The organism is Bacillus sp. PK6-16, from assembly GCF_056530295.1.
On record NZ_CP096511.1, the window covers coordinates 4,787,501 to 4,845,171 of the forward strand.

The following is a 57,671-nucleotide window of genomic DNA, read 5'->3' on the forward strand; positions in this document are numbered from 1 at the left end:
GGTATGTTATCTACTAAGACTATCCAAATTATTTGCCCAAGCTGTGATAAGCCAACCAAAATGCTCGGCCGTGTCGATGCATGTATGCACTGCAATCAACCTTTAACACTAGATCGAGATCTAGAAGGAAAAGAATTTGATGAAAAGTATAATAAGAAGAGTTATAAATCATAAGTATCAAGGGAAATATGAATTTGCAACACTACAAACGTTTCAACTCATTAAAAAGTTGATTTCTTAAAAAATCAACTTTTTAATTGTTTTATTAAATTTATTACACCTGTTTTTTCGAAATAACAGTAAACATCCCTGTCATATTAGGCGAATAATCTTTAAAATCATATTTTTCGTAGAATGATGTTTTACCTTGCGACGCAAACAAACCAATGAATGCTTTATCTGGAGCATTCCCATTTAAGTATTCTACTAAAGTATTCATTATTTTCTTTCCAATACCATTCTTTTGATACTCTGGATGAACCACTATATCTTGAATATAGAAATAGATAGCCCCATCACCAACAATTCTCCCCATGCCGATGATTTGATTATTATCCTTGACTGTTATACAGTAAATCGAATTTTGAAGTGATATTTCCGCCACCTCAAAGTTCATATAGTTAGTCCATCCCACAGAATCACATAAATATTTATATTCTTCCAATGTTGGAATGTTATTTTTAATCTCATATTTCTTCAAAATGTCCCCTCCAAGAATTCATTTCCACCAATACAAAGTAAATTCGACAAACTTTTATCTAACCCTTCTTACTAACTTAGCACTGTAAATCCCGATTAACCTCACGCTAATCCTTATATAATAAAGAAAGAGGCTGACGTATAGCCGTCAGCCTCTTTCTTTATTATATATTACGCCTTATGACACTCTGGACAAACGCCATAAATTTCTAAGCGATGACTATTGATAACGAAGCCTGTCGTTTTCGCAGCTTCCTCTTCCAGCTTTTCCAAGCCTCCATAAGGAAAATCAACAATCTTACCACATTTTTCGCAAATCACATGATAATGTTGACTTGTAACATAATCAAATCTACTTGAAGCGTCTCCATAAGTTAATTCCTTTACAAGTCCAACCTCTTTAAACACACGTAAGTTATTATAGACAGTTGCAACACTCATATTTGGAAACTTACCTTCTAATGCTTTATAAATATCATCCGCTGTTGGGTGCGTCATTGATTCCACAAGGTACTCTAAAATAGCATGACGCTGTGGAGTAATGCGTACACCCGTATTTTTCAGCATTTCTAGCGCTTCTTTTAATTCTTCTTTGACCACCGTCATGCACCCCGATTCTATACGGATTATTATTTTATAATTCTTATAAAGAGTGTACTCCTTTTCTTATAAATCGTCAATATTTCTACTATAAGTATGTAGTTTATTTTTATATTCAGGACTTGTTTTTATGTATCTTTCCCTTTTTTCTTCATATATTCCATAGAAAAAAGTGCGACATAATCGCACTTGGAATACTATCATCTGAGGAGGTATGCCCTACACTTCCACTTTATGTAAGGCAGTAAAATATGTATAGACACTTGCCTTGTTTCTGCATATTTTATCTCCAATGTAGATTTATTTTATATAAGAAAGAACATCCTCAATATGTCCTTTCACTTTCACTTTACGCCACTCTTTTACAAGTTCACCGTCTTTATTAATAAGGAATGTAGAACGCTCGATTCCCATATACTCTTTCCCAAAGTTCTTTTTTAACTTCCAAACATCGTATAACTCTGCTACTTTATGATCTTCATCTACTAAAAGTGTAAATGGCAATTCATGTTTCTCAATGAATTTCAAATGTCTATTCGCTGAATCAGGACTTACTCCAAGAATAACCGTATCCTTCTCTTGAAATACTCCATACGCATCACGAAAATCACATGCTTCAGTTGTACATCCTGGCGTCATATCTTTCGGATAAAAATAGAGAACTACATTTTTACCGCGGAAATCAGCTAGGCGAACTTCTTCTCCATTACTTCCCTCTAATGTGAATTCTGGTGCCATTTCTCCTACTGTAATCATAGTTATCACTCCTACTCTTTTCCTTTACTATAACAAATGCTTCCTTATTTTTCATTGTCTATTACAGACCTCATCACAAAAGCAAAAGGGAGTGTATATCCAATTAGCGCTTCTGCGATTGCAATCCATCGCCCAATTCCAATCGGAGATATGTCACCATATCCAACAGACAATAAAGTAACTGCGCTAAAATATAAACAAACTTCGACGAGTTGAAAAGAATGAGCGTTCAAACTTTCTCCGTCCTCTTTCAAAACTGCGAAACCCATTTCCTCTAATACAACGTAACTTAATCCAAATGCGATTAGTACTGTTGTATAGATTAAAAATAATGTGGCCAAATTATAGAGCGAAAAAAAACGCGTTGAATCCGAATAGGAACTCCATAATAATTGGACACTTTTCAAAATAGCGATTGCTGCAATTAATAGAATAAATCCCCATAACATGTCCTCCACCTCATTTTATATGTATGAGGTGGAGAACTGATTTATCCCTTAGAAACGAACAAGCTTCTATAATTAATTACCCGCGCCACGATACCTTTTTACCCCTTGGTTCCAGAGGGTGATTGCAATCGTAAAACAGATAACACCAACAATTGGCGTCGCAAATGCATAACTATTCCATTCTGTTTTTCTTAAAAAGTATGCCGCTGGATATACTCCAACAAACGCAAACGGTAAAACAAACGTTAAAATGAAACGAATTACACGATTATAAATATTAACAGGATAGCGCCCGTAATTACCTATGTTATACATAAGAGGCATAATTGAACTTTTCGCATCCGACCAAAAACCAAGGCTCGCCAGCGTAACAAATATACCTCCATATACAAGTGCTCCTCCTCCTACCATCAATATAAATAAGAAGAAATCATACCAGTAAAAAGATAATTGTAACTCCACAGCTGCATATCCCATTACAACAATCCCTGTAATAGCTCCAATTAAAGATTCAAGTTCCATTCTTTCTAATATAATTTGAAATAGGCTATGGATCGGCCGCGTTAATACACGATCCATCTCCCCTTTAATAATGTATCGATCATTAAAATCCCATATATTAAAGAAAGCTGAAAAGATGGCAAATGGTACTAAAAAGAAACCATAAATAAAGATTACTTCTTCTCGACTCCATCCCTTCAATGCTTGTGTATGCCCAAATACAACGAGAATAAATATTAAATTAACTGCTTGAAGCGATAAATCAGAAAGTAAACCAACGATAAAATCGCCTCGATACTCCAATTTTGTTTTTATATATTGACTTGCATATTGTAAAAATAAGTTTATATATAGCATCTCATCATCCCCCTTGTACAATTAGACGTTTTCTCGCCGTTCTCCACATGAGTACAATTGGAATAATAAGTACAATCGCCCAAATCACTTGAAATACTAAAGCCTCATACAACTTACTCCCCTGTATACCTTCAGAAAAAATCATACTTGGAATATAACTAATAGCCTGAAACGGTAAAAACATCATTGCTTTTTGGGCCCATAGCGGATAAAAACTAATTGGTAATAATAGACCTGAAAATAAATCAATAACAACGCGTTTTGCATACATAATCCCACTATTATTAAATAGGAAAAACGTAAGCATTCCCGTCATTAAATTAATTTGTGTATTAATAATAAAACTAAATATTAAAGATAAGAAGAAATATAACCAAGTTTGAAAATTTGTTGTAATTTGCAACGAAAATAATAACGTAACGATAACCATGCCTGGAATGGAAAAGAAGGCAAAACGGAATATTCCCTCGCCAAGACCTTGCATAACTTTCATTCCCAAATAGTTATACGGACGAATTAATTCTACAGCCACACGTCCTTCTTGAATCTCCATCGCAATTTCCCTATCTATATTATTAAAATAGAAGGCACGTGCCATCCACGCGATTGCGATATACGTGGTCATTTGCGAAATAGATAAACTTTCAATATTCTCTTTTCCGCTATAAATTGCTTGCCATAAAAAATAGTAAGCACCGATATTAATCGTATAAATTAAAATCCCGCTATAGTAATTTGTACGATACGCAAGCATCATTAAAAAGCGAATTCGAATCATTTCAATATACTTACCCATGCGTAATACCTTCTTCATAAATGTTACGAATAATTTCCTCTGTAGACACTTCGTTAATTTTTAAATCTTTAATTTGAAAGGCTTGTACTACTTTAGAAATAAGCATTGAAATAATAACTTCTTCATTCGGAATTTTTGCAACCCATGCATTTTCCTCTTTTGCTTTCGACCAAACGACATGATTATCTGGCATAACCATTGATAAAGCCTGATAGGAAACTGGTGCAACAAACTGAAAGTGAATTTCCTTCTCCGCTCCCCACTGCGTACGAAGATTATTTAAAGAACCGTCATACATAATATTTCCTTCATCCAGCATGATAACGCGCTCACATAAAGCTTCAATATCAGTAATATCGTGTGTTGTTAATAAAATTGTTGTTTTATAACGTTCATTCATTTCTTTTAAAAATTCACGTATTTTCAATTTCACAAGTACATCTAACCCAATTGTTGGCTCATCTAAAAATAATAACGGTGGATTATGAATTAAGGCTGCCGCTAATTCACAACGCATCCTTTGACCAAGAGATAATTTTCGAACTGGTTTATCTAATAAGGGCCCTATATCTAACGTTTCAATTACGTGCTCCATATGCTCCTTATACTGAGCGTCTGATACACCATACACTTTCTTTAATAAACGAAACGATTCTTGTACTGCAATATCCCACCAAAGTTGCGAACGCTGTCCAAAAACAACACCAATTGTTCTTACAAATTCTTCTCTTTGTTTATGTGGGTTCATTCCATTTACTGTGATTTGCCCTGATGTCGGAGTTAAAATCCCCGTAAGCATTTTAATTGTTGTTGATTTACCAGCACCGTTCTCACCGATATAACCAACCATTTCACCTTGCTTTACAGTAAAAGATACATCATTTACTGCTGGTACTATTTTATAATTACGATTTAATAAATCGCGAAATGCACCCTTTAAGCCCGGACGACTCGAATAGGCTGTAAACTCTTTACGTAACCCTTGTACCTCAATTACCGATTTCATAATCGGCCCCCCCTCCTAAATGTCACAACGAATAGTTTACCCAACTGCCTTCGCTATCACAAACAATACGTCTTTTCGAAAAACATGTTAGAATAATACATAGATTTTTGTAAGGAGATGAATTGTAGTGAATTTCACAAAGTCAGAAGCATTACATAAAGAAGCTTTAGAGCATATCGTTGGCGGTGTTAACAGTCCTTCTCGTTCTTTTAAAGCAGTTGGCGGCGGCGCTCCTGTTGCTATGGAACGTGGGAAAGGCGCTTATTTCTGGGATGTAGACGGAAATAAATATATCGATTATTTAGCAGCATACGGTCCTATTATTACTGGACATGCTCATCCGCATATAACAAAAGCAATTACAACAGCTGCTGAAAATGGGGTACTTTATGGAACACCAACAGCGCTAGAGGTAAAATTCGCAAAAATGTTAAAAGAAGCAATGCCTGCATTAGATAAAGTCCGTTTCGTAAACTCTGGTACAGAAGCAGTGATGACAACGATTCGTGTTGCTCGTGCTTATACAGGTCGCACAAAAATCATGAAATTTGCTGGTTGTTACCACGGTCATTCTGATTTAGTACTTGTGGCAGCTGGATCTGGCCCTTCTACTTTAGGAACTCCTGATTCAGCTGGCGTACCACAAAGTATCGCACAAGAAGTTATTACCGTTCCATTTAACAATGTAGAAACTTTAAAAGAAGCTTTAGATAAATGGGGTCATGAAGTAGCAGCTATCCTTGTAGAACCGATCGTTGGAAACTTCGGTATTGTAGAGCCTAAACCTGGATTCCTTGAAAAAGTGAATGAACTTGTTCACGAAGCTGGCGCACTAGTAATTTATGATGAAGTTATTACTGCTTTCCGCTTTATGTACGGCGGTGCTCAAGACTTACTTGGTGTTACACCTGACTTAACAGCGCTTGGTAAAGTTATTGGCGGTGGCTTACCAATCGGTGCTTACGGTGGTAAGAAAGAAATTATGGAACAAGTTGCTCCGCTTGGACCTGCATACCAAGCTGGTACAATGGCAGGAAACCCTGCTTCTATGGCATCAGGTATCGCTTGTCTAGAAGTACTTCAACAAGAAGGGCTTTATGAGAAATTAGATGAACTTGGTGCAATGCTTGAAAAAGGAATTTTAGAGCAAGCAGCGAAACATAATATCGACATTACATTAAATCGTCTAAAAGGGGCTTTAACTGTATACTTCACAACTAATACAATTGAAGATTACGATGCCGCACAAGATACAGACGGTGAAATGTTCGGTAAATTCTTCAAGCTTATGCTTCAAGAAGGAGTTAACTTAGCACCTTCTAAATACGAGGCATGGTTCTTAACTACAGAACATACAAAAGAAGATATTGAATATACAATTGAAGCTGTCGGCAGAGCATTTGCTGCCCTAGCAGACAATAAATAATCCCTTCATTCAAAAGGAAAAAAGAAAGCTCACCTTTCTTTTTTCCTTTTTTCTATTTCATAAATCACGTATTAATAGTATAATTATTCATAATTATCTGTTTTATATTCTTTTACAGCATTACTATCTCTGTGTACAAGGTGATTTGCACCTTAAATAGTAAGATTATTCTAACTTTTACAAGAGGGGGGATTGACGGATGCTCAATAAAAAAAATACATGGACACCGTCTTTATTTCGAGATTATAGAAATGCAGAACATGATGCGTGTGGAATCGTTTCCGTTATGGAGAAACGAAAAATTGCTACAAAAGAAAACATTGACCTTTGCATACAATCACTCGTCAAAATGAATCATAGAGCTGGTTTCATTAATGGCGAAGGCGATGGCATCGGCATTCACATTGATATACCAAAAACGCTTTGGAATGAAAAACTAAAAAGTAGCGGATATAATCCAACGATTGTGGATCATCCCCACTTTATCGTTGGACATTTTTTTCTAAATAAAAAAGAAAACATTACTGCCTTAAAAGATTATATTCGTACGCAATTAAACAACAAAAACTTTGCAATCATTTTCGAAAGTGATGATGTAACAAACTCAGATGCGCTCGGTCCACTTGGTAAACAAGAAGAACCTTTATTTTGGCAAGTTGCCCTCATCGCAGAAAACGAAATTACAAATATTGAGCAAACATTATTTTCTGTCACAATAAAAATAGAGGAAAACGAAGCAATTCATGTTGCTTCATTAAGTCATGATCATGTTGTATATAAAGTTCTAGGTGCTGGTGATACGCTTGTTGCCTACTATAATGATTTACAACATCCGCTTATCGCTTCAACTATGACATTAGGACATAACCGCTACTCTACTAATACATTATCTAATTTTTTTCGTGTACAACCATTTAGCATTCTCGGACATAATGGTGAAATTAACACAATTGCAAAATTACGCGATCAAGCTGAAATGATTGATGTACCACTTACTGCAGGAGGCAGTGACTCTCAAGATTTAAACCGCATCTTAGAAACCCTACTTGTTCAATACGGCTACAGCTTATTTGAAGCAATGGAAATTCTATTCCCACCAATTATTAATGAAATTAAACTTTATGAAACACCTTTACAAGATTTATATACGTATATACGTGAAGCATGGGGACATTTTGCACAAGGACCAGCTGGCATCATTTCCCGTTTTAAAGATGAAGCTGTTTTCAGCGTTGATTCCCTTGGATTACGCCCAGTATGGAAAGTAGAGACAGAGAGCTCTTATATTTTCTCTTCTGAACCTGGAGTTGTATCACCAACTAAATATGTAGCAGAACCAAAACCACTCGCTCCTGGAGAAAAAGTCGGATTAAAATGGAATGAACAAGATGAACTTGTTCTTTATGAATATGACAAATATCAAATCCAAGTATATAACCGTTTTAAAAAGCGAATTGATACTACCAATTACCATTTAAATTTATCTATCCCTGAAACGAAAAAAATCCAAGGGCTATGTGATTCTGTTCAAGTTGAAACGAAACAATACGTCGCTTTCGGATGGGACCGAGAACATATTCAACTTCTTGAACAGATGGCAACAAAAGGCGTTGAGCCAATACGCTCACTTGGGCATGACTCACCACTTGCCGCACTCGATACTGATAGACGAAATATCGCTGACTTTATTAAAGAAAGTGTAGCTGTTGTTACAAACCCTGCAATTGACCGTGACCGTGAAATTGAACACTTCTCTACACGTACTGTACTTGGAGAGCGTCCAAGTTTATTAAGCGGCGCAAAACGGCCATTTGTAGTTGAAATGCTTTCACCAATTATTTTAGAAGGCAGCGTGGCACAACCTATTGCAGAGGAATTACACACAATTACGTACGAACAACTCATAGAGCTATTTAAGACTCATAACTCTATCGCCACAATCTCTGCTACATTCAGCTCGTCAGAAACTCTGCAATGCGCATTAAGCCGCATTAGTTCTGAAGCGATAGCTGCTGTTAACAATGGTGCTTCCCTACTAGTATTAGATGACGCAAACGCCCATCTAAATGAACGATTGTGGATTGATCCACATTTAGTTACTGCTAAAGTACATCAAGCATTAAGTGAAAATAAATTACGCCGCAATTGTTCTCTCGTTATACGTTCTGGTGCTCTTCGCTCCTTACATGACATTGTCACGCTATATGGATTAGGAGCAGATGGTATTAATCCATATTTATTATTCGCGACTGTAAATGATGGAACAAAAACACCAATTACGAATCTATATAATGCACTTAATAAAGGATTAGAAAAAGTCATTTCAACAATTGGAATTCATGAGTTACGTGGTTACGGACGTCTCTATTCATCTATTGGGTTACATGAAGAAATCGCGAATATATTACAGATTACAAATTTCTTCGGTTCAAATGATTTAACCTTTTCACTTGAATCACTTGTTGAAGATGCAAAAATACGAGCAGAGGATTATAACAATCCTAAAATTAGAATGCGAAAATCATTTCATATATTCCCGCGAATTTGGAAAGCAATCGGCGATGTTGCAAAAGGAAATTCTTATGATGATTACCGTGACAAGTTAAGTGAACTAGAAGAGAATAATCCAATCGCAATCAGACACCTTGTTCAAACGAAACAAACAAAACATGTCGTTCCAACTGAAGAAGTATCTATCGGCATCAAAAATCATAATTTACCATTTATTATTAGTTCTATGTCATTTGGTTCTCAAAACGAAATTGCCTTTCGCGCATATGCAGAAGCAGCCGATCAGCTAAATATGATTAGCTTGAACGGTGAAGGCGGCGAAATTAAAGATATGATTGGAAAATATCCACATACACGTGGACAACAAGTGGCATCTGGGCGATTTGGAGTAAATGCCGAACTACTAAACTCATCAAACTTAATTGAAATCAAAATCGGTCAAGGCGCAAAGCCTGGGGAAGGTGGGCATTTACCTGGTTCAAAAGTGACAGCCAAAATCGCTGAAGCACGTAATGCGACAATCGGCTCAGATTTAATTTCACCTTCTAATAACCATGATATTTATTCAATTGAAGATTTAGCTCAAATGATTACAGAAATTAAAACAGCTAATCAACTTGCCAAAGTAGCCGTGAAAGTCCCTGTTGTTCCTAATATCGGAACAATTGCTGTCGGTATCGCCAAAGCTGGCGCTGATTTTATTAACATTAGCGGATTCGATGGCGGAACAGGCGCTGCACGTATTCACGCATTGCAGCATGTAGGTCTCCCTGTAGAAATTGGTGTTAAAGCCGCTCACAACGCTTTATTAGAAGCAAGCATGAGACATAAAGTAGAGATTTGGGCAGATGGTGGTATTCGAAGTGTAAATGATGCCTTGAAAATCATGCTCCTCGGAGCAAACCGTATTGGATTTGGCACACTATCAATGATTGCAATCGGCTGTACTACTTGCCGTGGGTGCCATCTAGATACTTGCCATGTTGGAATTGCGACACAAATCGAGTCTGAAGCACAAGCAAAAGAACATGGGTTACGCCGCTTCGTCCCACGCGAATTAGAAAGCGCAGTTGCTGGCCTGCTAAATTTATTCACCTCTTTCGGTGTAGAACTAAAACGATTAACAGGACAGCTTGGTTATACAAATTTACAATCCATTGTTGGGCGTTCTGATTTATTAGAGCAAGTTCGAGGCGAAAATTTATTAAACTTACGTAATTTACTACAAATAATAGAACATCCATCTGTTACAACAACAGAAGGCGTACCGGAAAAACAATTTAAGACAATTCATTCCGCTGACTCAAAAGAATTGGTAGGCGTTGGTGTAGAGCAACGCGTTATGGGTGGTCTAGAATCATGTTATCGCGTTCGCAGTAAATTATATGAAGCTACTCAACTGGAACCACTTACATTAAAGTATACGAATGGTTCTATTCCCGGAAATGGGTTAGGTGCTTACAATAGTGAAAATTTATTTATACACGTAAATGGCGGCGCACAAGATGGCATTGGTAAAACTTCCTTTGGTGGTGGGATTTATATAACGAAATCAAAAGGAAAAGACGGAGTATATTATAACGGTTCTGTCGGAAAAGGATTTGGATATGGTGCACAAAAAGGGGCACTATACGTGCAAGGGAACGCTGATGCTCGCGCTGGCATTCGCCTTTCTGGGGCAGACATGATAATTGGAGGTAGAATAACAAAACCACTCCGTGAAAAAGAGCAAGGAAATATAGGTGCATACTCCAATATTAAAGGTTTTGCTTTTGAATATATGACAAATGGGCGAGCGCTTGTTTTAGGTGACCCTGGTCCATGGATTTGCGCTGGCATGACTGGCGGTGTTGTTTATTTGCGTCGTGATTCAAACTTAGGCTTAACAGAACAGGCCTTAAAAAGAAGAATCGCAAAAGGCGCAAATGTTACATTACAACCAATTAGTAAAAATGGTTTGAAAGATGTAACTGAATTATTGCTAGACTATATTCGTGTACTAAACGAGCACGAGCAATATGAGGAAGTTGCTTTGTTAACACCATTATTAGATGATATACAGAACAAGTTTTTTGAGATTATCCCGAAAAAAGAACAGGCAGATCCATCTATCTCAACAGAGTAAAATGAGTAATTTTCATTATTAAGAAAAAATTGACGAAGTACGCTTCTCATAGTAATCTATAGTAACAATTTGAGACCTGCTGAAATTCAGCAGGTTTTTTTACTAAAAACTGATGTTTAAAAGGAATTAGGAAAAATTATAAAGTGAAACTTTAATTAGCCTACACCAATCGGACGTTTACCGGCATCCAGCTTCTGAATTTTGAGGCGTGAATCTTACTACTCACAATTAGCGGGATAAAATGAACACTAATTTCTTTTAACGTCACTAAAATATCACTTGCTAACATATTGTAATGAATGTATAGTATCATGTTGTACATTCATTATGACAAGAGAAAGGATCTTATTAAGGGTATGAAACTTGGTGCTCGCATTTTAAAAACGGGTATTGCCATCACGTTAGCTTTATTTGCTTGTATTTTACTTCAATTACCGAGTCCGGTATTTGCGGGAATTTCAGCTATCTTTGCTGTTCAACCGTCTGTATACCGTTCTTATTTAACAGCACTTGAACAAATTCAAGCAAATGTAATTGGTGCGATATTTGCTATCGCATTTGCTACTGCTTTTGGACATAATCCTTTTATTATTGGATTAACATGTATATTAGTAATTGCTCTTACATTACAATTACGATTAGAAAACACAATATCAATTGCTTTAGTAACAGTTATCGCCATTATGGAGTATCAAGGCGAAGATTTCTTTAGTTTTGCCTTACTTCGATTTGCGACGATTATGATTGGTATTATTGCGGCTTCACTTGTAAATTTAGTATTTATGCCGCCAAAATATGAAACAAAACTTTATCATCGTATCGTTGATAATACAGAAGAAATTGTAAAATGGATTCGAATGAATAGCAGGCAGGCTTCTGATTTTACAACGCTAAAAACTGATATTGATCGTATGAAAGAAAAAATGATCAAACTAAACCATTACTATTTGCTGTATAAAGAAGAAAGAAGCTACACGAAAAAAGTAAAGTTCGCAAAAATTCGTAAGCTCGTTTTATTCAGACAAATGTTAGCGACAACAAGCCGTGCTTTAAGTACGTTAAAATCATTACACCGTACTGAAAATGAACTGCGCTATATGCCGGAAGAATTTCAGGAATCTATCCAAAACGAACTTGACTCATTAACGCATTATCATGAACAAGTTTTATTAAAATTTATTGGTAAAGCAAAAAAACAACAATCAGTTGAAATGCTTGATGAAGTTGAAACAGGTAAACAAGAATTAATTGATATCTTTATGGAATATCAAAATAAAGACGATGAAGAAGCATATAAAACATGGTTACATCTCTTCCCTCTTATTTCTTCCATCATTAACTATAGTGAAGAAGTAGAGCATTTAGATTTGCTTGTAGATAGCTTCTACACATACCATAAACCAGAAAAAGAACTCCAAATCGATGATAAAAAAGAAGACGAATAAAAAACAGCTCCTTTTATGCTAAAGGAGCTGTTTCTGTTATATGTTGAAGTTGATATAAATTGTAATAAAATCCTCTTTTTCGCATTAACTCTTCATGAGAACCAGTCTCTTTAATCTCACCGTCTTCAATGTAAATAATCGTATCAACATGCGTAATCGTCGCTAATCGATGTGCAATTATAATCGTTGTCCGGTCAGCAGCTAACGTCTGAAGCGCCTCTTGAATATACCTTTCATTTTCTAAATCTAATGCTGAAGTTGCTTCATCTAATATAAGTACCGAAGGATTCTTTAGAAACACTCGTGCAATTGCCACGCGCTGTCTTTGCCCGCCCGATAGCTTCACACCACGTTCTCCAACGACAGTATTATAACCATCTGGTAAGTCTATAATAAAATCATGAATTTGCGCAGCTTTAGCAGCTGCAATCACCTCTTTCTCTGTAGCCTTCGGATTTCCATATAAAATATTAGCTCCAATTGTATCGCTAAACAATAAATTATCTTGCAGTACAATTCCAATATGACTACGCAAATTTCTCATATTATACTTTCTTACATCTATGCCATCTACATAAACCGTGCCTTCAGAAACATCATAGAAACGCGGGATCAAACTAGCAAGAGATGACTTTCCTCCCCCACTCGCTCCTACAAGCGCTACTTTCTCTCCAGGTTTCATAGTTAATGACAAGTTGTGTAATATCTCTTTTTCATCTGCATTATAACGAAAAGAAACATTGTCAAATACAATTTCTCCATTTAATTTTTTCGTTTGTACCGCATTTGGTACATTAACAATATCGTATTTTTCATCTAACAGTTCAAACACACGGTCCATCGATGCAAAAGATTGTGTTAATGTTGTAGATGAATTAACAAGGCGGCGAAGCGGACTATATAAACTATCCATATATCCAACAAAAGCTACCATCGTTCCTAGCGTTAACTGCCCTTGAATTACTTCATATGCTGCAAAACCAATCACAAGTAACGGACCTAAATCGGTTAACGTGTTTACTGCCGAAAATGTTCTTGCCGTCCAACTTGTATGGGTTAATGCTTTCGTTAAAAATTCATTATTTCTTTTTTCAAACTGCTTCCCCTCATACTCTTCTAACGCAAAGCTACGTGTCACTTGCATTCCTTGAATACGTTCATGCAAATACCCTTGCATCGTCGCTAACGCTTGTGAACGCTCTTTCGTCAATTTCCGAAGACGTCCGAAAAAATATTTCACTGCAATTATATAAATAGGTAAAATCAATAACGCAACAAATGTTAATTTTATATTCATAGAAAACATAACAATGATAGCAATAGCAATTGTTGCAGTATCTAACCAGACGTTCATCAAACCAGTAATTACAAAATCTTTCGTTTGTTCTACATCATGGATGACACGCGAAATAATCTCCCCTGTTTTTGTATTGGAGTAATAACGTAAACTTAACTTTTGTAAGTGACCGAAAATATGCTTCCGCAAATCATACAGTATTGTATTTGCGATACGTTGGGCGAAATATTGACGATAATATTCAATCGGTGGTCTTAATACCGCAAAAATAAAGAAAGCAATTCCAATCGCTGTTATTAATTGAGATGTTTTATCTTGAAGTGAGCCAGCGCCTTGAATTACATCATCGATAATATACTTTAATAACCACGGCATAATAAGTGGGATACCGAACTTAACTAGTCCAATAATAATTGTAATAGCAATAAGCCATCGATATGGTTTAACAAATTGTAAATATCTTTTTATGCCTTGCACATAATCCCCCCTCTAATAGGACAAACCTGCCGGGAAGCCCCCTGCAGGTTTGTTTTAATTTCTGTACATTAAATATCGTTCATACCACATATCTACGAAATCTGGTGCAAATGGACCTTTTCTTTGATGAATCCACTGTGTTAAATGTGCTACATTTCGTTTCAAAATTGTATCAATAACAGGTGGATACTGCATAATTTCACTATGTTTTTCATACTCATCTTCATCTAGAAGCGTATATGTCATATCTGGATATACTTTAATATCTAAATCATAATCAATATACTTTAATGCTTCAGGATCATACGCAAAAGGTGAGCTTAAATTACAATAATAATATACGCCATCTTCCCTAAGCATCCCAATCACATTAAACCAATAGTTGGCATGAAAATAACAAATTGCTGGTTCACGAGTAATCCATGTTCGGCCATCCGATTCTGTAACTACTGTACGATCATTCGCTCCGATTACAAGACTCTGTGTCCCTTTTAAAATTGTTGTTTCTTCCCACATTCTATGAATGGAGCCATTATGTTTATAACTATGTATTTGTACTTTTTCTCCTTCTTTGGGAAATCCCATATATGCTCCCTTCTTTCAACTGCAAATGCCCTTTGAACGGCATTCACTTTTTTTCTATTATAACTTTTTTGTCGAAATTTTAAAACTAAAGGGATAAGACTCTATTTTTCAAACTGAATATGCAGGAGGTTTATCGTTGAATACTATGCCCCACCGCTTCTTAGAAGATAAAAGGATTGTACTGTATTATTTATAAGCGAGGACATGTAATAGAAAAAGCCCTTCTCTATTTCCATACAAAGAAGGACTTTTCACCTGAAGATAACAATATATCTTATCCTAAATTTGAAATCATTTTTTCAGTTGCAAAAGATTGAATTACACTATTCGTTTGTTCTTCAAATTTCTCATGTAACATCTTCAACGCTACTTCTGTTCTATATATTTCCTGGCGGATAAAATGCAGTTCTTTTTTATCGCACGTATCTTTTTCATTCATTTCAATTTGTTGATACTTCTCTAGATGTGCTTGTAACTTTAACAATTCATCCATCGTTTCTAATTGCTCCCCTACCAACTTATCAAAATCGTTCATTACTTACCCCCTTTTGGACTTATTCATCAGTTATTATTCCTAATTACATAATTCTAATTGTTAACTTCCTTCTCCTTTGACTACATTTGTTGACTTATTAGAAGTTATGTCGTTCGCTTTCTTTTCATTACAACGATCCACGCAAAAAGAAAACACTTCTCCCGAATTAGAGAAGTGTTTTTCTTTCATTACTGATTTGAGCTAGAAGATTGTGATTGTTTTGCAGCTGACTTAGCATTTTGTTTTTTCACAGAATGCACGTCTGTTTCAGTTGCAAATTCTGTACCATAACTAGCGTTTGCACTTTGTGCACCAGAAGCTTGCGCTTTCTTTGCTTCTGATTGTGCGTTTGCTTGTTTTACAGCTTGTACATCTGTTTCAGTTGAAAACTCTGTACCATAACTAGCATTTGTACTTTGAATGCTAGCACCAGAAGTTGCTTTGTTATAACCTTGTTGTTTTTTACTCATCTTTCTCACCTCCACAATCAATAATGTAACCAATTCACTTAGAAGCTATCCGTAATTTTCTTTTGAATAATTTCCGCATATATCTTTTGTTACTTATTCAAACTATAAGAAATGGAGGTGGAAATATGTATATAGGACGCGATATGACTGAACTAACGATGATTTCAAAAAATGAATGGAAAGAAGATGAATTAGCTTATTTTCATCACTCACTACAACAGGTTCTGCCTTATTTAAATGTAGAAGGGCAAAGTATTTACAAAGAAATTGTAGTAGAAATCGAATCAAGAGGCGGCTTACAAGAAGGCGAAGCTAGTTGGACTCATGGGACAAAAATTTCTTACGATTAAAAAAGTGTTCCCTAGATTGGGAACACTTTTTTATTTATTGCATTGTAATTTTCTCCACACAATTTTCATAAATAGTACGGTGTGATTTTGAGAAAGGTAATTGCTCAAATACCTCTTTCGATACAAATTTTAATGTATCTGTATCAACAATATTACCGGTTACTTTTCCGTAAAATACAAATATATCCCAAGTACGATGTGTAAACGTATGTTGTACATTCATTGCGTATTCATCAATAGAAACCTCGAGCTCAAATTTTTCTTTCATATAATCTATAAGCTGTTCCTTCTGATTTCGAATACCTTCTCCAAGTTCAGCATTAGGAAACTCCCACATGTTAGCTAACAAACCTGTACTTGGACGTTTATTAATAACGTAACGACCGTCTTCAGTTTGAAGTACGCCTGCAACAATAGGTACCATTTTAGGAGCTTTCGCTTTACTTTTTACTGGTAATTCTTTTTGAACACCTTCAGCATATCCTCTACAATGCTCACGCACAGGACAAAGTAAGCACGATGGATTTTTAGGAATACAAATCAATGCACCTAATTCCATCAATCCTTGATTAAAATAAGATGGGTTTTCTACTGAAATAATTTCACGCACAATCTCTTCAAAAACTTTTCGAGTCTTTGGTTTTGCAATATCATCCCATACTGATAAAATACGAGATAATACACGCATAACATTTCCATCAACTGCCGGCTCTGGTATACCATATGCGATACTTAAAATAGCACCTTTTGTATATGGTCCTACTCCTTTTAACTTTTCAATTTTCTTTACATCACTTGGTACAACCCCGCCGTATACTTCTTTTACCTCTTTTACTGCCGCATGTAAATTACGTGCTCTAGAATAATATCCTAAACCTTCCCATGCTTTTAATACTTCTTCATCATCAGCGTTCGCTAACGCTTCAAGTGTAGGAAACTTCCCCATAAAATTTGCGTAATATGGTTTTACAGCTTCTACTCTTGTTTGCTGCAACATAATTTCAGAAACCCAAACGCGGTATGGATCTTTATTCTTTCTCCACGGTAAGTCGCGCTGTTCTTCTTCAAACCAACCAATTAAATCATTTTGAAACTGCTCTATATTAAAATTGTTTAGTATTTCAAGTGTCAAACTTGATCCCCCTCATTTTTTTGCATATAAGTACTATTATAAAGATTTTAGGAAAAAATTTAAGTAAGATGACATAGGAAATAGAAGGCAAAGGACTTGAGGTATCGAATAAAAAGAGTTACATTAATAAAAAACGGAGGTGGATTTCTATGGACACAGCCACTCACCTTGTTATGGGTATCACTTTAGGTAGCTTAGCAACATTAGATCCAGCCATAGCACAAAGTGATATTGGCCCCCAAGCTGTTATGCTTGCTACAATTGCTGGTTCCAACATTCCTGACATTGACACAGTTTTAAAATTGCGTAATAACGCTAAATATATAAGAAATCATCGTGGGATTACTCATTCTATTCCTGCGGTAATTCTTTGGTCATTCCTTATAAGTGGCATCTCTTTCGCCTTCTTTTCAGAAGCTCCATATCTTCATCTACTACTTTGGTCATTTATTGCCGTCTTTCTTCACGTCTTTGTAGATATTTTCAACGCCTATGGTACACAAGCATTACGACCTTTCACAAAAAAATGGGTCGCACTTGGCATAATTAATACATTCGATACCGTAATTTTCTTTATCCATATACTTGCAATTGCTTGCATGCTCGTCGGTTCTCATAAGGGATATACAGCTTTAGCGGCATATATATTAATGATTGTTTACTATATCGGACGGATTATGATGCACAGAAATATAAGAAGCGTTGTACACAAACGTTTCAAAAATGTCGAAAAGATTATCATTTCTCCTTCTTACCGATTTTATCATTACCATTTAGCAGTCGTTACGGCTGATTATTACTACGTTGCGAGATGGCACCGTGGTAACATCATGATATATGATAAGTTCGATCGGGTACCGTTCCCAGACAATAATATTATGCGAGCAGCTAAACAAGATGAAAACATCTCAGCCTTCCTATCTTTCTCTCCTGTATATCGCTGGGATATTTTTGATCATGACCATTATTATGAAGTACGATTCATTGATTTACGATATCGAAGTAAAGATTATTATCCATTCGTTGCAATCGTTCAGCTCGACCACAATTTAAATATTATTAGTTCCTATACAGGATGGATTTTTAGTGAAGAAAAGCTTCGAAAAAAACTGGAATTACTTCCACATTAAAAAAAGCGACTTAAGTCGCTTTTTTTAATGTTTCAAATGATCTTCTTGATTAATTAAATGACTATACTTCGGATTATTTGTCCGCATTTCATGAAGGCGTACACCATGATTATTAATCCATGATCGTACCACTTGTTCCGTCATTTCATCGCCTTGATAACGACCTGATTTTGCATAAGTTGTTTGAAAATCTTCCCATAGTAACTCAACCCACGCACGAGCTTGTGCGTAAGAAAGCTTGTCATTCTTGTCTAATAATTCTTTCGTTAATGTTTCATAAATATCATTCATATTATAATCTCCTTTTACCTATTTATCCCTTCATTTCTAAAGGATAGTTTCTTCAATTTTGCACATTCTATAATTGATACTTCTTAAAGAGGTATCAACCGATAATGAGGAGGGCGTTCGCAATGGGTAAACAAGCCGAATTTTGGTCTGAGTCAAAAAACAACAGCAAAATCGACGGTCAACCGAAAGCGAAATCACGCTTCGCTTCGAAACGACCTAACGGCACAATTAACACGCACCCACAAGAACGTATGCGTGCTGCAAATCAGCAGGAAGAGTAGTACAAATTAAATTAACTTCCTACACGAGGTGATAAAGATGAGCTACCGTGATCGCTTAGATAGTCGTTCTGAATTATTTAACCATACGTGGACTCGTCCAAAACATGCGAAAGCACAAGTTAACGGACAGACGCAACAAACCCAGTCTCTCATTATATTGGCAAATGAATGTAAAAAACGCCAATTTTAGAATCTCCTATCTCCTTTAACGCCTACCAAAGATGAAAACCAGAGAGATATATGCTCTCTGGTTTTTATTTTTCTTGCAATAAGGAAATTGGTATGCCAATCTCTTCATTATCATTTTGCTTATATCCCCAAGCAAATACCCCATTGAAATACGTAATTTTAAATAATACACCAGGTTCTTCTACTAATTCATATGTTTCACCAATACGGAATTTGTTTACATCCGTCATATAAGCACGAGCCATTGCCATTTTTCTCATTAATACATCAAATTCATTGACAATCCCAAGCTGCTCAGCTTTTACTGCTTGCTCCTTCAAAGCGCCAATTTCTTCCCTTAGCTCATGCGGTGTCATTTCACTGTAGCGTTTTGGCATATTCATCTTATTCTCCTCATTCCTCTTCGCGTTTCATTTGCAAAAATATCTCGATTTCATCAATAGAGAATCCTTTTCGATATAACGCTTGTTTCATCTTGTTTTCAAATGTCCATCCATCATGCTTCTTATATTTCTCATAATATTTATTCCCATGATAGTGTAACGCTTCTTGTTGCTTTTCGTCATCTTTTTCGTCTTTCAATTCTTCCAAACAAATTTGAATTACTTCTCTAGAATATCCTTTTCGAACAAGCATCTCATCTAACTTTAGTTTCATTTGTAAAAAAGAATGTTTTTGATAAGATTTTTTCTTCTTCTCTATGAGAAACAAGGCATTCTCAATTTGCTTTTCCTTCGGATATTCTTGTAAACTATGTGTAATAATTAAATCCTGAACACCTTTATTTAATAACTCTCTTTTAATAACAGTTGGACCTTTTCGATTCACATTACTTTGCGTTCGCGTATATAAAACAGCATACTCTTTATCATTAATATATCGGTCATGTAATAATTTCGAAACGACTTCAGAGATGATGGCCTGTCCCACTTCTTTTTTTCGTAAAAAATCTTCTATTTCTTGTTTTGTTCTCATTTGATAGGATAAATAGGAGATTGCTTGTAAATATGCTTTTTGTACTTCTTCATTGTACAAAATATTTCCTAACTCGATTTCATCAATTTCTAAGCCTTTTTGTAATCCATGTTTTATTAAGATTACTTGATCCACACTAAATCCGTACTCTTCGCCTTGACCTTTATCAATATAAATATTAAATCGTTCTTTCGATCGTTTTTGTACTTCTATTTTTGTAATGACAGCCATACTCTCACCTCTCTATTATTTTAACATAGTCGAGGAACATTTTTTCTTTTCAAGAATATATATAATGAGGAGGAAATACTTGTGAAAATCGCAATTTCTGGTGGTACAGGCTTTATCGGTAAATCCCTTTCTACTTTTTTTATTCAAAAAGGATATACTGTTTACATTCTCACACGAAAAAAAACTACTGAAACTTCCGATCCTAACCTTCAGTATGTTCAATGGACACCAGATTTACAAACCTTCCCCCTCTCTTCTATTGATATAGTTATTAATCTAGCCGGAGAGTCTATTAATAGTAGATGGACAAAGCAACAAAAGAAAGCCATTTTAAACAGTAGAATTCAAACAACAAAAGGACTCATTAAACAATTGCAGACACTCCATACAAAACCACACACATTTATTAACGCAAGTGCTATTGGATACTATGGAACGTCTGAAATAGAGTCTTTTACAGAACAGCATGAGACTCCTGGAAATGACTTTTTAGCAAATACAGTATATTCATGGGAACAAGAAGCATCTAAAGCACGTTCTCTCGGAATACGAACAATCTACGCAAGATTTGGAGTTGTATTAGGTGCAAATGGAGGAGCTCTTCCCAAAATGCTACTTCCCTATCAATTCTATATCGGCGGCACCATTGGTTCTGGGAAGCAATGGTTATCATGGATTCATATAGACGATGTCGTTCGTATGATGGATTTCATCATACACAAAAAAGAAATTGATGGTCCTCTTAATATGACAGCACCAACACCCATAAGAATGAAGGAATTTGGAGAAAACATTGCAACTATAATGAAAAAACCTCATTGGTTGCCTGTACCTTCATTTATCATTCAAACTTTACTGGGTGAAATGAGCATACTTGTACTAGAAGGGCAACGTGTATTACCCATTAAGGCAATTGAATATGGATACCAATACACATTTCCGGCAATAGACCATGCATTACAAAATATACTTTCGCATACAATGTAGTACTTCTAAAACACAATTTTACATGGGCTCTTTCAAAACTTTCATTTTCTAGGATCCGAAGCATTACCATACAAATAACCTTTCAGTTACTTTCCCTTAACTTCCATTAGCATTATAAAGTAACAGAAATGAGGTACCTATGAAAATATTGCTCAAACAAGCCATTGTATACCCTATTACATCTCAAAAGTTTCAAGGAGATGTACTCGTTACAGGAGAGCGAATTACCGAGGTCAAACCTTTTATTCAACCTACTCAAGATATGACCGTTATAGATGCACGAGCACTCCATCTCTTACCTGGCTTTATTGATGTCCATACTCACCTTGGTCTCTATGATGAAGGTACTGGTTGGGCTGGAAATGATGCCAATGAAACATCTGAAGTTTCAACACCACATATTCGTTCTTTAGATGGAATCCATCCTTTCGATATTGCCTTTCAAGACGCTGTACAAAACGGAATTACAACCGTTCACGTTATGCCTGGCAGTCAAAATATTATCGGGGGTACTACTTGTGTAATAAAAACAGCTGGAACTTGTATTGATCATATGATTATTCAAGAACCTGCTGGTTTAAAGATTGCCTTTGGAGAAAATCCTAAAAAAGTCCATAGTAATGGAACAAAAGAATCCATTACACGTATGGGGATTATGGGGTTACTTCGGGAATCATTCTATGAAGCACAACACTACGGGCACGAAGCTGATTTTAGAATGCTTCCTATTTTAAAAGCATTACGTCGTGAAATACCCGTACGTATCCACGCTCACCGAGCAGATGATATTAGTTCTGCGCTACGCTTTGCAACGGAATTCAACCTCGATCTACGTATTGAACATTGTACAGAAGGACACTTTCTTGTTGAAGAGCTTTCGAAACACAATTTGAAGGTTTCAGTTGGTCCCACTCTGACACGTCGTTCTAAAATCGAACTAAAAAACAAGACATGGGATACTTACCATATATTATCTAAAAATGGTGTGGAAGTTTCTATAACAACAGATCATCCTTATACACCCATTCAATATTTAAATATTTGTGCCGCTGTTGCAGTAAGAGAAGGGTTAGACGAGAAAACAGCACTAGAAGGAATCACCATATTCCCAGCGCGAAATTTGCGTTTAGAGGATAGAATTGGAAGCATTGAGGTTGGAAAAGACGCCGATCTCGTGTTATGGACTCATCATCCTTTCCATTATTTAGCCAAGCCTGTACTAACTATGATTGATGGAAAAATAATTTACAAAAAAAATAAAAAAAACTAGTTTATTTTTTTGACTAGATAAAGTATTATACGATTATAAACTGAATGAAACCATAATCAATTTGTGTCGTGATTATCATTTTCAAATTGATGAATGGGGAAGGCAAATGGTGCGCCACCAGCGTTAGAAACTGGTTCTAGTGGGTTCGATTCCCACCCCGAAATTTTTTAAAGATTGATATAAAAATTTCGAGGGTGGGGTGTTTTTTCGTCATGCTACCCTCGTGTGAGGAGGAGTTAGTATGTTGAAAAAACGCGACTTACACGACAGCCACGTTCTATACGAGTTAATGGTGGATCCAGCTGTCTTCCCTTTTGTGCGTCAAAAGGCTTATTCTTATGAAGAATATTTATTCTTAACAAAACAAACGATTGAAGCTGAAGAACGTGGTGAATTAATTTCACGCACAATTTTAGATGAATGGGGTAACCCTATCGGAACAATTACTTTATTTGATGTGCAAGAAAAAGCTGGATTTCTCGGGACATGGCTTGGCAAACCATATCATGGAAAAGGCTATAATAAATTGGCAAAAGATTCATTTTTTAGTGAACTTTTCTATGAATTAGATATTGAAACAATTTTCATGCGTATTCGTAAAATAAATATTCGTTCTATTAAAGCTGCAGAAAAACTGCAATATGTGAATCTAGCAAACGAAACAAGAAAAGCCGTATATGATGAAATTAACGCAAACGAAGAAGTGTATAACTTATATGAAATTCCAAAAGATCAATACACACTTGCTACAATGCGAGATACAACCTTCCAAGATGCTCATCAATTAAAAGAAGCGTAATCTAAATTTTCTGAAATGATAATCAATCGTTAACATTTTCCATATGCGTATATCCCCTCATGTCTTTGGAAACGATAAATAGTAACTTTAAGACACGAGGTGATTTGTAATGGATAAAAAGAAACGTGATAAAGCAAAAAACACATTATCTAGTACACAAGAAGTTCTCTATCAACGCGAATTTCAAAAAGCAGATCGTGCAGCAGGATATCGCTCGAAAAGCATTTAAAGTGAAAATGAATAATTAGAAGTTTCCCCCCTAATTATTCATTTTCATTACATAATTTTCTCGACTGATAGAAGTAAGCAAAAAAGCCCCTTATACATAAGGGACTTTTTTTGCTGTGGACAACTTTATCCACAAAACCAACAGAATTGTTAGTAATTTTCAAAAACATTTAATATTTTTCTATATTAAAGCATATATCAGCTGTTTTAATTGTGGATATTTTTCTAAAAATTGTGGACAATGTGGATATAGTTGTTAATATTCCGACTTTACTGTTTAATGAAAGCGCAATCCTTTTGTGGATAACTGGCTGAATTTTCTTTGAAAATAATAAAGAACCCTCTTTACATATACAAAGAGGGTTTCATATTAAGTAAAAGATTGTGCAAGAGCAGGTGATTTAATAGGTATATGACGCGGTTCTGCATGATTTTCTGCCAAAATTGCATCTACAATATGACCAGCTGGCTCTGGAAGATAGATGCTTTTCATTGCTTCTTTCATTTGAAGAAGCTTCACATCATCTTGTAATAATGCCTCTGTTTTTGCAAAAACCTCACTATCATCGCGAATGACAACTGCTGCTCCCTTTCTTTCAAAGTACATCGCATTTTCATTTTCTTGTCCTGGAACAGGCTTATATAAAATGACAGGTACTTGCAACGCTGCTGCTTCACTTAATGTTATTCCGCCTGGCTTCGTAATCATACAAGAAGTAACACGGAATAATTCATCAATATTTTCAACATACCCAAACACTTTTAATGCATCGGAATTTTGCTTCTGTAAACTTAATAAATCCTGTTTTAAAGCTTCATTTTTCCCACAAACGACAACTATTTGTAAATTAGGCACTGACATAAATGATTGGCATAGTTCTTTTACATTTCCTAATACCCCATGAGCACCTGCTACAATTAGTAAAATCTTTTTATTCTTACATAACTGATATTTAGTATATATGATTTCCGGATTTACCTTTAACTCAAAACTACTCCGAATTGGAATTCCTGTTTCAACAATTTGTTCCGCAGGTACACCGATATCAACCATCAATTCTTTCACATGATCCGTTGCAACAAAATAACGATCTACTTCTCGATGAATCCATATTTTGTGCACGCAAAAATCCGTTAATACGTTATAGACAGGAATTGAAATACCTGTTTGTTTCTTCAATTCTGGTACAGCGATAATTGGAAATGTATTAATTACAATATCTGGTTTCTCCACCTGTAACAGTGTTTTCAAACGTTTTCTCCCAAAGTTCGCATACCAAGATGCTATTTTCTTATCATAAATTTTTTCTACCCCGTAATAAAACAAACGATATAATTCTTTTCCTATTGTATAACTTTTTAAATATAGATATTTTGTAATGTCAGTTATAAATGGATGTGATTCTCCAAACAAGTCGCATACAATAACATCTTCAATTCCTTTTTGGCGAAATGTTTGTTCTAATGTTTTTGCTACTTGCACATGACCATTACCGTAATGTGCAGTTAATATTAAAACCTTGGGGTTTTTTATCAAACAAATCCACTCCTAGCTTTTTGTTTCTCCATATTGCATATACGACAATAGGAAAAACATTTTCCTTAAAAATTACATAAACAGATTCTAATAATTCCCTTTCAGCTATGTACCTGTCGTGGATATGCAAAGCATATAAGATTGACCCCTTAATCCTATCTGTGCTCATATCTTTACATTATACTTTCCTATAAGAGCTTTCGCAATAACTTACAAATGTTCTCTATTCCATGATACTCACTCTTTTACTTCTTAATTCTTTTTACTATTTTGATTTCCCTTTACAATTATGTAAATTTCTCCATTTATTCCGTACAAAATTATGGATATTCTACTTTCAGTATACTCTTTTATCAATATATACTCTAGATTTTATTGTAAAGAAAGCAAAAAGCCTAATCCAATATTTGGATTAGACCGCTTGTAAAATATATTTAGCATGTTCTACATTTTTCTCAGTAGGTGGTTCTACATTTGCGAGTGGATACTTGTGTCCAAGCGCCTCCCATTTATATACACCAAGCTTATGATATGGTAACACTTCAACTTTTTGAACATTAGACAGACTTTGAATAAAGCTAGATAGTTTTTGTAGATCCTCTTCATTATCCGTAACACCAGGAACTAATACGTGTCGTACCCAAATCGGTTTATTCTTATCCGATAAATAACGAGCAAATTGTAAAATATGTTCATTTGGTTTCCCTGTTAATTTACGATGCTTTTTGGAATCGATATGTTTCAGATCCAATAAAACTAAATCTGTATAATCCATTAAAATATCTAGCTTATTTTGGAATTCTGGTTCCTCAGAATAACAACCACCAGAAGAGTCGATTGTGGTATGGATACCAGCCGCTTTACACTTTTTAAACAACTCAATTAAAAAGTCTAGCTGTAATAATGGCTCTCCACCGCTAACTGTTATACCGCCTCCGGAAGCTTCAATAAATGGAAGGTAACATGTCACATCCTGCATCACTTCTTCAACTGTTATTTCTTTACCTTTACCGATTTCCCACGTATCAGCATTATGACAATATTGACAACGTAATAAACACCCTTGTGTAAATATGACATAACGAATCCCCGGGCCATCAACAGTACCACAAGACTCTACAGAATGTATTCTTCCTTTTACCATGTTACTTCCTCCTTTATTGAAACAGCCTCCCTTCGCTATATATTAAGAGCGAAGGGACACCTTTTTTCATTTACATGCTTTCATGCATTGTACGGTTAATTACATCAATTTGTTGTTCACGAGTTAATTTAATAAAGTTTACAGCATAACCAGATACACGAATTGTTAATTGTGGATACTTCTCAGGATGTTCCATTGCATCCATTAATGTTTCACGGTTAAATACGTTAATATTTAAGTGGTGCCCTTCTTTTACTGCATAACCATCAAGCATTGATACTAAGTTACGTACTTGTACATCATCTTCTTTACCAAGTGCTTTCGGAATAATAGAGAACGTATTAGAAATACCATCTTGTGCATCTTCATATGGTAATTTAGCCACAGATAATAATGAAGCTAATGCACCTTTTGTATCACGTCCATGCATTGGGTTCGCACCTGGTGCAAATGGTTCTCCAGTACGGCGGCCATCTGGAGTATTACCAGTTTTCTTACCGTATACAACATTAGATGTGATTGTTAAGATTGACATTGTATGAACAGAATTTCTGTATGTTTTATGTTTACGAAGTTTATTCATAAATGTTTTTACAAGATTTACAGCAATCTCATCTACACGATCATCATTGTTACCGTATTTAGGGAAATCTCCTTCAATCTCGAAGTCAACTGCAATACCATTTTCATCACGAATTGGTTTTACTTTTGCGTATTTAATTGCACTTAATGAATCTGCTACTACAGATAGACCAGCGATACCTGTTGCCATTGTACGAAGAACGTTTGTATCATGAAGTGCCATTTCAATACGTTCATAGCTATATTTATCATGCATGTAATGGATAACATTTAATGTGTTTAAATATAGACCCGCTAACCATTCCATTGTCATATCAAACTTATGCATAACTTCTTCATAATTTAATACTTCAGAAGTAATTGGTGCGTACTCAGGACCAACTTGTGCTTTTGACTTTTCATCTTTACCACCGTTAATCGCATATAATAATGCTTTCGCTAAGTTTGCACGAGCTCCGAAGAACTGCATTTGTTTACCGATTCTCATTGCAGATACGCAACATGCAATACCGTAATCATCGCCGTATTCAGGACGCATAATGTCATCATTTTCATATTGAATTGCTGATGTTTTAATAGACATTTTCGCACAGTAGTTTTTAAAGTTCTCTGGTAATTGTTTAGACCAAAGAACAGTTAAGTTTGGTTCTGGAGCTGGTCCTAAATTATCTAATGTATGCAAGAAACGGAATGAGTTCTTTGTTACTAATGGACGACCATCTAATGCCATACCACCGATAGATTCAGTTACCCAAGTTGGGTCACCAGAGAATAATTCATTATAATCAGGTGTTCTTGCGAATTTCACAAGACGTAATTTCATAATGAAGTGATCTACAATTTCTTGTACTTCTTCTTCTGTTAAAGTACCATTTGCTAAATCTCTTTCAATGTAAATATCTAAGAATGTAGAAGTACGTCCAAGACTCATTGCAGCCCCGTTTTGTTCTTTAATCGCTGCAAGGTATGCGAAGTATAACCATTGGAATGCTTCTTGTGCATTTGTTGCTGGCTTAGAAATATCGAAGCCATGAGAAGCAGCCATTTCTTTTAACTCTTGAAGTGCACGCATTTGCTCAGATAACTCTTCGCGTAAACGCATCGTATCTTCGCTCATTACACCACCAGTTAAATTCAAATCAGCTTTTTTCGCTTCAATTAAATGATCAATACCATATAACGCTACTCGGCGATAGTCACCGATAATACGTCCACGTCCGTATGCATCTGGAAGACCAGTAATAACACCTGATTTACGTGCATTTCTCATTTCTGGTGTGTATGCATCAAATACACCTTGGTTATGAGTTTTTCTCCACTCTCTAAAAATACGACTAAGTTCTTTATCCATTTCGTATCCATAAGATTCACAAGCTTGTTCTGCCATACGAATACCACCATATGGTTGTAAAGAACGTTTAAATGGTTTATCAGTTTGGAAACCGACTACTTTTTCAATATCTTTATTTAAGTATCCTGGGTCATGTGATGTAATAGAAGAAACAATTTTTGTATCCATATCAAGAACGCCACCGTTTTCACGTTCTTTCGTTGTTAAATCCATTACTTGATCCCAAAGTTGTTTCGTTGCTTCAGTTGCTTCTGCTAAGAAAGATTCGTCCCCTTCAAAAACGTTTACATTATTTAAAATGAAATCGCGAACATCAATCTCTGCTTTCCATTTTTCACCTTTAAAGTTTTCCCATGCGTTTTTAACATTTTCTAATACTTGAGTCATCCTAATCTCCTCCATTTTTGATTAGTACAGGACTAAGATTTTTTATATAACAGCTTACACACTTAGAATACTACTTTTTTACGAAAGTGAACGAAATAGTTGTGACATGTTTGTGAAATGTTGAGCAAACTACTATATATATAGTGTTAACTTCATTTAAAAGTCTTTAAAATTAACCCTTTCCTTAATTGTATTTTTTTGGTATCCTTATATACGAGTCCTATTTTGTAATATAAGAACAATACCCATTGTAGAGCTGTAATACTCTTATCTCCTAATCTGTTATAGTTTTTATAACAGAACAAAAAAGTGTACACATGTTGTACACTTTTTTTGTTACTTCTATAAAACATCTCTTTTTCTATTGCCATCATAGAATCCGCCACGATTGTCTGTTAATGCAATTATTTGATCTAGTCCTTCTATATGATCACCTATAATTCGAAGTACAGCTGGTGGATGACCTATTTTAGCAAAATGTTCACTGGGACGAATACGGTTCATCTTATCGACCTCAACACGACTTACACATGCAACTTCAAATCCTGAAAGAATAGCTTTCACTTGGGCTACACACGGCGTCAGTAAAGATCTATACCCAATTTCTTTCAAACACTTACGGCTAAACGCATTCGGTACAGCGATAAGAGAGCCTACGCCTAGATCTTTTCTATCACAAGCTAAATTTAATGCATATTTAAATGCAGTTACAAGATGAAGCGGTACTCTTAAATCTAAATAATGATTTAGATCATTTAATGCAACATCTGTTCCATCTGCAATAGCTTTCGCAAAAGGATACAGCTCACTCGCTGGAATAACAAAATCGCCATCTATAAATAACACAATTTCTCCTTTTGCAAAATACGTTCCAAGTGAGCGCCCCACATCATTTCCGAGTGCTTCTTTATATACAATTGTCGTTGCCCCTTTGTCTTTTGCAATTTTTTTCGTTTTATCTGACGAACCATTTACGACAACGATAATTTCGAAGGGTTCAATTTTGCGAAGCTCTTCTATAACGTTTCCAATTGTTTTCTCTTCATCTTGTACGGGAATAACAACCGATAGTTGCTTTCCTTTATACAAATCAGATGTAACACCCCACCCTTGATAAAACTCTTCAAAACTTAAAGTATGATAGACACTATCCCTTTTCCTATTTCCATCATAATATCCTCCGCGCTCATCACTGCTTAATATCCGTTCTGCTACTGCTTCTATATGATCACCTATCATTCTTTTTTCAGATTGGGAAAGATTTGGCCCATATGCAGCATGCTGGAATGGACGAAATTTATTCGGCGTAATAACGTCAATGGCACAATGACGACTAATTCTCCATTTACTTTGAACTAGGTGCAAATGAGCCACAATAGGATTAACAAAACATTCATATCCGATGCTTTGAACGACTTCTTTCGTCAGCGCATGAGGTACATCTAATAAAGAATTCATTTTTAATTCTTCACGCTCTAACATTGCATTTAATATTTGGCGCCATACTGTAATAGAAGTGGTTTTTTGCCTTTTTAAAAATAATGCATCCAAATTATTTAAAACTACATCTGCCTGATCGTATAAAATCGGATTAAGGAATAATTTTAATTTTGAAGTTGGAATAGCAAAATCACCATCTATAAATAGTAATACATCACCTATCGCATGTTTTGCGCCGACTGCACGTCCAACATCGTTCCCTAGTAGCTCTGTATGCTTGATTACTTTACACCCTAAACGATCTGCAACATCTTCTGTTCCATCATTACAACCGTTTGCTACTACAATGATTTCTACTGGATTTAATGGTCTTACCGATTGAATAACGTCTGAAATCGTATCGACCTCATTACATGCAGGAATAATAACAGATAATGACTTAGCCATTGTTTTGTTCACGAAACCACTTAATTGTTTCCTTCAATCCGTTTTCCCACGTTACTTTCGCCTGAAATTGAACAAGCTCTTTTAATTTTGTTACATCTGGTCTTCTATTTGGAATTTCTTCAAAACCATGAGGATATACTTCTTCAAAAGGCACTTGTACAATCTTCGAAGAAGAATTCGTTAATTTTTTAATTACTTCTGCTACTTCTTTTATACTCTGTTCATTCTCAGAACCTATATTAATAATCTCACCATTTACCTTCTCATCCATTGCCCGAATTGTTGCTTCTACCGCATCACTCACATACGTAAAACAACGTGTCTGCTTTCCATCTCCATATACGAGAATGTCTTCTCCTTGCAGTGCCGCACGGATAAATCGCGGAATTACTCCTGCATACGGACCATCTTTCGCTCTTGGACCATAAATATTAAAATATCGAACAATCGTTACCGGTAAGCCTTCTAATGCGTATCCTAAACATAATGTTTCTTCTAACGTTTTACAAACCGCATAACTCCAACGAATTTTAGAAGTTGCCCCGTACAATCGATCTCCCTCTTCAGAGAAAGGCGGCTTGGCCTTACCATATACTTCTGAAGTAGAAGCAAAAACTACTTTCTTCTTTCCTTTTAGCGCTGCTTGTAAAATATTTCTCGTCCCATCAAAATTCGTTTCTATGAGCTCTATACTTTTTTCCATTGTTGTTTTCACACCTAAAATTGCTGCTAAATGAAACACGACATCATGCTGATCTACTAATTCATAAATAGAATTTTTATCTAAAACACTTATTGGAATAACACGGATTTCTTTCATTAACTCTTTATGGTACTTATTTTTACCTTTATAAAAGTTATCCACAACAGTGACCTCATAACCTCTTCTCATCAACTCTTCAGCTAAATGTGACCCGATAAATCCGGCTCCACCTGTAATTAAACATTTCTTACTCATTTACTCACCTTCTTTACAATCCCGCGTGTATCTATTACTCGGTCTATTCCTTTAAAAAGCTTCCAATCAATATTAGAATGATCCGTTAAAATTAAAATACAATCCGCTTTTTTAACTTTTTCTTCATCTAAAGAAACAGATTGGTACACCTTATCTCCAATTTCCGCGGAAGAAATATAAGGATCATGATATTCTATCTCGTATCCTTGATTTCTTAATAATTGAATAATCGGTAACGCTGGTGATTCTCTCAAATCATTTACATCTTTTTTATACGCAATCCCTACAATTAACACCGTTGCAGGTAATTGCACCACACTTTTTACTTTCCGGACCATTTTCTCTGGCATTTCTTCATTAATTATATGTGCAGCCTCAATTAATTGACTAATTGCTCCATTCTTTTTTATTCTCCATTGAAAATATAAAGGGTCTACGGGAATACAGTGTCCCCCTATCCCTGGCCCTGGCCAATACGGAGTAAACCCAAATGGTTTTGTAGATGCCGCTTCAATGGCCTCATAAAAATCAATGCCTAAACTTTCACATAGTGTGTTTAGTTCATTTACTAAAGAAATGTTAACTAAGCGCTGAATATTTTCAAATAGCTTGCACATCTCTGCTACTTTCGGAGAGCTAACAGGTACAACTTCGTCAAAAATGGTACTATATAAATCCTGTACCTTTTGTCTACACTTTTCTGTTTGTCCACTAATAACTTTTGGAATAGCTTGAACTGAATATTGACTATTTGCTGGATCAATTCTCTCAGGGGAATATCCGATATAGAAATCTTCCCCTACCTTTTTACCATTTTGAGAAATAATAGGTAGGATGACTTCTTCAAGTGTGCCTGGATATGTGGAGCTTTCAAAAATGAAGGTTTGTCCTTTTTGAAGGTTTTGTTGTATATAATGCGAAGCTGAAATGAGGGCACTTAAGTCTGGTTCTCTTTGTTCATTAATTGGAGTCGGGACAGTGACAATAACATAATCACTATTTTGAAAATCAGCAATGCCTTGATCCGGTGTATTTACTGTTAATTTTTTTTTCGTCAATAAACTTTGTAACTCTTTAGAAGAAACATCCGGAATATAACTTTCTCCTTTTATAATTGAGTCTATTTTTCTAATATCTTTATCTAATCCAAGTACTGTATGCCCTCTTTCTGCAAAATGTACCGCTAAAGGAAGGCCAACATACCCTAGCCCAATAATAGCTACTTTACTACTATTCATTTGTATTCTCTTCTTCCCTTCTCAATTGTTGAATTACATCTCTATCTCTATCTCCATCTGTAAAACCACCACGTTCGTCCGTACATTGTAATAAATACGCAACCGCTTCAAGTTGATCACCGAAAATACGATCAAACGCTGAAATACGCCCATTTACAAATTCGTGTTGCTCTGGACGTACTCGATTTGTTTTTATAACATCTACTAACTCTACTGTTGTAATAGAGAATCCTTCTAAAATAGCTTTCACTTGTGCTAATGGCGGAATGATAAGGGAATCATATCCTATTTTCTCTATTACCTTCTTATGAATGGCATGTGGTACAGCAGTTAGTGAGTTATTCCATAAATCTGGTCGTTTCGCTATCAAATTCACAAAGTATTTTCCCATACTAATTGGATCTGCTGGATGAAACATATCTAATAAGCATTGTAAATCATTTAACACCACGTCATTTCCATCTTCAACAGCATGTAAAAATAGAGTGAGTTTTTTTGCTGGAATAACAAGATCACTATCAACGAATAAACAAATATCTGCCGTAGCATGCATGGCACCTATTGCTCGTGCTACATTATGTCCAAGCGCCTTCGTAAATTCAACAACAATAACATTCTCTAGCTTTGCCTGTTTAACAGTCTCAACATCTGCTCCATTCGCGACAACTATAATTTCATCTACACCTGCTTCTTTCACTTCTTTTATAACAGACCTTATGGTCATTTTCTCTTCTGATACTGGGATAATGGCACTATATTTCGCTTTATTCTTTTGTAATAAAACTGGTTTATACTTTCCTACAAACTCTCTATCTCTATTGTCCTCTGAAAAACCACCGCGTTTACCATATGTTTCGATTACGTATTGTAAAGCTCGTAAATGATCACCCATAATACGACTAGTCGCTTTCGGATAAGGAGAGCCAGGTGATGTACCAGTATGCACAGGACGAACTTTATTTGTGTAGATGACATCAACTGAAGCCATATCAGAAATATCTACTCCTCTAGACATCGCCATCGCTTGAAATAATGCTGGATCTGCTAAATTCCACCACCCCAGTTTTTCAATCACTTTACGACTTATCGCATGTGGTATTGCAATTAAAGATCCTACAACAAACTCTTTCTTGTTCAAATAACGATTTAACATATATTTTCCAACCGTCGTATAATGCGGTCTCATCTTCAAGTAAACGGACCATGTTAAATTATTTAAAACAATCTCATGTCCTTGTCGTATTCCTTTAATAAAATTGTATAATTCTTCACTTTTCATGACGATATCACCATCTAAAAACAAAACAATCTCGCCTTTTGCTTCTCTAGCACCAATTGCCCGTCCCACATCATTACCAAGAGAATATCTATAATAAATCACACGGCAATTATGCTGTAATGCTATTTCCTTCGTCCCATCGGTCGATCCATTATCTACTATGATAACTTCATATGGTTCGAGCTTTCTTACCTCTACTAAAACTTTTGATAAAGTACTTGCTTCATTATGCACTGGAATAACAACTGACACTCTCATACTTGTATCACTCTTACCCTTCCAAGCGAACATAAGCAATAATAGGAATACGCACAACTACATCTTCTGGTGGTCCATAAGAAGGAGAAGTACGAACAATTACTGCCCCATCCGTCACAGATAAAAGAACGCCTACAATGATTTCTACAGCTGTCACAACTTGCACTAATTCTCCAACATGGTTACGTAATTCATCAGTAAATAACATATATAACTCTCCTTTCTTACGCTTCTTTAATTGATATAATACTTGTAAATGGTAATAAAACTTCAGTTCCTATTCCTTCTTGCAATGTTAAGAAGTCATCACCAACTGCTACAATAACACCTGTTAATTGTCCAACTGTCACCGTAATTTCTACGTTTTTACCTAAATACTGCTTTGCAATTTCTTTAAAAGGTGATGTATTGCATTCTTTTAAAATGTTACAAATAATAGATTGAAATCTACTTGATTCAATAACTTCTTCCGTAGCTTGCTTAGAGTTTCTTTGAATAAATCTCGCGAAGTTTTGTGAAAATAAAAGTCTTTCCACAGCAGGCAATAACTTATTATCTAAAAAATAATCTAATTGTCTATTAAACAATCTTGATAATTTATGCCAATATTTTCTGAACAGACACATACACTTCTCCTCCTATTATTTTTAGATTATAAAATTTTACATCCATACATCTTAATGTATACAAAATAGATATTTTTGTGATAGGTAAGACATACATTTTCTAAAAGAAATATTTGTTTCAGAGCAAAAAAAAAACTATCCAACAGGATAGTTTCTTACACTTCAATATTCCGCAATATCGAATAAATGTCATTATTCACTTTACCAAATGATTTAATATTATTTTGAATGTTAGATAATAAAACAACATATACACTACCATTTTTACTAAATCCGTTTAAGCAATTCCAACCCGGCATTACACCATGATTCGAATAGCTTCCTGGGTCTACGTACCATCCAAACCCGTAATCCTTTTTTCCACCCGTAAACATTTGATCGTAACTCTCTTTTGAAATTAATTTTCCAGAGAATAGTGCTTCGTTAAATAAATATAAATCATGCGCACTTGTGTATATATCACCACAACCATATAGTTGTGACATGCTTGGAATATTAGGTGTTGTCATATTATTATTTACTATTTTATAACCCGTTGATGGGAATCTTGTTTGTTCTAACGCTGTGCCAAAGCCAGAATGTTTCATACCGGCAGTGGTAAAAATATGTTGTTTAATATATTCTTCGAGTGACTGCCCACTTACCTTCTCTGCAATATAAGCAAGTATAGAGTAGTTCGAATCAGAATACTTCCACTTCTCTCCTGGACCACCAATACGCTTTTGATTTCCTATCCGCTTTATCAGTTCTTCATGAGAAATATCTTCTTTTCCCTGCTCATATTCGGGAATCCCTGATGTATGTGTTAATAGATGTTTTAGCTGAATATTATTACCTTGTGGAAAATCTGGAATATACTTCGCAACAGTATCTTCTACTTGTAATTTATTTTGATCTTTCAATTGCATAATAGCAGTTGCTACAAACGCCTTTGAAATAGAACCAATATAAAAAGTCGTCTCTGAATTATTCGGTACTTGCTGCTCTTTATTTGCCATACCATACCCTTTATTCAGAAGAACTTTTCCGTTCTTCACAATAACAGCTGTCCCGCTAAATCCTGCGTTTAGTAAATACTGGTCCAATTGAGCGTTTTCATTAATTTCTTGAGGTGGTCCTTCAGCAGGTTTCTCCGCTGCTTGCGCTTGCTTCATTTGTTCTTCCTGCTCTTTTTGTTTTTGCTTCTGTACTTCTTGTTTCTTTTTTTCTTCTTTCTTTTTTAACTCTTCTTGTTTCTTCATTTCTGCTGCCGCTTTTAAAGTTTCTTCTTTCTTATTATGCGCAACAATTTTTGTATACATGAAATATACAAGTGATAATAGTAAGACGAGAATGATTGTTCTTTTTATGTATACAATCGGCCGATGTGCTTTCCCATTCGCATTATTTTTTTCCTGATCCATAATTGCTTTTTTCCCCTTACTCACCAATAATTTAATTCGTCTACTAAAGATTCGTTTTAGTAGATTATGGATAATCCATTCTATATCATCCCTACTTTATCACGCACTGCACATATTACCAACCTATATGTACAAAAAAGAAAAAGAAAATTTACAAAAGTAAGATTCCCGTTAAATTATTAACAAAAAAAGAGGATATCCTCTAAAAAATTGATGTTATCAATCTTTTTGGACATCCTCTTATCTCATTATTTATACGTGTTTTTTCATATCATCGGCAACAGATTCAACATTTGTACCTACGATAACTTGTACACTTGTATTACTTAATTTCATAACACCTTTTGCACCAGCACGTTTTAATGCTGCTTCATTTACTTGACCAGCATCTTTTACTTGTAAGCGTAGACGTGTTGCACAGTTATCAATAACTGTTAAGTTTTCTTTTCCGCCTAAAGCTGCTACGTAAGTTTCACCAATTGAACCTGCAACTGGTGCATCACCATCTTCAACTAACTCATCGTCATCTTCACGACCAGGAGTTTTTAAATCGAACTTCTTAATTAAGAAGTAGAATACTATGAAATAAATTGCTGCGTAAATTAAACCGATACCTGCTAGTAAGACTGGTTTTGTTGCAATACCGAAGTTTAAAGCATAATCGATTGCACCGGCACTAAATGAGAAACCATCATGAATGCCAAGTGATGTTGTAATGAATAAAGAAAGACCTGTTAGTACAGCATGAATACCATATAATACTGGTGATAAGAACATAAATGAGAATTCAATAGGCTCTGTAATACCAGTTAAGAATGAAGTTAATGCTAGACCAGCTAACATACCAGTAACTGCTTTACGCTTTTCTGGTTTAGCAGCTGCAATCATTGCGAAACATGCTGCTGGTAAACCGAACATCATAACTGGGAAGAAACCAGTCATAAACATACCTGCTGTTTTGTCACCTGCAAGGAAACGAGCAATATCACCATTAACAACATTACCTGCTGCATTTGTAAAGTCCCCAAATACAAACCAGAAGTATGTGTTCATTACGTGGTGTAAACCAATTGGGATTAATAAACGGTTTAATAAACCAAATAATCCTGAACCAATTGCACCTAAATTAACAATTCCATGAGCTAATGCATCAATACCATTTTGAATTGTTGGCCAAATTTGTGCAAATAGAATTCCTAATATCAGCATCACAACCGATGTAACAATTGGAACGAAACGTTTTCCAGCAAAGAAACCTAACCATTCTGGAAGTTTAATCTTATGGAATTTATTATAAAGAAGTCCTGCTATAACACCAACAATAATACCACCTAAAACTTTCATATCTACTTTAGTCGATAATTCAGCAGCCTTAGATACTTGTGTCATTGTATCTGCAAGCTTAGATGGATCTACATTTGCGCTATTACCTATTAAATCTTGGACTTTACCTAATTTACCTTGTAATTCAGCAGTTGAATACCCTTTGCTAAGTGCATCAATACTATTTTTCATAACAAGATAACCAATTGCACCTGCAAGACCTGCTGCACCACTACCATCCACTGAAAGACCGATTGCAATACCAATTGCAAAAATAAGTGCTAAGTTATCAAAAACTGCTGCGCCGGCCTGTGCCATAACAGGAATATCAAATACATCTGGTTGCCCTAAACGAAGCAATAATCCTGCTGCTGGTAGTACTGCGATCGGAAGCATTAAAGCTTTACCAATACGTTGTAAAAACTGCAACATTTTAATTCCCCCTAATTAAATTTATGAAATCGTTATCATTATAAGTACGCTTTAGAAAACGCTTTCTATTACATAACCATAATAACATATAGTTGTATAGATGTGTAGTTTTTATTTCTGAACTTTTTATGGATAAATCTCCTATTTCCAAACTGTTATATAAAAGGAAAATTCTCCTTTTTAAAATACAGAATACTCGAAACGAAAGACCTATTATATCACATTGAACTTTCGTTTTATCATTCCACTTTTTCATGTTATTATTTATTTCCGAGCATATCGGGAAAAGTAAACTTAGTTAATTCAAAATAGGAGCGTTGGTACTATGCAGTGCATTGAAACAAACAACTTACAACAGTTGTTAGAACAAGTAAAACCATATACAAAAAAAGGAAAACTTGCTACTTATATCCCCGAACTAGGAAATGCAAATCCAGACGATTTAGGGATTGCCATTTTCCATAAAGAAACAGAATATATCCATGCAGGCAACTCACAAACACTATTTACTCTTCAAAGTATTTCCAAAGTAATTACACTTGCCCTTGCCCTTTTAGAACGTGGTGAAGAATATGTATTTTCTAAAGTTGGAATGGAACCAACGGGTGACCCATTTAATTCTATTATTAAGTTAGAAACAACAAGTCCGTCCAAACCCCTTAATCCAATGATAAATGCAGGAGCATTAGCTATTACAAGCATGTTAGCAGGAAAAGATAACGAGGAAAAAATGGAACGTATTCTTCATTTTGTACGTGAAATAACAGATAATCCTACTATTAATTATTCCTCTAAAGTTGCCGATTCAGAACTAGAGACAGCTTACCTAAACCGTTCACTTTGTTATTATATGAAACAAAACGGAATTATCGATTGTGATATTGAAGAACTTATGGATTTATATACTCGTCAATGCGCAGTTGAAGTAAACTGCATCGATTTAGCACGTATCGGCTTAATTTTTGCAATGGATGGATATGATCCTTATAAAAAGAAACAAATCATCCCTAAACATATTACAAAAATTTGCAAAACATTTATGGTCACATGTGGTATGTATAACGAATCTGGTGAATTTGCAATTCGTGTTGGTATTCCTGCAAAAAGCGGTGTAGCCGGTGGTATTTTTGGCTGCGTAAAAGGAGACATGGGAATCGGTATTTTCGGACCAGCTTTAGATGCAAACGGAAATAGTATTGCTGGTTTTAAAATTCTTGAACTTCTTTCTGCTCAAGAAGGTTGGAGCATTTTTTAATCGCGAGTTATCCTGCTATACTAGCAGGATTTTTTATTTCGTCAAAACCTCACTTTTGTGAGTTATCAATCTTCTTATAAAAACAGTGCTGAAAGTTTCTCTATATCATGCATATTTGTTCCCCCCTCCTGAATAATATAGTACAACCTAGCGCTATATGTGGAGGTGTGAAAGATGAAACTAATATTTCAAATGGGAAAACAACCTGTTCTTGAAAAAACAATCCTTCTTTTTATATTGAGTATTGTAGAAAGCTTGAAGTTAAAAGTTGTTTCACTCGACGAAGCTCACCGATACATATTCAATTTAGAAGTACTTGAATTATTAATGGATCGGAACATCGATGATCAAGTACTTGAACTTATTCATTTCGGGATGGGACTTGAAGACATTTATCACGTGCTTCCTGAAGAACTTGAGCATACGATTGAGGAATTAAAATGGCTTTGCATTCAAGTATTAAGTGAGTACAGTATGCATGAAGAATCGGAACAATTAATTGAAGATATACGGTAAAAAAGCACCTATGTAGGTGCTTTTAATGTTTTTTTAAACTATTTTTATACGCCTCAATATTTACTGGTAGCTCTTCCTCTTCCAAAGTATGTTCATTTACATCTTTATGAATGAACGCACCTTTAGGTGGTTGATGATCATGCCCTTTTTTCTTATGATCAAATGCTTTCCCGCGTCCCATACAAATCCCCCTTTCTTAAAAGAAATCCGTATTAGTATGGAGAAAAGTACGTCGATATATGCAATCCCTTGCTGTATTTCCAAGGAAATACTCGAACCTTGTTTTCTACTCTCCTTACAACAACTGATCGATCCCAATAAGAATTAATAATACTCCTGCGATAATTGTCGCCCATTTCCCTAAGTATTCTGCTAAAAATCGTTTTCCTACATACGCAAAACCACTAATACAAATAAAACTAAACACCCCAGAAATAGTCGCTGTAAGCCAAAGATTTAAATTTGTTATCCCAGCATCAAATCCACCTGCAATATTATTAATAGACAACGCAATCCCTAATACAATTGCTTCTGAAAAACTAATTGTTTTAGAACCATCAAAATCTGCTTTTTCTGGATCACGTAAAATTCCCATAAGTACATTACCATCTTTAGAGCCTACGGTATTTCTTTGCCCCAAGAAAGGCTGGCACAAAATAAACACCCCGATTATCCCTAAAACTATCGCTCCAATCAGGTTTGCTGTAAACTCTGAAATAAATAACGCAATCCAGTTCCCAAAAAATCCAGCTAATAAAGTAAATAAAAACCCAAAAAATGCGATGATAAAATTGTTGAACCACGAAATTCTAATTTTACGAATGCCATATGCAATCCCAACACCTGCATTATCTAAATTAGAAGCAATCCCGATTAAAAAAATTGAAAATAGACCTGCCGTACTCATAAATAGCCACCCCTTTTCCTTACTTTTCCATGCATCTTATGAAAATGTTGAGCAACTGTGCCTGTCTGTTTCATATACATGTAATAAATGCTCAACATTTTTTCAACAATAAAAAGGAGTGCCTTCGCTATGCCTAAAGAAAATCCAAATGAGCGGCTTAGTAGATTAATAAAAAAACTTTTAAAAGAACGTGCCTTATCTATGCGCCAACTCGGAATGCTTACAAATATTGATCCCGCAACAATCTCAAGAATTATGAATGGTAAACAACCGCCAAAACAAAAACACCTACAAAAATTCGCAGAATGTCTGCAAGTTCCACCCCAATTGTTATTTGATGAAATGTATCCTGATTCTCCTCACATTAATAAAGAAAAGACGGATATGTACACATCTCTTGATACAATTCAGCAAACTCTGCAATCCTCTAACTTATTCGATTTCGACTACACAACAACCCGCGTAAAACAAGAACTTGAAAACTATGAACGATATGCTCAAACAACAGAAGGTGAAAAGCGCATTCATGAAAGTTTCGCGAGCAAGTTAGAACAAATTGATAGTGCTGGCCCTTTCATTGAACAATTAACAGATATGTATCAACAATTTTGCAATGAAACGATTCCAAAAGAAGAGCGTGCAGTTCTTGGTGGCGCATTACTGTATTTCATTTTATCGACAGATATTATTCCCGACTATCTCTTTCCAATTGGCTATTTAGATGATGCTATTGCTGTTGAATTAGCAAAAGAGAAATTAATGGAACTAAAACGAAAGACATAGAAAAATAAAGAACTATTTCAGTTGTTTCTATTTAACTCTGAAATAGTTCACTAAAAAATCGTACAAGTATACATACCTGTACGATTTCAACATACTAATCTATTTTTTCATATGACACCATTCATATATAAATGCTGTTATTACTTTTGTAAATTCAATTAACTGCTCTACTTCTACTTTCTCATTTATTGAATGAGCTTCCTCTAATGTGCCTGGTCCGTAAATAACAGCCGGAATATGAAATTCACTAAACCAACCACCATCCGTTACCGTTGCAGACATATCTAAAATTGCGTTTTTAGAAAGAATTGATTCATGTACTGAGCTAAGCGTTTTTACAGCTGTATGTTCACTATCTATTTCTAAAGAAGGGAAAATTTCGCCACGATCCACAATCATTGATTCTCCGCCCCACTTAAATTGTGGTGGATTTTCACTTAGCCATGGATCGGCAGCTGCTACTTTACCGATATACTCTTCAATTTCTTTTATTATTTGTTCATGTGTTTCATTCGGATAAAAGTGCACTGTTATCCATAACCGGCACTCATCCGCAATAAAAGCTGCATGTCTTCCACCCTCAATAACAGCTGGATTAATTGTTGTTGTTCCAGACGGATAGCCTTCATATGTTTTCATAACTGCCCAATGACGCTCTAATTCTTGCAAACTTTGCACAATTTTCATCATTTTTTCAATTGCACTCGCTCCAAATAAACGTCCTCCAGCATGAATCATTTGCCTACGCGTTGCATCATGAAACGTTTGAGGGCTTTTCACAGTAATCCAGCCAGTAATTACGCCGCCCTGTCCTTGCATATGTAAATTACTCGTATCCACTACGACTGCAAAATCAGCATCATAACCTCTTTTGCAGCATTGAAGTGTACCAGCTTCTCCAACTTCTTCTCCAATTACGGATTGAAAGATTAAATCTCCAGGTAATTCAATACCAGCTTCTTGTAATAGCTGAATAGCAAATAGCGCTCCAGCTAGTCCCCCTTTCATATCAGCTGCACCACGTCCAACTAACCAACCATCTTTTATAAATGGCTCAAACGGATTTGTTTCCCACGCCTCATCTGCCGATACTTCAGCTACATCCATATGTCCATTAATAATAAGACTTTTATATGAGTCACTTTTTGCCCCTTTTTTCACACCAACAACGTTCGGATCATTAGGATATACATCCCATTTATCAACACTAAAATTTTGTTCTCTTAGAAACTCTGCAACAAATTGTTGTGCCTCATTTGTATTTCTCGCCGGCGGTGCTGGTGTTTCAAAACGAATTAAATTCTTTGTAAGCTCTAGTAACTCATCTTTTCGTAAATCAATCTGCTCTAATAGCTGTGAAACTTTTTCATTCATCGCTAATTCCCCTTTACATACGTAGTATGTTTCCAACTTTATTTTCACAAAAAAAGAGACTGTTTACAAATCTTACAGTCTCCAAATTAATTCATATTAGAAGCTCTCTACTTCCGTCGTATTTGTCTTTTCAATATGTTCTACTTTACGTGCCTTATTTCTTGTCGCACGGTAAAACAGTAAACAAACAATCATAAATGGAATTCCGCAATACAATGCCATTCTTTGTTCTGGAATAAAGGCCATACCAATAATTACTGTTACATTTAATACTAGTGCAAGCAGTGGTACGAATGGATACAGAGGTGTTTTAAATTTCAATTCTTTCACATCCCCGCCCTGCTTTATGTATGACCTCCTAGCTAATAAGTTAGATAGAGCAATAGATGCCCAAACTAATATCGCCCCGAACCCGGCAATAGAAAGTAGCCATAAATAAACTGTATCTTCCGCATAAATACCTGATAGTAATGAAAGGCAACCTACAATTGTACTTACAATCAATGCATAAATAGGAACACCGTTTTTAGATAACTTACCAAAAATCGGACTAATCATTCCTTGATTAGACATAGACCATAGCATACGAGAAGTTGCATATAATCCTGAATTCGCAACGGATAGCACTGCTGTAATGATAACAAAATTTATAATATCTGCTGCATAAGGAATACCAATTTTATCAAATACAACTACAAATGGACTTTCTATTACTCCTGCTTGTTGCCAAGGGAATAGTCCAGCAAGAATAAAAATAGATAGTACAAAGAAAACAAGTATACGCCAAACTGTATTGTTAATTGCCTTCGGGATTGTTTTCTCTGGATTTTCACTCTCACCTGCTGCAATACCGACTAGTTCCGTTCCTTGGAAAGAAAAATTAACTGCAATCATCGTAATTAAAATAGCTGATAATCCATTTGGGAACAATCCACCATAATCAGTAAAACTAGAGAACATCGGTGCTGGTTCATTTCCTTTCATATCTAGAAAACCAAACATTGCTGCCCCGCCCAAAATAATAAATGCAATGATCGTAATTACTTTAATACTTGCAAACCAAAATTCAACTTCCGCAAAACTTCTTGAAGATAACGCATTAATAGCAAAGAGGAGTAACGCAAACACTACGCACCAAATCCATGAAGGTACATCTGGAAACCATCGCTTCATTAAAATACTAACTGCAATTAGTTCAATCCCTATCGTAGCTGACCAGTTTAACCATGACATCCATCCAACTACATAACCCGCTGCAGGGGAAATATGCTTCGTAGCATACGTTTGATAAGATCCTGCGTCAGGCATTGCAACAGCTAACTCTCCAAGACAGAGCATCGTTAAATACATAACAAATCCTCCAACAAGATATGCTACAATCGCTCCTCCAGGCCCAGCTTCATGAATTGTATACCCAGATCCTAAAAAAAGACCGGTACCAATAACGCCTCCAAGTGCAATCATAAATATGTGCCTGCTTTTCAATTCTCTTTTTAATCCTTGATTTTGATTCATCATATAAATCCCCCCCTTTTCACTTTGTAAACCCATTTAATGTAAGCGTTTTTAAAATTATTCACCGTAAAAATAATGATTTAAAAGAGCAAAAATACACGTCACTTACATTAATCACTGCCTGTTACTAAAAGGTCATCCCTTACTGTTATTAATAACTTTTGATCAGCAATAGCTTGTCCTTCTACTACTTCTAATGATTCAATATAACCACTGATCCCTATCTTAATTTCTACTTTCTGTTTATCTATTGTTTCAATTAATGCTAATTTCTCCCACTCGTATACGTAAGAACTTTCCGTAACAAATAACTTCTCTACTTTCCCGTAACAAGGACTATACACGCATTCTATAACCGTCTTCACTTTATACACTCCTCCTTCTTATTAGTTGGTACTGAAACGTTGCATATCCCTCCTTTAGATATATCAATTATTATTTATGCAAAATGCGTACCAATCTCCAATTCCTATTTAAAATGAAGATTTCTCAAAAAAAAAACTTCATAACCGCAAAATTTTTCTATCATTTCAGAGATTTTAAAAGGAAAATAGCAAAAAATTTTTGCGATTTTATAAGAATTTTAATAAAATTATAAAAAGTCAGTCTTCATAGGGTGGAATGAGGAGAAGATAATCTATGCGTACAGAAGAAATTAATTTAAAACAGATCATTGAAATGAATATGCTATATGAAACTTTACTCAATGAACTCGACATCGGAATTCATATTATTAATGAGGAAAGTAAGACGATTATCTATAACCGCAAAATGATGGAAATTGAATCAATGGAGCGCTCAGATGTGCTATATAAAAGTCCTTTAGAAGTATTCGCATTTGAAGAAAATAAAAATAGTACTCTTATAGAGGCATTAAAATTTGGAAAAACAAAGAAAAATATAAAACAAACGTATTTTAACAATAAAGGACAAGAAATTACAACGATTAACGATACTTTCCCTATAATAGAAAATGGAAAAATTAAAGGCGCTATTGAAATATCAAAAGAAATTAGTAACTTAAAGCAAACGATAAAAATAGGTCCTTCTCGAAAACAAAGCACTAAATTTACCTTTGATCACATAATTGGTGATTCTGAAGCCATTCAATCAATCATTACAGAAGGAAAAAGAGTAATTCGTACATCTTCCTCCATACTTCTAGTAGGAGAAACAGGCACTGGTAAAGAACTATTTGCACAAAGCATCCATAATGAAAGTCAGCGTTCAACAAAACCCTTTATTTCACAAAACTGTGCCGCTATACCTGATACCTTAATGGAAAGCCTACTATTTGGCACAAATCGAGGTGCCTTTACAGGAGCAATAGATAAATCAGGCTTATTCGAAGAAGCAAACGGAGGAACTTTGTTATTAGATGAAATCAATTCATTAAGCCCAATACTTCAAGCTAAGTTGCTGCGGGCTATACAAGAAAAAACAATACGAAGAATCGGAGGTACACACGAAAAAGAAATTGATGTTCGCATTATAGCAACTATCAATGAAGATCCCTTTGAAGCCATCACACATAATCGATTAAGAGAAGACTTATATTACCGATTAAGCGTCGTTACTTTATGTCTTCCGCCTTTACGTGAAAGAAAAGAAGATATTCCAGCTCTTGTTCAGCACTTTATTGAAAAATATAATACTCAATTCGGGCTCAACGTAACCGATGTAGATGTAAATGTAAGAGAATTTTTCTATGCATACGATTGGCCTGGAAACGTACGGGAGTTGGAACATATAATTGAAGGTTCCATGAACTTGATAGAAGATGAAACCATCATTACAGCGTTTCATCTTCCTACTCGCTTTCGCGAACGAATAAAAACAGAATTCAATATGCAACATGCACTAACTAATCACAATACTGATGCACCTAAAACTTTAAAACACACAATAGAAAAAATGGAAAAGAACTACATTAACCAAATTCTTAAAGAGAATCATGGCAACATCTCACAAGCTGCAAAATTTTTAGGATTAAGTAGGCAAAACTTACAATATCGAATTAAAAAACTGCATTTACACATATGAAATAAACATGTCTCCAAGTGCAAAAACAACTTGGTAAAATATGTTATAATAAACATATAACATGCTAGAAAGGGGCTATATATATGAGTAATGATAAAAAATTAAAGTTGTTACAATACTTATACTTTTTCCCTGCCATGCTCTGTATGATGTTATTCATTAATGCCGATGTAAGCAGCTCTCCTTATGCAAAGCTATTAGGAACAATTTTTGGCTCCTTTGCAGCTATTATGCTTGCTGCTTTTTGGAATTTAAAGCTACGTATAAAAAACGAAAAATCTTCGTAATACTAAAAAAATCGAGCTACTTAGCCCGATTTTTTTATTTGCCATTAAAACTCAACATTCTCTAAATACAACCCACTTGCCTCAGCAAGACAATTAATTTGATTGCGCTGCTTTTCCTCTAAAATGTTTGGAATTGCTTCAGCATCTAATTGTCCTAATCCAACTTCAATTAATGCCCCGACAATTTTTCTTACCATATTATGAAGGAAGCCGTTACCACTTACTCTAATTTGTACAAACCCTGCCTCTTCCATCACATCAAGTGTATATACTTCTCGAACCATAGATTTTTTCTTTGATTTCGCATTTGAAAAAGCAGTAAAGTCATGTGAACCAACTAAATGTTTTGCAGCTGCTTTCATGCTTTTCACATTTAATTTTTTATTCACATGCATGCTGTATTTACGCATAAATGGATTTGTATGCTCTTCATTCCAAATTTTATACAGATATGTTTTTGCTTTAGAATTGTAACGAGCATGGAAACGATCGTGTACTTCTTCCACATTCGTAATGCTAATATCGTTAGGTAAATATTGATTTAAATATTTTTTCACTTTATGTTCCACTAACTTCTCATCACTTTGAAAGTTAGCAACTTGATTCAAAGCATGTACACCAGCGTCTGTTCTACTACAACCGATAATTTCAATTTCTTTTCCGACCATTTCAGATATGACACTTTCGATTTTTCCTTGAATCGTATTATCGTTATTACCAAGACGTTGCCATCCTTTAAAACGTGCACCATCGTACTGAATCGTTAATTTATAATTATGCATAATATTCTCCTTCATAGAAAATATTCCCTCATACCATGAGGGAATATTAATAAACTTTACTTTCTAACAAGCTTCACTACATTTTCTACGTGAGCTGTATGCGGGAACATATCAACTGGTTGCACATACTCCACTTCATAGCTCTTCATTAATGCTTGTACATCACGTGCTAATGAAGAAGGATTACAAGACACGTACACAACTTGTTTCGGCTTCACTTTTAAAATTGTTTCCAGTAATTTATCATCGCAACCTGTACGTGGTGGGTCGACAACAATTACATCTGGACGCCATCCTTCTTTTACCCATTTCGGTAACCATTGTTCAGCTTTACCTGCTTCATATTTCGTATTTGTAAATCCGTGACGCTTTGCATTTTTTCTTGCATCTGCAATTGCTTCTGGAATCACATCCATACCACGTACTTCCGCTGCATCATTTGCAAGCCAAAGACCGATTGTACCAACACCACAGTACGCATCCACAATCTTCTCGTTTCCTGTTAACGCAGCTGCTTTTTTCGCTTCATTATACAAAACAACTGTTTGCTCTGGATTCAACTGGAAGAATGCACGTGCTGATAATTCAAATGATAAATCGCCAAGTGTTTCTTGAATGACTTCTTTTCCAGCTAATTTAAATGTTTTGTCGCCAAAAATAACCGATGTTTTACGCCAGTTTACATTTTGCATAATTGATTTAACCGCTGGCATCTGTTTTTGTACTTCTGCAATAAATTGTTCTTTATTTGGTAATTCTTCTTTTGTTGTAATAAGTGTAACTTGTACTTCCCCTGTTTGAACTGCAGTACGTGTTACAATTGTGCGTACTAAACCTTTTTGTTTTTTCTCATTGTAAATAGAAACATTTAATTTTTCTAAAATACGTCTTACAACTTTTGTCGCTTCATTCGTTGCTTTATGTTGAATCATACAGTGAGCGATATCAATTAACTGATGTGAGTTTTGTTTATACAGCCCTGTAATAACCTTTTCGTCTTTACGCCCCACTTGTAATTGACTCTTATTACGATAATGCCATGGATTTTCCATGCCAAGCGTTGGGCGAATTTTCTCTTCCATACTATTTTTCATGTACTTCTCAAATGCTTGTACAACGATATCACGCTTTTGATTCAATTGTTCTTTATAATCTAAATGTTGCAGCTGACAACCGCCACACTCCTCATATACTGGACACGGTGCTTTCACACGATGCGGTGAAGCTTTACGAACTTTTTTCACTTTCGCTTCAGCGAAGCCACGCTGAATTTTCGTTGTTTCTGCAACAACTTCTTCTCCTGGTAATGCCCCTGGAATGAAAACAACTTGTCTCTTAAAATAACCAACGCCTTCTCCGTTAATCCCAAGACGTTTAATTGTCACAGGAAACGTTTGACCAACTTCCAACTTACTCTCATGTTGCTTTTGTATCATTATTACACCTCTACTCTATACTTTTCCATAAATATAACGCTGCATAACTGCAGTATGGTTCACACTCTTGTTTCACTTTTTCTAAAAATGCATCATCAGGTTTATCATCTAATTGAAATATACCTTGCACTGCACGTTGAATCCCAATGTCCGCTTTCGGGAACATATTTTTCCGTCCAAGCCCAAACATTAAAAAGTTTTGCACTGTCCATGCACCAATTCCCCTAATTGGCAACAATTGTGCTGAAATGTCTTCTTCCGTCCCATTTTCTATACTCGCTAAATTTAATGTACCACTGACAATACTTCGACCTAATCCTACTATATATTCAGCCTTTCGCTGACTAAACTTCTGCTCTCTCAATTCTTCTATTGAAATATTTGCTACTATTTCCGGAGTGGGGAAAAAGAATACACCGTTCTTCTCTGTTCCATACCGTTTCACAAATTGTTCTGTTAACACAGTAGCAAATTTCAAATTTATTTGTTGGTGAATGATACAGCGAAGCAGACAAGCAAAATAATCAAATTCTAAAATAATTGGAGTATAAGCATATGTTTCAAATAGTGGACGTAATGATGTGTTTAAAAAATGATTTTGTATATCTTGAAACGGTTCATTCCAATGAAAAATGGCCCTCATTCGTTTCATGACTTTCTCTGGATCTCCTGTCTGACTAGAAATCCAAAACTGTGGATTTTGAACAGTACCAATCCCTTGTAAGCGAACAACAACCTGTTCCTCGTCTATACAAAGCGGGATATAAATAACTTTCTCATCTAATTGAATGACGTTAAGAGGATCAAAAGCTAAACGTTTTAATACTTCTTCAAAATGATACGGATACTCTAACGTAACATGCTCGCTCCACATACGTTTCCCCATCCTTTTTACACATCATTATAGCATGAGAAAACCGTAAGCATACATGCTTACGGTTGATTGCCTTTTACTAAGTCATCTAGACTTTTAAAATGATACCCTTTCTCGCGCAAATCATCAATGATTTTTGCAAGTGCTTCTGCATTATCTTTTGATATTGCATGAAGTAATAAAATAGATCCTGGATGAATCATCGTCATAACATTATTATGCGCATATTGCCATCCTCTTTGCTGATCCACTTTCCAATCCAAAAATGCAAGTGACCAAAATACATTATAATAGCCCATTTCTTTCGTAAGAGCTAACGTTCTTTCACTAAATACACCGCGCGGAGGACGTACATATTTCACTTCTTTTTGCCCAGTTACTTTTTTAATTTCTTCCGTTACACTCGTTAATTCTTCACGAAGTTTCTCATCATTTACCGCTGTAAAATCAGGATGACTCCAAGAATGGTTTCCAATAATGTGTCCTTCATCCTTCATTCTTAACAATAAATCTTTTTGCGTTTTAATGTAATGCCCCGTTACAAAGAAAGTTGCTGGTACTTTTTTCTCTTTTAATACATCTAATATTTTCCCTGTGTATCCATTCTCATATCCATTATCAAATGTTAAATAAATATCTTTTTTCTTCGTATCTCCTAAATAAAACCCGCCATTTTTTTGTAGTAAATCTGTATATAACTTTCCTGCATCTGGTACTGTTTCATTTTTAGGACGCGGGATTCCCCAGTTATGTGGAGTATTTGTATAAGCCAGTGCTGAAACTGGAACAAGTGCCATCATAATTGAAAAAATGAGACCGATATATAACCATTTATATTTCATAAATAGTCTCCTTTCCATATATAATCGTACTTGTAGTTTCTGTTGCTACGCATTCTTTCATGCTGAACATGTTTTTCTATATATACCAAAAAAATGCATCTCGAATCATTCGAGATGCATTTTTTATTTACTTAAATACTGGCTCTTTAAAGCTAGCTAATTTTTCAAGTGATGTTTTATCAACATCTGCATGTAAGCTATTACCATGCGAGTCCATCGTTACAACTGCTTTAAACCCGTCGATACGTAAATGCCACATTGCTTCTGGAATACCAAATTGTAAGAAATCAACATCTTTCACTTCTTTAATACATTCAGCATAATATTGCGCTGCACCACCGATTGCGTTTAAATATACACCGCCGTGTTCTTCTAAAGCCGCTAATGTTTTCGCACCCATACCGCCTTTTCCAATGACAGCGCGAATACCGAATTTCTTCATAATATCGCCTTGGTACGGTTCTTCACGAATACTTGTCGTTGGACCTGCCGCTTTAATTTGCCAATTGTCATTTTCATCTTTCACAACAACTGGACCACAGTGGTAAATAATTTGTCCATTTAAATCTACTGGACAATCATTATCCATTAAATGCTTATGGATTGCGTCACGACCTGTATACATCATGCCATTAATTGTTACAACATCACCAACGCGAAGTTCACGAATTTGCTCTTCTGTAATTGGTGCTTGTAATACAATCTCACGTTGCTCTGTTTTTTCTTGTACTTCATGCTGAAGTGTATCTTCACCTTCTTGATATAGCCAATCCATAATGTCTCCTGTTTCAGGATGGATTTTCACACCAAGGCGACGATATGCCCAGCAATTATACGCAACAGATACATAGAAACTAGCTGGCAAACGATTATAGACGCCAATTTTACAACCAAGTAAAGTTGTTTCTCCGCCAAATCCCATCGTACCAATGCCAAGCTTATTCGCATTTTCTAATACGTACTCTTCAAGATGTTGTAACTCTGGTACTGGATTGACATCATCTAATGTACGGAATAATTGATTTTTTGCTAATTCATAACCTGATGTGCGGTCTCCCCCGATACCAACACCAATTACACCAGCGCTACATCCTTGCCCTTGTGCTTGATATACTGCATGAAGAAGGCATTTACGAATCCCTTCTAAATCACGGCCAGCTCGTCCAAGCCCTTCTAGTTCACACGGTAAGCTATATTGAATATTTTTATTCTCACAGCCACCACCTTTTAGGATTAAACGTGCATCAATATAATCTTTTTCCCATTGTTCAAACTTAATCACCGGTGTACCTGGTCCTAAATTATTTCCACTATTATCTCCAAAAAGAGAATCAACAGAATTGGGACGAAGTTTACCATCTTTTGTCGCCCGCTCAAGCGCATTATAGATAGCTTCCTTCAACTTTAATTGATTCACACCAACTGGTGTATAAATTTTAAACGTTGGCATCCCTGTATCTTGGCAAATCGGCGAGATGTTATCATCAGCCATTTTAATATTATTTGTAATTGTGCCAAGTGCCATCGCAGAACGAGTCCCTGCATTTTCTCGCTCTTTCGCTTGTTGAATCGCACGACGAACATCTTTCGGTAAGTTCGTTGACGTTTCAACAATTAGTTGATACATGCTTTCTTGAAGCTTTTCCATTGTTACTTCCCCCTCAATTGTGAACGCTACCAAAACGTTATGAGCTGAAAATTCAATTGTTATGCTCTTTAGCTATTTATTTGTTTCACGCTATTAGAGCATAAATGAAATTTTTCACAACTTGATTATACCTCTTTTTCTATCGTCCTTCTATTACCCGAACAGAAAAAGGCTACCAAATTGGAATTGGTAGCCTTTTTAATATATTATTCGTCTTTTTTAAATTGCTCACATTTTAATTCTAATTCATCTAACATTGCAAGAAGACGATCTACATCTTCTAATTCTACTTCTTCAGGTTCAATTGTATCAATTACTTCAATGAACATATTTAAACGTTCTTTTAAATATACTAATTGTGTATCTTTATCTTGAATTGCTTTTCCCATGAAGGCACTCTCCTTTTAATTCGAGTTGCTTTTATTATACCGCAAAAACGATTGCTATGGGCATGAAATTTCATCAATTTTGTCACAGTCATCCACTATAATGTAAGCCCTCTCTTTTTCCATGCTAAAAAGTTTCACTTTATAAAAAGCACATATTCTTCTATTATAGAGAATGGACAAATTGTTATTTCAATAGTCAAAGGAGTATTTCATATGACGATATCACAAAAAATGAAGCCGATTACTCCTTCTTACGATCCATGGGAAGCGTATATGGACCTTGAAGAGTACGGCAAACTACTATTAACAAATGTTGAATTTACAACAACGACGTTATGCAACATGCGCTGTGAGCATTGCGCTGTTGGTTACACGTTACAGCCGAAAGACCCAAATCCGCTTCCGATGGATCTTTTATTAAAACGATTAGATGAGATTCCTCATTTACGTTCTTTAAGTATTACTGGCGGCGAACCTATGCTTTCAAAAAAATCCGTCGACAACTATGTAACACCACTCTTAAAATATGCCCATGAACGAGGCGTTCGCACTCAAATCAACTCTAACTTAACTATAGATTTAGCACGTTACGAACAGATTATTCCTTATTTAGACGTATTGCATATATCTCATAACTGGGGAACAATTGATGACTTCGTTGAAGGCGGATTTGCAATGATGGAGCGTAAGCCTACTTACGAACAACGTGCAAAATTATTCGAAAGAATGATTACAAATAGTAAGGCTCTATCAGATGCAGGTGTACTTGTATCGGCCGAAACAATGCTAAACAAAAGAACTCTACCACATATTGAACATATTCACCGCCAAATCGTCGAAGAGATGGGCTGTAAACGTCATGAAGTTCATCCAATGTATCCAAGTGACTTCGCGAGTAATCTAGAGATTTTAACAAAAGCTGAAATTCGTGATGCGATTGAACATTTACTAGAAATTCGCGATGAAAATGTATGGATGCTATTTGGAACTTTACCTTTCTATGCTTGTAGCGATGACGAAAAAGACATAGCTACATTTAAAAAATTGCAAGAGAGCAAAAATGTAACTGTTCGTAATGATCCAGATGGCCGTTCTCGTTTAAATGTAAATATTTTCGATGGAAATATTATTGTGACGGACTTTGGTGATGTTCCACTTCTAGGAAACATACAAACAAACACATTACAAGAAGCGTATGAAAAATGGAGCACTTCAAAAACAGCAAAATCATTAAGCTGCCACTGTCCTGCAGTAAAATGTCTTGGACCAAATGTTCTTGTAAAAAACAGCTACTATCCGACAGAAGATTTCTTATCAAAAACAGCAAACATTACATTATAAAAAAAACGTCAGCTTATAAGCTGACGTTTTTTATGTTATTGCGAGTGAGAAGAAGAAATAAATTTAAAAAACAAATGATCATGAATTGGAATTGCCGCTCCAATTCCTTGAGAAGTAATATTTTTCACAACAAGTCTTTTTTGATTTCCCTTTAATACAAGATACACTTCTCCAAATGTTACTTTTCCCTTTTCATTTACTGCTGGTGTATAAGCGTATAAATATCCAAGTTGACTCGGACTAATATTATACACACGCTCATGTCCAGTACCATAACCAATAGTTGTCTTAAACGAAAGAGGTAATTGTACTTTTTCAAGTGCTTTGAGAAGCATCATTTTTTTCACATCTGCAGCATCTTTCATATCTGCTGTTAAATCGCCTTCAACCGTCTTTTGTGTTTCTTGCTTATAGCGAAGTGGATATAAACGGTCTCCTCCGCGATTATCATACACATTTCGATTCACTTGTTTATATTCCCAATTAATCGATGTGTCTACTGATTCATAATGTAAGGCCCATTGACCTAAATAAATTTTTGCCCGATACCCTACTGCAAGTGGCGCATTTGAAATTGTCGTTTCATTAAACATCCGAATTAAGTCTGGATTTTCAATTTTAATATTAGCCGTTTTCAATAGCTCTTGAGCAAATTTACTTGGTTGTAAACGTGGCAAATCTTGCGCATCATTTGGAAATGTATTGTCTTTTGAAATATTTAAAACAGATGAAGGCATTTTTGTTCCTACTGTTGTCTTTGCAAAACTCATGTTAGGAAATAATAAAATAAACGAGACCATAGTTGAAAGACATATGCTGTATACTCGTTTCACCTGTCTGGCTCCTTCCTATGTAGGTATATATACTACTTCGTTTATTGTTTTCTCTGAGCGCAATTGTTATGCCTATTTTTCATAATAAATAAAAACCAATTCCCATAATGACATACGCCGCTAGTAAAGTGCCTCCTTCAAACCAGTTTGTATCTCCATCATTGGAAATCGCAATCGTTAAGAAAACGGCTGTAATCATAGACACAAGTTCTGGTATGGTAAATACTAAAGGCATCCTTTGCGCGAAGAACATAGATAGTAATACTAATACAGGAGCAACAAACATGGCGATTTGTAATGTAGAGCCTATTGCAATTTCAACTGCAATATTTACTTTATTTTTATAAGCCATAATAATTGCAGACGCATGTTCCGCTGCATTCCCAACAATTGCAACGATAATAACCCCTATAAATAACTCTGACCAGCCAAATGACTTTGCAACAGTTTCAAAAGTATGCACGAGTGCCTCTGACACATAAGCTACCGCTAGTGTTGCTATTGCTAAAATAAGGAGCGCCTTCCCTTTCGACCACTCTGGCTCTTCTTCATGCGCTACTTCGTCACTTTTATGTTGATATACACCACGGTGCGTAACTAACTTAAATAGTAATGCAGCAAGGTACATGATAATCATAATAATAGAAACACCTATACTTAATTGATACGTCTTGCCAGCGTCCATCTTCATTGAAAAGATCTCTGGAATAACAAAGGCCACAACAACAGCAAATATTAATAAAGCTGAATTATGCCTTGCATCATATACATTAAAACTTTGTCTTTTGTATTTAAGACCTCCAACAAAGAAAGATAACCCTCCTACTAATAATAAATTTCCAAGTACAGAACCCGTTAAAGAAGCTAACACCACTTCAATTAACCCTGCTTGAAGTGCAAAAATTGAAATGATAAGTTCAACAGCATTACCGAAAGTAGCATTTAATAATCCGCCTATTCTAGGACCAGAAACAATTGCTAGACTCTCTGTTGCTCTACCCATAAAACCAGCTAATGCGATAATCGTAATACAATACACAGCGAACATAATTGTTTCTGGCCAATGAAGTGTTTTTCCAAGTACAGATAGTGGTACACCTATAAGCGCTACTATAAGAAATATTTTATTAAACATGCTTTTCATCCTTCCATCGTATGTATTTCTCCTCAATATTATTATTATTCTTCTCCTAACTTGTCCGATTTCATCACAATTACGTTTAAAAAATCGGATTGAAGAAAACAGTATGAAAGATATTTAAATTATCTTGTTTAAACAGACAGAATTATAAATTGTGAAAAGGGGTTAAAATTATGCACTTAAAAGAAAAAATCGCAACTATTATTCAAGGTCAACGTACTGGTGTATTATCTACAGTACGAAATGAGAAACCTCATAGCGCCTTTATGATGTTTTTCCATGAAGATTTTGTACTGTATGTTGCAACAGATCGACAATCAAAAAAGATAACAGATATTGAACAAAATCCTAATGTCCATGTACTACTCGGACGAGAAGGGAAAAAATTAGATGAAGATTATATTGAAGTTGAAGGATTGGCTTCAATTGAGGAAGACTCGACATTAAAAAACAAGTTTTGGAATAATAGCTTAAAACGTTGGTTACTCGGCCCTGAAGACCCTAATTACGTATTGATAAAAATCAACCCCGACACAATTTATTACATCGATGGTGCCGGTACGACGGAGCCTGAGTTTTTACGACTATAAAATAAAACAAGCCCCCCTTAGGTGGGCTTGTTTTGTCGAAAAGTTCTTTTGAAAAAAACAATAAAATAGGTGGAACTTTCTAAAGATTCTGTTATATAATAGCATTAACTTAAATAAACTGTATTAAAACAGATTGAGAGGAGAAATAAAATTGATGAAGAGAGAAGAACGCAAAAACATGATTGAGTTTATTGAAAAGAAAAAAGGGATTGAGCGTGACGAATTACTGTTTATGACAGACGATGAAGTAGAACATATTTATAATGTAACGTACTTTTTATATGAGGAAATTGCAGAGTAGTATAATAATCCCCACCTTATTAAAAATATAAGGTGGGGATTATTTCGCTATTTAGCCCACTATTTACAGGCAGTAAAACTCCCACCTTAAAATTCAGGTGGAGCAAGAAGTTAAGTTGAAGTCGTGCTTCCTATAAAGCTCAATTGCTTCAACTTTATACATGAGAATCATTTTCATGTATAATACTGTACGATTGGAGGAATTTTACTATGAGTTCGTGGCTCTTATTTGCACTATTATCAGCAATTGCTGCTGCCCTTGTATCGATTTTTGGAAAGTTTGGTTTAGACGGCATCGATGCAAACGTTGCAACAACAATTCGATCTATTATTATGGCATTATTTATGATAGGCGTTATTATCATACAAGGTAAATTTCAAAATATCGGCGACGTACTGCTAAATAAAAAAGCACTGCTATTTATCACATTAAGTGGGATTGCAGGTGCTTCTTCATGGCTATTTTATTTTCTTGCCCTCAAAACAGGAAAGGTTTCACAAGTAGCTCCTGT

The 57,671-nt window shown here is 35.4% G+C and carries 61 protein-coding genes and 1 pseudogene (2 of these 62 running past the window's edge); 21 read left to right on the forward strand and 41 right to left on the reverse strand.

The annotated features are described in order from the left end of the window. Positions 1–174 carry the 3' portion of a YgzB family protein gene (locus M1D66_RS24605; RefSeq protein WP_000025058.1) on the forward strand. 183 nt of this gene lie to the left of the window's left edge, so 174 of the gene's 357 nt are visible here — the last part of the coding sequence; its start codon lies beyond the left edge, outside the window; the stop codon is at positions 172–174. A gap of 100 nt (positions 175–274) precedes the next feature. Here the strand turns inward: M1D66_RS24605 and M1D66_RS24610 are convergent, their stop codons facing one another. The 7 genes from M1D66_RS24610 to M1D66_RS24640 all read right to left on the reverse strand — a co-directional run bounded on the left by M1D66_RS24610 (position 275) and on the right by M1D66_RS24640 (position 5,164). Then, entirely contained in the window at positions 275–700 is a 426-nt protein-coding gene (locus M1D66_RS24610; RefSeq protein WP_086385306.1) for a GNAT family N-acetyltransferase, read from the reverse strand. 170 nt (positions 701–870) lie between these two features. Then, on the reverse strand, positions 871–1,299 hold the full coding sequence (gene perR, locus M1D66_RS24615) for a peroxide-responsive transcriptional repressor PerR (RefSeq protein ID WP_000237829.1): 429 nt from the start codon (positions 1,297–1,299) through the stop codon (positions 871–873). Positions 1,300–1,599: 300 nt separating this feature from the next. Beyond that, entirely contained in the window at positions 1,600–2,055 is a 456-nt protein-coding gene (gene bcp, locus M1D66_RS24620) for a thioredoxin-dependent thiol peroxidase (RefSeq protein WP_000633710.1), read from the reverse strand. A 44-nt stretch (positions 2,056–2,099) separates the two neighbouring features. Next, positions 2,100–2,504, reverse strand: a complete 405-nt coding sequence (locus M1D66_RS24625) for a potassium channel family protein (protein WP_000964343.1) — start codon at positions 2,502–2,504, stop codon at positions 2,100–2,102. A gap of 72 nt (positions 2,505–2,576) precedes the next feature. Beyond that, positions 2,577–3,362 (reverse strand): ABC transporter permease, encoded by a 786-nt coding sequence (locus M1D66_RS24630; protein ID WP_000965773.1) that lies wholly within the window; start codon positions 3,360–3,362, stop codon positions 2,577–2,579. 4 nt (positions 3,363–3,366) lie between these two features. Beyond that, positions 3,367–4,158 (reverse strand): ABC transporter permease, encoded by a 792-nt coding sequence (locus M1D66_RS24635; RefSeq protein WP_000521519.1) that lies wholly within the window; start codon positions 4,156–4,158, stop codon positions 3,367–3,369. Continuing rightward, the gene (locus M1D66_RS24640; RefSeq protein ID WP_000843655.1) at positions 4,151–5,164 is read right to left on the reverse strand and encodes an ABC transporter ATP-binding protein; all 1,014 of its coding nucleotides are present in this window, start codon (positions 5,162–5,164) and stop codon (positions 4,151–4,153) included. Before M1D66_RS24640 ends, M1D66_RS24635 begins: the two co-directional genes overlap by 8 nt. 127 nt (positions 5,165–5,291) lie before the next feature. On the opposite strand from M1D66_RS24640, the gene hemL reads away from it, so the two are divergent. From hemL to M1D66_RS24655, 3 genes are all read left to right on the forward strand, one after another. After that, a complete protein-coding gene (hemL, locus tag M1D66_RS24645) occupies positions 5,292–6,590 on the forward strand; it encodes a glutamate-1-semialdehyde-2,1-aminomutase (RefSeq protein ID WP_001011863.1) in 1,299 nt (432 codons plus the stop codon). A gap of 199 nt (positions 6,591–6,789) precedes the next feature. Beyond that, positions 6,790–11,226 (forward strand): glutamate synthase-related protein, encoded by a 4,437-nt coding sequence (locus M1D66_RS24650; protein WP_000932759.1) that lies wholly within the window; start codon positions 6,790–6,792, stop codon positions 11,224–11,226. 356 nt (positions 11,227–11,582) lie between these two features. Further along, complete coding sequence (locus M1D66_RS24655) at positions 11,583–12,671, forward strand: aromatic acid exporter family protein (RefSeq protein ID WP_000765787.1); 1,089 nt, start codon at positions 11,583–11,585, stop codon at positions 12,669–12,671. Between the two features lie 13 nt (positions 12,672–12,684). Here the strand turns inward: M1D66_RS24655 and M1D66_RS24660 are convergent, their stop codons facing one another. The 4 genes from M1D66_RS24660 to M1D66_RS24675 all read right to left on the reverse strand — a co-directional run bounded on the left by M1D66_RS24660 (position 12,685) and on the right by M1D66_RS24675 (position 16,035). After that, entirely contained in the window at positions 12,685–14,445 is a 1,761-nt protein-coding gene (locus M1D66_RS24660; protein ID WP_242554880.1) for an ABC transporter ATP-binding protein, read from the reverse strand. A 54-nt stretch (positions 14,446–14,499) separates the two neighbouring features. Further along, a complete protein-coding gene (gene ntdP / locus M1D66_RS24665; protein ID WP_000506622.1) occupies positions 14,500–15,030 on the reverse strand; it encodes a nucleoside tri-diphosphate phosphatase in 531 nt (176 codons plus the stop codon). A 274-nt stretch (positions 15,031–15,304) separates the two neighbouring features. Next, complete coding sequence (locus tag M1D66_RS24670) at positions 15,305–15,565, reverse strand: YgaB family protein (protein WP_000997575.1); 261 nt, start codon at positions 15,563–15,565, stop codon at positions 15,305–15,307. Positions 15,566–15,753: 188 nt separating this feature from the next. Continuing rightward, positions 15,754–16,035: a gamma-type small acid-soluble spore protein gene (locus tag M1D66_RS24675; protein WP_000039046.1), complete on the reverse strand. Its 282-nt coding sequence runs from the start codon at positions 16,033–16,035 to the stop codon at positions 15,754–15,756. A 125-nt stretch (positions 16,036–16,160) separates the two neighbouring features. On the opposite strand from M1D66_RS24675, the gene M1D66_RS24680 reads away from it, so the two are divergent. Next, entirely contained in the window at positions 16,161–16,385 is a 225-nt protein-coding gene (locus tag M1D66_RS24680; protein WP_000275436.1) for a hypothetical protein, read from the forward strand. 34 nt (positions 16,386–16,419) lie between these two features. Here M1D66_RS24680 and mutY read toward each other — a convergent pair whose 3' ends face one another. Further along, the gene (gene mutY, locus M1D66_RS24685) at positions 16,420–17,517 is read right to left on the reverse strand and encodes an A/G-specific adenine glycosylase (protein ID WP_000171397.1); all 1,098 of its coding nucleotides are present in this window, start codon (positions 17,515–17,517) and stop codon (positions 16,420–16,422) included. Positions 17,518–17,666: 149 nt separating this feature from the next. Between mutY and M1D66_RS24690 the strand changes: the two genes are divergently transcribed. Beyond that, positions 17,667–18,647, forward strand: coding sequence for a metal-dependent hydrolase (locus M1D66_RS24690; protein ID WP_000379112.1), 981 nt, complete (start codon positions 17,667–17,669; stop codon positions 18,645–18,647). 24 nt (positions 18,648–18,671) lie between these two features. On the opposite strand, the gene M1D66_RS24695 is transcribed toward M1D66_RS24690, so the two are convergent. Further along, positions 18,672–18,938 carry a YfhJ family protein gene (locus M1D66_RS24695; RefSeq protein ID WP_000998166.1) on the reverse strand — a complete coding sequence of 89 codons (267 nt, stop codon included), beginning with the start codon at positions 18,936–18,938 and terminating at the stop codon, positions 18,672–18,674. 122 nt (positions 18,939–19,060) lie between these two features. On the opposite strand from M1D66_RS24695, the gene M1D66_RS24700 reads away from it, so the two are divergent. Both M1D66_RS24700 and M1D66_RS24705 read left to right on the forward strand, forming a co-directional pair. After that, positions 19,061–19,219 (forward strand): small, acid-soluble spore protein K, encoded by a 159-nt coding sequence (locus tag M1D66_RS24700; protein ID WP_000517891.1) that lies wholly within the window; start codon positions 19,061–19,063, stop codon positions 19,217–19,219. A gap of 37 nt (positions 19,220–19,256) precedes the next feature. Next, the gene (locus tag M1D66_RS24705; protein ID WP_000122093.1) at positions 19,257–19,409 is read left to right on the forward strand and encodes a YpzG family protein; all 153 of its coding nucleotides are present in this window, start codon (positions 19,257–19,259) and stop codon (positions 19,407–19,409) included. Positions 19,410–19,473: 64 nt separating this feature from the next. Here the strand turns inward: M1D66_RS24705 and M1D66_RS24710 are convergent, their stop codons facing one another. Together M1D66_RS24710 and recX are read right to left on the reverse strand one after the other, a co-directional pair. Then, positions 19,474–19,791, reverse strand: a complete 318-nt coding sequence (locus M1D66_RS24710) for a YfhH family protein (RefSeq protein WP_001057025.1) — start codon at positions 19,789–19,791, stop codon at positions 19,474–19,476. Between the two features lie 10 nt (positions 19,792–19,801). Then, positions 19,802–20,614, reverse strand: coding sequence for a recombination regulator RecX (recX, locus tag M1D66_RS24715; RefSeq protein WP_000268502.1), 813 nt, complete (start codon positions 20,612–20,614; stop codon positions 19,802–19,804). An 81-nt stretch (positions 20,615–20,695) separates the two neighbouring features. Between recX and M1D66_RS24720 the strand changes: the two genes are divergently transcribed. From M1D66_RS24720 to M1D66_RS24735, 4 genes are all read left to right on the forward strand, one after another. Continuing rightward, positions 20,696–21,601 (forward strand): TIGR01777 family oxidoreductase, encoded by a 906-nt coding sequence (locus M1D66_RS24720; RefSeq protein ID WP_000684378.1) that lies wholly within the window; start codon positions 20,696–20,698, stop codon positions 21,599–21,601. 139 nt (positions 21,602–21,740) lie between these two features. Next, a complete protein-coding gene (locus tag M1D66_RS24725; RefSeq protein WP_000698317.1) occupies positions 21,741–22,871 on the forward strand; it encodes an amidohydrolase in 1,131 nt (376 codons plus the stop codon). 241 nt (positions 22,872–23,112) lie between these two features. After that, positions 23,113–23,670: a GNAT family N-acetyltransferase gene (locus M1D66_RS24730; RefSeq protein ID WP_000914737.1), complete on the forward strand. Its 558-nt coding sequence runs from the start codon at positions 23,113–23,115 to the stop codon at positions 23,668–23,670. Positions 23,671–23,779: 109 nt separating this feature from the next. After that, entirely contained in the window at positions 23,780–23,899 is a 120-nt protein-coding gene (locus tag M1D66_RS24735) for a YfhE family protein (protein ID WP_000358482.1), read from the forward strand. Positions 23,900–24,268: 369 nt separating this feature from the next. On the opposite strand, the gene M1D66_RS24740 is transcribed toward M1D66_RS24735, so the two are convergent. From M1D66_RS24740 to M1D66_RS24800, 13 genes and pseudogenes are all read right to left on the reverse strand, one after another. Next, positions 24,269–25,435, reverse strand: coding sequence for a diglucosyl diacylglycerol synthase (locus M1D66_RS24740; RefSeq protein ID WP_000594690.1), 1,167 nt, complete (start codon positions 25,433–25,435; stop codon positions 24,269–24,271). Between the two features lie 412 nt (positions 25,436–25,847). Further along, the gene (pflA, locus tag M1D66_RS24745) at positions 25,848–26,579 is read right to left on the reverse strand and encodes a pyruvate formate-lyase-activating protein (RefSeq protein ID WP_000238458.1); all 732 of its coding nucleotides are present in this window, start codon (positions 26,577–26,579) and stop codon (positions 25,848–25,850) included. A 70-nt stretch (positions 26,580–26,649) separates the two neighbouring features. Continuing rightward, on the reverse strand, positions 26,650–28,899 hold the full coding sequence (pflB, locus tag M1D66_RS24750; RefSeq protein WP_000195471.1) for a formate C-acetyltransferase: 2,250 nt from the start codon (positions 28,897–28,899) through the stop codon (positions 26,650–26,652). 152 nt (positions 28,900–29,051) lie between these two features. Further along, positions 29,052–29,273 carry a hypothetical protein gene (locus tag M1D66_RS24755; protein WP_002094217.1) on the reverse strand — a complete coding sequence of 74 codons (222 nt, stop codon included), beginning with the start codon at positions 29,271–29,273 and terminating at the stop codon, positions 29,052–29,054. After that, positions 29,242–30,786, reverse strand: coding sequence for a glycosyltransferase family 2 protein (locus tag M1D66_RS24760; RefSeq protein WP_041184011.1), 1,545 nt, complete (start codon positions 30,784–30,786; stop codon positions 29,242–29,244). Before M1D66_RS24760 ends, M1D66_RS24755 begins: the two co-directional genes overlap by 32 nt. Beyond that, positions 30,779–31,744, reverse strand: a complete 966-nt coding sequence (locus M1D66_RS24765) for an NAD-dependent epimerase/dehydratase family protein (RefSeq protein ID WP_000037018.1) — start codon at positions 31,742–31,744, stop codon at positions 30,779–30,781. The genes M1D66_RS24760 and M1D66_RS24765 overlap by 8 nt, the downstream gene beginning before the upstream one ends. Continuing rightward, a complete protein-coding gene (locus M1D66_RS24770) occupies positions 31,741–32,982 on the reverse strand; it encodes a nucleotide sugar dehydrogenase (RefSeq protein ID WP_001088926.1) in 1,242 nt (413 codons plus the stop codon). The genes M1D66_RS24765 and M1D66_RS24770 overlap by 4 nt, the downstream gene beginning before the upstream one ends. Next, the gene (locus M1D66_RS24775) at positions 32,975–34,519 is read right to left on the reverse strand and encodes a glycosyltransferase family 2 protein (protein ID WP_001266468.1); all 1,545 of its coding nucleotides are present in this window, start codon (positions 34,517–34,519) and stop codon (positions 32,975–32,977) included. The genes M1D66_RS24770 and M1D66_RS24775 overlap by 8 nt, the downstream gene beginning before the upstream one ends. A 13-nt stretch (positions 34,520–34,532) precedes the next feature. Further along, on the reverse strand, positions 34,533–34,727 hold the full coding sequence (locus M1D66_RS24780; RefSeq protein ID WP_000899470.1) for an LSm family protein: 195 nt from the start codon (positions 34,725–34,727) through the stop codon (positions 34,533–34,535). Positions 34,728–34,743: 16 nt separating this feature from the next. Continuing rightward, the gene (locus M1D66_RS24785; RefSeq protein ID WP_000335531.1) at positions 34,744–35,145 is read right to left on the reverse strand and encodes an LSm family protein; all 402 of its coding nucleotides are present in this window, start codon (positions 35,143–35,145) and stop codon (positions 34,744–34,746) included. 155 nt (positions 35,146–35,300) lie between these two features. Further along, complete coding sequence (locus M1D66_RS24790; protein ID WP_086385308.1) at positions 35,301–36,548, reverse strand: serine hydrolase domain-containing protein; 1,248 nt, start codon at positions 36,546–36,548, stop codon at positions 35,301–35,303. Positions 36,549–36,800: 252 nt separating this feature from the next. Beyond that, positions 36,801–38,303: an N-acetylglucosamine-specific PTS transporter subunit IIBC gene (gene nagE, locus M1D66_RS24795; RefSeq protein WP_000938900.1), complete on the reverse strand. Its 1,503-nt coding sequence runs from the start codon at positions 38,301–38,303 to the stop codon at positions 36,801–36,803. Between the two features lie 141 nt (positions 38,304–38,444). Next, positions 38,445–38,559: pseudogene (locus M1D66_RS24800) on the reverse strand (transcriptional regulator). Positions 38,560–38,628: 69 nt separating this feature from the next. Here M1D66_RS24800 and glsA point away from each other — a divergent pair. Further along, entirely contained in the window at positions 38,629–39,558 is a 930-nt protein-coding gene (gene glsA / locus M1D66_RS24805; RefSeq protein WP_001149864.1) for a glutaminase A, read from the forward strand. A gap of 174 nt (positions 39,559–39,732) precedes the next feature. Then, entirely contained in the window at positions 39,733–40,074 is a 342-nt protein-coding gene (locus M1D66_RS24810) for a DUF3969 family protein (protein ID WP_000766604.1), read from the forward strand. A 22-nt stretch (positions 40,075–40,096) separates the two neighbouring features. Here M1D66_RS24810 and M1D66_RS24815 read toward each other — a convergent pair whose 3' ends face one another. Both M1D66_RS24815 and ytaF read right to left on the reverse strand, forming a co-directional pair. Continuing rightward, positions 40,097–40,255, reverse strand: a complete 159-nt coding sequence (locus M1D66_RS24815) for a hypothetical protein (protein ID WP_000532409.1) — start codon at positions 40,253–40,255, stop codon at positions 40,097–40,099. A gap of 114 nt (positions 40,256–40,369) precedes the next feature. Beyond that, positions 40,370–40,981 (reverse strand): sporulation membrane protein YtaF, encoded by a 612-nt coding sequence (gene ytaF, locus M1D66_RS24820; RefSeq protein WP_000100723.1) that lies wholly within the window; start codon positions 40,979–40,981, stop codon positions 40,370–40,372. A gap of 129 nt (positions 40,982–41,110) precedes the next feature. Here ytaF and M1D66_RS24825 point away from each other — a divergent pair, with 129 nt between their 5' ends. Then, on the forward strand, positions 41,111–41,764 hold the full coding sequence (locus tag M1D66_RS24825) for a helix-turn-helix domain-containing protein (protein ID WP_001123718.1): 654 nt from the start codon (positions 41,111–41,113) through the stop codon (positions 41,762–41,764). A gap of 99 nt (positions 41,765–41,863) precedes the next feature. Here the strand turns inward: M1D66_RS24825 and M1D66_RS24830 are convergent, their stop codons facing one another. The 3 genes from M1D66_RS24830 to M1D66_RS24840 form a co-directional block, all read right to left on the reverse strand. Continuing rightward, the gene (locus M1D66_RS24830; protein WP_140335703.1) at positions 41,864–43,186 is read right to left on the reverse strand and encodes an acetylornithine deacetylase; all 1,323 of its coding nucleotides are present in this window, start codon (positions 43,184–43,186) and stop codon (positions 41,864–41,866) included. A gap of 48 nt (positions 43,187–43,234) precedes the next feature. Continuing rightward, positions 43,235–44,656 carry an amino acid permease gene (locus M1D66_RS24835; protein WP_000981860.1) on the reverse strand — a complete coding sequence of 474 codons (1,422 nt, stop codon included), beginning with the start codon at positions 44,654–44,656 and terminating at the stop codon, positions 43,235–43,237. Positions 44,657–44,763: 107 nt separating this feature from the next. Beyond that, positions 44,764–45,018 carry a biotin/lipoyl attachment domain-containing protein gene (locus M1D66_RS24840; RefSeq protein ID WP_000859480.1) on the reverse strand — a complete coding sequence of 85 codons (255 nt, stop codon included), beginning with the start codon at positions 45,016–45,018 and terminating at the stop codon, positions 44,764–44,766. Between the two features lie 274 nt (positions 45,019–45,292). Here M1D66_RS24840 and M1D66_RS24845 point away from each other — a divergent pair, with 274 nt between their 5' ends. Both M1D66_RS24845 and M1D66_RS24850 read left to right on the forward strand, forming a co-directional pair. Further along, positions 45,293–46,696 (forward strand): sigma-54 interaction domain-containing protein, encoded by a 1,404-nt coding sequence (locus M1D66_RS24845; protein WP_086411459.1) that lies wholly within the window; start codon positions 45,293–45,295, stop codon positions 46,694–46,696. An 83-nt stretch (positions 46,697–46,779) separates the two neighbouring features. Then, complete coding sequence (locus M1D66_RS24850) at positions 46,780–46,983, forward strand: hypothetical protein (RefSeq protein WP_000063861.1); 204 nt, start codon at positions 46,780–46,782, stop codon at positions 46,981–46,983. Positions 46,984–47,027: 44 nt separating this feature from the next. Here the strand turns inward: M1D66_RS24850 and truA are convergent, their stop codons facing one another. From truA to M1D66_RS24880, 6 genes are all read right to left on the reverse strand, one after another. Beyond that, positions 47,028–47,765, reverse strand: a complete 738-nt coding sequence (gene truA / locus M1D66_RS24855; protein ID WP_000553118.1) for a tRNA pseudouridine(38-40) synthase TruA — start codon at positions 47,763–47,765, stop codon at positions 47,028–47,030. Positions 47,766–47,821: 56 nt separating this feature from the next. After that, complete coding sequence (rlmD, locus tag M1D66_RS24860) at positions 47,822–49,201, reverse strand: 23S rRNA (uracil(1939)-C(5))-methyltransferase RlmD (protein ID WP_000615206.1); 1,380 nt, start codon at positions 49,199–49,201, stop codon at positions 47,822–47,824. Positions 49,202–49,211: 10 nt separating this feature from the next. Beyond that, positions 49,212–50,075 carry a DNA-3-methyladenine glycosylase family protein gene (locus tag M1D66_RS24865; protein WP_000269412.1) on the reverse strand — a complete coding sequence of 288 codons (864 nt, stop codon included), beginning with the start codon at positions 50,073–50,075 and terminating at the stop codon, positions 49,212–49,214. 59 nt (positions 50,076–50,134) lie between these two features. After that, positions 50,135–50,917 (reverse strand): delta-lactam-biosynthetic de-N-acetylase, encoded by a 783-nt coding sequence (pdaA, locus tag M1D66_RS24870; protein ID WP_000875956.1) that lies wholly within the window; start codon positions 50,915–50,917, stop codon positions 50,135–50,137. Between the two features lie 127 nt (positions 50,918–51,044). After that, positions 51,045–52,565 (reverse strand): class I fumarate hydratase, encoded by a 1,521-nt coding sequence (gene fumA / locus M1D66_RS24875; RefSeq protein ID WP_000413523.1) that lies wholly within the window; start codon positions 52,563–52,565, stop codon positions 51,045–51,047. 206 nt (positions 52,566–52,771) lie between these two features. Further along, complete coding sequence (locus M1D66_RS24880; protein WP_000513558.1) at positions 52,772–52,954, reverse strand: SE1561 family protein; 183 nt, start codon at positions 52,952–52,954, stop codon at positions 52,772–52,774. 213 nt (positions 52,955–53,167) lie between these two features. On the opposite strand from M1D66_RS24880, the gene yfkAB reads away from it, so the two are divergent. Further along, positions 53,168–54,295, forward strand: a complete 1,128-nt coding sequence (gene yfkAB, locus M1D66_RS24885) for a radical SAM/CxCxxxxC motif protein YfkAB (RefSeq protein ID WP_000156016.1) — start codon at positions 53,168–53,170, stop codon at positions 54,293–54,295. A 35-nt stretch (positions 54,296–54,330) separates the two neighbouring features. Here yfkAB and M1D66_RS24890 read toward each other — a convergent pair whose 3' ends face one another. Continuing rightward, the gene (locus M1D66_RS24890) at positions 54,331–55,128 is read right to left on the reverse strand and encodes a YfkD famly protein (protein ID WP_002083605.1); all 798 of its coding nucleotides are present in this window, start codon (positions 55,126–55,128) and stop codon (positions 54,331–54,333) included. Positions 55,129–55,207: 79 nt separating this feature from the next. Continuing rightward, positions 55,208–56,263, reverse strand: a complete 1,056-nt coding sequence (cax, locus tag M1D66_RS24895) for a calcium/proton exchanger (protein WP_000482133.1) — start codon at positions 56,261–56,263, stop codon at positions 55,208–55,210. Positions 56,264–56,442: 179 nt separating this feature from the next. Here cax and M1D66_RS24900 point away from each other — a divergent pair, with 179 nt between their 5' ends. From M1D66_RS24900 to M1D66_RS24910, 3 genes are all read left to right on the forward strand, one after another. Next, the gene (locus M1D66_RS24900; protein ID WP_000550220.1) at positions 56,443–56,859 is read left to right on the forward strand and encodes a pyridoxamine 5'-phosphate oxidase family protein; all 417 of its coding nucleotides are present in this window, start codon (positions 56,443–56,445) and stop codon (positions 56,857–56,859) included. Positions 56,860–57,013: 154 nt separating this feature from the next. Next, positions 57,014–57,160, forward strand: coding sequence for a BH0509 family protein (locus tag M1D66_RS24905; RefSeq protein ID WP_000817786.1), 147 nt, complete (start codon positions 57,014–57,016; stop codon positions 57,158–57,160). Between the two features lie 209 nt (positions 57,161–57,369). Further along, positions 57,370–57,671 carry the 5' portion of an EamA family transporter gene (locus tag M1D66_RS24910; RefSeq protein WP_000100295.1) on the forward strand. 127 nt of this gene lie beyond the right edge of the window, so the window shows 302 of its 429 coding nt (coding positions 1–302); it begins with the start codon at positions 57,370–57,372; its stop codon lies beyond the right edge, outside the window.

Bases quoted from the DNA above. Each gene is read 5' to 3' on its own strand.
- bcp (WP_000633710.1), bottom strand. From the start codon at position 2,055: ATGATTACAGTAGGAGAAATGGCACCAGAATTCACATTAGAGGGAAGT.
- M1D66_RS24625 (WP_000964343.1), bottom strand. From the start codon at position 2,504: ATGTTATGGGGATTTATTCTATTAATTGCAGCAATCGCTATTTTGAAA.
- M1D66_RS24630 (WP_000965773.1), bottom strand. From the start codon at position 3,362: ATGCTATATATAAACTTATTTTTACAATATGCAAGTCAATATATAAAA.
- M1D66_RS24635 (WP_000521519.1), bottom strand. From the start codon at position 4,158: ATGGGTAAGTATATTGAAATGATTCGAATTCGCTTTTTAATGATGCTT.
- M1D66_RS24640 (WP_000843655.1), bottom strand. From the start codon at position 5,164: ATGAAATCGGTAATTGAGGTACAAGGGTTACGTAAAGAGTTTACAGCC.
- M1D66_RS24650 (WP_000932759.1), top strand. From the start codon at position 6,790: ATGCTCAATAAAAAAAATACATGGACACCGTCTTTATTTCGAGATTAT.
- M1D66_RS24655 (WP_000765787.1), top strand. From the start codon at position 11,583: ATGAAACTTGGTGCTCGCATTTTAAAAACGGGTATTGCCATCACGTTA.
- ntdP (WP_000506622.1), bottom strand. From the start codon at position 15,030: ATGGGATTTCCCAAAGAAGGAGAAAAAGTACAAATACATAGTTATAAA.
- M1D66_RS24670 (WP_000997575.1), bottom strand. From the start codon at position 15,565: ATGAACGATTTTGATAAGTTGGTAGGGGAGCAATTAGAAACGATGGAT.
- M1D66_RS24675 (WP_000039046.1), bottom strand. From the start codon at position 16,035: ATGAGTAAAAAACAACAAGGTTATAACAAAGCAACTTCTGGTGCTAGC.
- M1D66_RS24680 (WP_000275436.1), top strand. From the start codon at position 16,161: ATGTATATAGGACGCGATATGACTGAACTAACGATGATTTCAAAAAAT.
- M1D66_RS24690 (WP_000379112.1), top strand. From the start codon at position 17,667: ATGGACACAGCCACTCACCTTGTTATGGGTATCACTTTAGGTAGCTTA.
- M1D66_RS24695 (WP_000998166.1), bottom strand. From the start codon at position 18,938: ATGAATGATATTTATGAAACATTAACGAAAGAATTATTAGACAAGAAT.
- M1D66_RS24700 (WP_000517891.1), top strand. From the start codon at position 19,061: ATGGGTAAACAAGCCGAATTTTGGTCTGAGTCAAAAAACAACAGCAAA.
- M1D66_RS24705 (WP_000122093.1), top strand. From the start codon at position 19,257: ATGAGCTACCGTGATCGCTTAGATAGTCGTTCTGAATTATTTAACCAT.
- M1D66_RS24710 (WP_001057025.1), bottom strand. From the start codon at position 19,791: ATGAATATGCCAAAACGCTACAGTGAAATGACACCGCATGAGCTAAGG.
- recX (WP_000268502.1), bottom strand. From the start codon at position 20,614: ATGGCTGTCATTACAAAAATAGAAGTACAAAAACGATCGAAAGAACGA.
- M1D66_RS24725 (WP_000698317.1), top strand. From the start codon at position 21,741: ATGAAAATATTGCTCAAACAAGCCATTGTATACCCTATTACATCTCAA.
- M1D66_RS24730 (WP_000914737.1), top strand. From the start codon at position 23,113: ATGTTGAAAAAACGCGACTTACACGACAGCCACGTTCTATACGAGTTA.
- M1D66_RS24735 (WP_000358482.1), top strand. From the start codon at position 23,780: ATGGATAAAAAGAAACGTGATAAAGCAAAAAACACATTATCTAGTACA.
- pflA (WP_000238458.1), bottom strand. From the start codon at position 26,579: ATGGTAAAAGGAAGAATACATTCTGTAGAGTCTTGTGGTACTGTTGAT.
- pflB (WP_000195471.1), bottom strand. From the start codon at position 28,899: ATGACTCAAGTATTAGAAAATGTTAAAAACGCATGGGAAAACTTTAAA.
- M1D66_RS24755 (WP_002094217.1), bottom strand. From the start codon at position 29,273: ATGATGGCAATAGAAAAAGAGATGTTTTATAGAAGTAACAAAAAAAGT.
- M1D66_RS24760 (WP_041184011.1), bottom strand. From the start codon at position 30,786: ATGGCTAAGTCATTATCTGTTATTATTCCTGCATGTAATGAGGTCGAT.
- M1D66_RS24765 (WP_000037018.1), bottom strand. From the start codon at position 31,744: ATGAGTAAGAAATGTTTAATTACAGGTGGAGCCGGATTTATCGGGTCA.
- M1D66_RS24770 (WP_001088926.1), bottom strand. From the start codon at position 32,982: ATGAATAGTAGTAAAGTAGCTATTATTGGGCTAGGGTATGTTGGCCTT.
- M1D66_RS24775 (WP_001266468.1), bottom strand. From the start codon at position 34,519: ATGAGAGTGTCAGTTGTTATTCCAGTGCATAATGAAGCAAGTACTTTA.
- M1D66_RS24780 (WP_000899470.1), bottom strand. From the start codon at position 34,727: ATGTTATTTACTGATGAATTACGTAACCATGTTGGAGAATTAGTGCAA.
- M1D66_RS24785 (WP_000335531.1), bottom strand. From the start codon at position 35,145: ATGTGTCTGTTCAGAAAATATTGGCATAAATTATCAAGATTGTTTAAT.
- M1D66_RS24790 (WP_086385308.1), bottom strand. From the start codon at position 36,548: ATGGATCAGGAAAAAAATAATGCGAATGGGAAAGCACATCGGCCGATT.
- nagE (WP_000938900.1), bottom strand. From the start codon at position 38,303: ATGTTGCAGTTTTTACAACGTATTGGTAAAGCTTTAATGCTTCCGATC.
- glsA (WP_001149864.1), top strand. From the start codon at position 38,629: ATGCAGTGCATTGAAACAAACAACTTACAACAGTTGTTAGAACAAGTA.
- M1D66_RS24810 (WP_000766604.1), top strand. From the start codon at position 39,733: ATGAAACTAATATTTCAAATGGGAAAACAACCTGTTCTTGAAAAAACA.
- M1D66_RS24815 (WP_000532409.1), bottom strand. From the start codon at position 40,255: ATGGGACGCGGGAAAGCATTTGATCATAAGAAAAAAGGGCATGATCAT.
- ytaF (WP_000100723.1), bottom strand. From the start codon at position 40,981: ATGAGTACGGCAGGTCTATTTTCAATTTTTTTAATCGGGATTGCTTCT.
- M1D66_RS24825 (WP_001123718.1), top strand. From the start codon at position 41,111: ATGCCTAAAGAAAATCCAAATGAGCGGCTTAGTAGATTAATAAAAAAA.
- M1D66_RS24835 (WP_000981860.1), bottom strand. From the start codon at position 44,656: ATGATGAATCAAAATCAAGGATTAAAAAGAGAATTGAAAAGCAGGCAC.
- M1D66_RS24845 (WP_086411459.1), top strand. From the start codon at position 45,293: ATGCGTACAGAAGAAATTAATTTAAAACAGATCATTGAAATGAATATG.
- M1D66_RS24850 (WP_000063861.1), top strand. From the start codon at position 46,780: ATGAGTAATGATAAAAAATTAAAGTTGTTACAATACTTATACTTTTTC.
- truA (WP_000553118.1), bottom strand. From the start codon at position 47,765: ATGCATAATTATAAATTAACGATTCAGTACGATGGTGCACGTTTTAAA.
- rlmD (WP_000615206.1), bottom strand. From the start codon at position 49,201: ATGATACAAAAGCAACATGAGAGTAAGTTGGAAGTTGGTCAAACGTTT.
- M1D66_RS24865 (WP_000269412.1), bottom strand. From the start codon at position 50,075: ATGTGGAGCGAGCATGTTACGTTAGAGTATCCGTATCATTTTGAAGAA.
- pdaA (WP_000875956.1), bottom strand. From the start codon at position 50,917: ATGAAATATAAATGGTTATATATCGGTCTCATTTTTTCAATTATGATG.
- fumA (WP_000413523.1), bottom strand. From the start codon at position 52,565: ATGGAAAAGCTTCAAGAAAGCATGTATCAACTAATTGTTGAAACGTCA.
- M1D66_RS24880 (WP_000513558.1), bottom strand. From the start codon at position 52,954: ATGGGAAAAGCAATTCAAGATAAAGATACACAATTAGTATATTTAAAA.
- yfkAB (WP_000156016.1), top strand. From the start codon at position 53,168: ATGACGATATCACAAAAAATGAAGCCGATTACTCCTTCTTACGATCCA.
- cax (WP_000482133.1), bottom strand. From the start codon at position 56,263: ATGTTTAATAAAATATTTCTTATAGTAGCGCTTATAGGTGTACCACTA.
- M1D66_RS24900 (WP_000550220.1), top strand. From the start codon at position 56,443: ATGCACTTAAAAGAAAAAATCGCAACTATTATTCAAGGTCAACGTACT.
- M1D66_RS24905 (WP_000817786.1), top strand. From the start codon at position 57,014: ATGAAGAGAGAAGAACGCAAAAACATGATTGAGTTTATTGAAAAGAAA.